Below are 55731 nucleotides of genomic sequence, written 5' to 3'. Positions count from 1 at the left end.
CGCCCATGAAGTCGTCGCGCAGGCGGGCGGTGCCGCATGCGGCCACGCAGCAGCCGCACTCGATGCAGCGTTCGAGCTCGTAGATCTGCTCGGCCACCTCGTTGTCCATGCGCTCTTCGTCAGCCTTGGGGTCGAAGACCTTGGTGGTATGAATCCAGGACTCGGTCTTGGCGTACATTTCGCGGAACCAGACGCCCGTATCCACGGACAGGTCGCCCACCAGCTTGTAGACCGGCAGCGGATGCAGCGTGATCTTGCTGGGCTGGTCCTTGGTCTTGGTCTGGCATGCCAGGCCGGGTTTGCCGTTGATGACCATGGCGCACGCCCCGCAGATGCCCGCGCGGCAGCAGAAGTCGAAGATGAGGCTCGGGTCCTGCTCTTCGCGCAGCCTGTTCAGGGCGATGAACAGGGTCATGTTCGTGGTTTCCTCAAGAACGAACGTCTGCATGTGCGGGACGTCGCCCTTCTTTTCAGGATTGTACCGGAATATTTCGAATTCAAGTTGTCTACCCATGATGCATTCCTTTCTTGAACCGGGTTACTTCTTCTTTCCGATTTCGGTGACCGGACTCTTGACCGTGCGCTCTTCCACATACTTCTCGTCGGCGGGGATGATGGAGCCGCCGCCGTAGCCGCGGTCGCCCGGGGGGAGTTCGAACACCGAGGTGGTGTCTTCGTAGACGAGTTCGGGCATGTTCGCGCCTTCGGGCCAGTAGGCCAGCGTGCGGTTGAGCCAGTCCTTGTCGTTGCGCTCGGGGTAGTCTTCGCGGTTGTGGGAACCGCGCGATTCGGTGCGCTTCAGAGCGGCCTGCGCGATGCACAGGGCCAGCTTGACCTGTCCCTGAATCTTCAGCGCGGCGGCCAGCTCGTGGTTTGCGCCCACGCCGTCGGAGACGAGGCCGACCTTGGTGGCCTTTTCCAGCGTGCCCTGAAGCGTTTCAACGCATTCTTCGAGGCCGTCGTTGTTGCGGAAGACGAAGCAGCCCTTCATGAGCGCTTCCTGCATTTCGTTGCGCACGTCGTAGACGTTCAGCTTGCCGTTGCGGCCGCTGATGAGGTCCTTGATGCGCTCTTCCTGCTTCTTGACCTGCGCGTTGATGGAGCCGGTGTCGAAGCTGGTTTCGTAACCCTTGAGGAATTCGACGATCTTGCCGCCGATGATGCCGCCCGCGACCACGGTCTCGGCCAGCGAGTTGCCGCCGAGACGGTTGAAGCCGTGCATGTCCCAGCAGGCTGCTTCGCCTGCGGAGAACAGCCCCTTTAGGCCGTATGCCGCGCCGTCGCGGTCCGTGCGGATGCCCGCCATGGTGTAGTGCTGGGTGGGGCGCACGGGAATCAGTTCGTGCCTCGGGTCAACGCCGAGGAAGTGGTGGCAGATTTCGTCCACTTCGCGCAGCTTGGTGGAGATGTGCTTGTCGCCGAGATGGCGGATGTCCAGCCAGAGGTGCTCGCCGTAGGGGCTCTTGACGCCCTTGCCCTGACGCATGTGGTGGGTCATCCAGCGGGAGACCACGTCGCGGGAGGCAAGCTCGGCCTTGTCAGGCTCGTAGATGTTCATGAACCGCTCTTCGTTGACGTCGAGCAGGGTTCCGCCGTCGCCGCGACAGCCTTCGGTCACGAGGATGTCGGTGGGCACGATGCCGGTGGGGTGGAACTGGATGGATTCCGGGTTGCCGATGGGCACCATGCCGGTGTCGTGGGCGATGATGTGGCCGCCGCCGTCACAGATGACCGCGTTGGTGGTGGCCTTGTAGATGCGCCCGAAACCGCCGGTGCAGATGGCGGTCGCCTTGGCGAGGAACACTTCGAGCTTGCCGGTGCGCAGGCAGCGGACCACCGCGCCCATGCAGGTTTCGTCGTTATGGATCAGCGCGATGGCTTCCTTCTTGTCGAACACGTCGATGCCCAGCTCGGCGCAGCGGTTGTCCATGGTACACATGACCGCGTGGCCGGTGCCGTCCGACGTGTAGCAGGTGCGCCACTTGGCGGTGCCGCCGAAGGAACGTGCGGTGATGAGCCCCTCGTTCTCTTCCTTTTCGTATTTTTCAAACTTCTCGCCGCCCTTGAAGAAGAAGGACTTGCCCGGCACCACGCGGTTCCAGGGCACGCCCCAGTGGGCGAGGCGACGCATTTCGATGGGGGCGTTGTCGGCGAAGAGGCGCGCGACTTCCTGGTCGCAGCCCCAGTCAGAGCCTTTGACGGTGTCGATGAAGTGGACGTCGGGACAGTCGCCGTCGCCCTTGGCGCAGTTGCCAAGCGCGGCCTGCATGCCGCCCTGTGCTGCGGAGGAGTGGGACCGACGGGCGGGAACGATGGAGAGGCAGGTGGCCTTGAAGCCGTTCTGTGCCGCTTCGCAGGCGACGCGTTCTCCGGCGAGTCCTGCGCCGATGACCAGCAGATCTGAGTAGTATGTTTGCATTGAAAGAACCTCGCTAGCCTAACGTTACAAAGCGGATCAGGGTGATGACGCCGATGACCATGAAGATGGTGAAGAGCGTCATCTCGAACTTCTTGAAGCCCTTGCGCCTTCGGCCTTCACGAATCCCCACTTCACGCCGATGCGGTAGAAGCCGACGCTGACGTGGAGTTCCACGCAGGGAAGCAGGATCATGTAGAAGATGAACCACCAGAACTGCTGCATGCGTGCGGCGGACTTGGCGGCGGTGATGGGCAGGTCGGTGAGGACCACCCACATGTGGATGGCGCCGAGGATCAGGATGATCATGGCGGTGACGGCCTGCACGACCCAGAGCCAGGTGTCGCGATGCTTGAGCATCTTTGCGTGCTTCCAGATGGTGTTCTGGTTCTCGACGCGGAAGGGAATCTTGCGCGCGGCGAGGAAGAAGTGGACAAGGAAGGTAAGGAAGATAAGGGGGCCGCCGACCTGAGCCATGTAGGTGGCTTCAAAGAAATGGGCGATGGCGTTCATGATCTTCGGCGAGATGACAACGGACGAGACCAGAAGCATGTGGCACCACATGAAAAGAATCAGTCCCGCGCCGGTGAGCATCTGCAGCCAGTCGAGTCCTGCGTCGACTCGTGATGCGCCTGCAACGATTGTTGTGTTGGCTTTCGTCATACTGTTCACCTGTGGTTTGTGGAATTGAAAGTTGATAACCTGGGCCGGGGCAGCGCGTTGGAAACCGATGTCATGGCGATGCGCCCATCGGTTGAGCTTCGATTCGGCGAGGGATGCCTATGGTCCCAGCGTCCCGCATAAAACCCTCCTCTTGAATGTGGCAGTTGGCAGAACTTTGGATCGCAACGCGGTGACATGAGCAACACGCGTGCCATCGCCCTGCGGCCGAAAAGCCGCATGGACGCAGGGTTTTATAATCGGGGAAAAAGAGAATCGGCGGATTTTCGCCCAATGCGGAGGAGAGGTGAGCGAAAATCCGCCGAAGCGGTAAGTCTAGGAGCGGCTCAGGCCGTATTTGGCCATCTTTTCGTTGAGGGTTCTGCGAGGAATCTGAAGGTCGTCCATGACGCATTTGATGTTTCCGTCGTGGCGGTCGATGGACTTCTGGATAAGGTGGCGCTCGAACAGGCTGACCTGATCCCGCAGGCTGACCGAGGATTCCCCGCAGTCGATGACCTTGCCAGAAAGGAGCTTGGGGATGCGCTGCTCGGCAGGGAGCCCCGAGAGCACGAATCGCTCGGAAAGGCTCTTGAGTTCGCGGACGTTGCCGGGCCAGTCGTGGCTCATCATCAGGGCGAGGCTCTCGGACGGCAGGCTCTCGGCGGGGCGGCCGTAGGTGTCGGCAGCGCGTTCGAGGAAGAACGAGAAGAGCAGCGGGATGTCATCCTTGCGTTCGCGAAGCGGCGGCACGGTGATCTCCATGGTGTTGAGCCGGAAGTACAGGTCCTCGCGCAACCGGCCGTCTTCAATGGCCTTCTGGGGCTCGTCGTTCATGGCGGAGATAAGCCGGAACTCCACCGGCCGGGGCGTATTGTCGCCCAGCGGGGTGATCTCGCGGCATTCCAGCGCGCGAAGCAGCTTGCCCTGAACGTCCATGGGCATGGAGCTCAACTCGTCGAGAAAGAGCGTGCCGCCCTTGGCCGCCTCCAGCTTGCCCACGCGGCTGCCCTGTGCGCCGGTGAACGCGCCGTTCTTGTGCCCGAACAGCTCGCTCTCGGCCATGTTCACGGGGATGGCGGCGCAGTTGAGGGCGAGGTAGGGGCCTTGCGCCTGCCGCTCATCTCATGGATGGAGCGGGCGATGACTTCCTTGCCCGTGCCGGTCTCGCCGAGGATGAGCACGTTGGCGATGGTGGGGGAGATGTGCGTCAGTTCGCGCTTGAGTTCGCGCATGGGCTGGCTGGTGCCCACCAGCCGGGAATCAAGGCCCTCGTTTTCTTCCAGAGCCTTTTTCAACTGCCGGTTTTCAAGGACCAGCCGCCGTTTTTCCAGTGCGCGCTTGATGGTCTCCACGATCCGTTCCGGGTCGAAGGGCTTTTCCACGAAGTCGTAGGCCCCGCCCTGAATGGCTTCCACGGCCATGGCGATGTCGCCGTGGCCGGTAAACAGGACCACCGGGATGTGCGGGTCTATGGCGGCGATCTCCTTCTGGAACGCCAGCCCGTCAAGGCCGGGCATCTTCACATCCGAGAGCACGATGCCCGCGTAATCTGTGGTGATGGTCTTGAGCGCCTCGCGGGCGTCCTCGTAGTCGTCTACCGTGAAATCGGACAGCTCAAGCCACTGTCTCGCGGAATCCCTGACGGATTGTTCATCATCGACCAGTATCACATGCATGGTCTCATTCCTTGTCGGAGTTGGCTAAAGGCAGGTGCAGGAAAAACTCCGCGCCGAGTTCGGGATGGTTCCCGGCCCGGATCTTTCCGCCCATGTCCTTGATGATTTTGTACGAGATGGAAAGGCCGAGGCCGAGGCCCACGCCTTCCTTCTTGGTGGTCACGAACGGCTCGAACAGGCGGTTTCCGATCTCTTCGGCGATGCCCGGCCCGTTGTCCCAGACGTGTATCCGGGCCTTGTCGCCTTCTGTGGTGAGGGAGACGCCGATGAGCGCGGCACGGGTGTCCTGCATGGAGTCGAGCGCGTTCCGGAACAGGTTGATGAGCACCTGCTCAAGCCTGACCCTGTCGCCCACGACCTGAATGGGGGAATCCGGAAGGTTCAGGTCCAGCTCGCAGGCTTCCACCTGAAACTGGTGCTTCATGAGCGTGAGGGATTCGTCGATGGCCAGCCTGAGGTCGAACTCGCTCTTCTTGTTCGAGGACTTGCGCACGAACGACTTGAGCTGGCCCGTGACCTTGGCCATGCGGTCCCCGAGTTCGGAAATCTTGTTGAGGTTCGGGGAGAGGTCGTCCAGCTTGCCACGGCTGAGCATGAGGCGGCTGCTGGCGATATAGGTCTTGATGGCCGCGATGGGCTGGTTCAGTTCGTGAGCCACGGCCGTGGCCATCTCCCCGAGCGCGGCCAGCTTGCCCGCCTGCACAAGCTCTTCCTGTGCGGCGCGCAGTTCCTTTTCCGTGCGCTTTCTTTCCTCGATTTCAAGGGCAAGCTGCTTGTTCATTTTTCGAATACGCTCGGCCTCAATCGCCTGCTGGCGTGACAGCTCCCGCTGGCTGCGCTCCCGCAGGAACATGCGCGTGAGGATGGCCAAGCCGACCAAAACGAAAGAGGTCAGCGCCGTGCCGAGGGTGCGCTCCCAGAGGGGCGCTTCGTTCATGAGGTAGCTGATCTGCCAGTCCATGCCCGGTATGGAGCGCGAGTTGCGCAGGAACCGCTCCTTGCCGATATGCAGCTCCCTGAAGCCGAGCAGGTAGGATGTCCGGGAGGCCAGCGCCTTGAGCTTCGGCTCCGGGTACTGCCAGCGTTCGTGGATTTCCGAGAGGGTGTCCTTGGAGAGCGGCACGAGGGTGCGGTACTTCCACTTGGGGCGGCTGGAAAGGACGATGACGCCATTGGAGTCGGCCACGAAGACGGTTTCCCCGCCTTCCTGCCAGAGCGTTTCGAGCGGCGAGAGCACAACCTTGGTCGCCACGACGCCCACCACGTCGTCCCTGATTCGGATGGGATGTGACAGGTAGAAGCCCGGCTCACCGGCCATGACGCCCACGCCGAAGAATTTTCCGCCGGAGCCTTTCATGGCGTCCTTGAAATAGGGGCGGAACTTGAGGTCCAGCCCGATGAAGCTGTCCCGTTCGGTCCAGTTGCTGGCGGCCACGACAATGCCGTCATTGTTCAGAACATATATGGCCGCGGACTCGGCCTTCTGGTTGGCCGCCTGCAAAAAGACGTTCACCTCGAGCTTGTTGCCGCCCTTGGTGACGAGTTCCTTGATGATGCTTGTCTGCGAGACGAGGAAGGGCAGATATTCATAGCGTTGCAGCGCGGAGTTGAGGGTGCGCTCATAGAGGGCAAGGCGTTCGTTTGAGACGCGCTCAAGGTCCTGAAGGTAGTCGTACTGCACCAGCAGCGCCACGATGAGCGGAACGCCGAGCATGAAGAGCAGCCCGGTGAATATGGGCAGGGCCCTGAATTTCGTCTCCGTGAAGATCGGCATGTGTGCGTCCGTCCCGGTTGATCGTGTATTCCGGAAAAGCGCCCCTTCGGCGCGTTTCTTCTTCCGGTTTTTGCCAATATAGGCGGAAATCCGCTCATCGAAAAGAGTTTTTCGGAACAAATGCAGTATTTGTTGTATTGTAACTCTTTGTAACGACAACTGTTTCCGCAGAAAGACCGTCTGCGGTCACAGGGATGTTTGCAAGGGGGGTGCCGATTTGCGGCGATGGGCTATCTGCGTCCCGCCGGAGCGTCGGGGAGCGGGAAATTGGTGGTCGCGGTCACGGTTCTGTCCCGGCCGAACCACATGGCCGCGCTTCTTGGGAAGAACTTCCGCATCAGGGGGCGTCCTTCTTCCGGCCCGAGGATGAAGAGCATGGTGGCGAGGGCATCGGCCTTTTCCGCGCTGTCTGCGATGACGGTCACACCGATGGAACGATTGGCCGAGCGCATGCTGAACGGGTTCATTATATGGTGGCGGCGCTGGGTGCCGCTCTCGTCGTTCATGTCCACATACTGCTGGTAGTCGCCAGAGCCGCAGACCGCCTGCTCGCGGATGGAGAGCGTGGCGTAGGTTCCGCGTTGTCTCGGGTGACGGATTCCCACCTTCCACGAGCGGTCGCCAAAGCAACGGAAGTCCCCACCCGCCTCGACGATTCCGGCCCTGATCCCTTGGGAGCGCAGCAGCTCCACGGCTTCATCTATGATGGCCCCCTTGGCTATGCCGCCGAGGTCGAGGGCCATGCCTTTTTTCTTCAGCCGCACGCGCCTGTCGGCGGTGTCCAGCTCCACGAGGCGATAGTCGACGAGGTGCCGCTTGGAGTCGGCCAGCGCGTCGCTCATGGCGTAGTAGAGCGGCGAGGTGGTCAGCGCGCCGATGGTGGGGTCGAACGCGCCGTCGCTGACCTCGCTGTAGAGGAGCGCTCGTTCGATGAGATCGTATGCCTCGGCAGTGGGCTTGACCCAGTATTCTCCTGCAGAGCGGTTGATGCGGGCGATGGAGCTTCTGATCTGCCGGAAGTCGTAGTCGTTCTGGGATTCGCGCATGGCGGCAAGCGCTTTGCGGGCCGCCTCGTCTGCCGTGTTCTTGTCTGCGGTCTCCAGCGTGAGCCGGACCACTGTTCCCATGGCCACGTCCTTGTAGCGGTAGACGTGTTCGTCCCGCGAAGGCGGCGAGAGCGTCGGCTCCGCGGGCAGAAAGGCCATGCCGAAGGCCGTCGCCAGCACGGCACAGCTCATGGCCGTGGCAACGGTCCAGCTGCGGGTCAGGCCGAGTCGCTCGATGGGGCCGTTCAGCAGCAGCGGAATGGCCGCAGAGACGCCGACGATGCCCCCGAATTGCAGAGCCGTGCCCACGGCGTAGTTGTTCTGGATGAGCAGGCCGCCGATGATTGGGCCGATCAGGAAACCGGTTCCGGCGGCGGCGTGGGCCATGCCGAAGACCGCCCCCTGCCGCCGGGAAAAGTCGGAGGCGAGGGCCATGGCCGTGGGCGCGGAGAGGGCTGCGCCAAGGCCCATGATGGAGCCGTAGGCGGCAAAGTCCCAGTGTGTTGTCGCGGCGCCGATGCCGAGGAGGCCACAGCCGCTGACAATCATGCCCGCAGCCACGGTGAACGGCCCGTTTCCTCTGCGAAGGCGCGGGCCGATGATGGGCAGCGCGAGGCAGGTGACGAAGCTCGGCAACGCGAAAAGCAGCCCAAGCATGAAGCCCTGATTGGCAAGCGACTGGGCGAGCATGATCGGATAGAACGCTGCGGCGAGGCCGATGCCGAGGGTTCGTCCGGTCAGGGCCAGAAACAGGTGTGGGGCGTATCGCCGCTCGGCGGATTCTTGCCGGGCGGGAGTGGCCTGTGTCGTCTTGGTGTGCAGACCGAAGGGGAGCAGGAAGGCGGTGGCGAGCATGGAGAGGATCATGAACACGCAAAGTCCTGCGATGACGGGCATCATGCTGCCGTTGAAGTAGAGCAGTCCGCCGAGAAGCGGCCCGGCCACAAGGGCCACGTTGAAGGCCAGCGTATGGAAGGCGAAGCAACGGGCCAGTGTCTCGCGGGGCATGCTGGCGCCGAGGACCGCCTGTCCCAATGGTTTCATCAGGCCGGAGACGAGGCCAAGGCAGAACTGGATGGTGTACAGCACGGGCAAACTCTGGTCCACGAAGTAGATCAGCGGTACCACGGAGCCGAACGCGGCAGCTCCGATAAGCAGTGGTCTCGGACCGACTTTATCCGAGAACAGCCCGGCAACGGGAGCGGTCAGCAGCTTGGCGAGGTAGAACCCGGCAAAGGCGCTGCCGAGCCATGCGCCGGTGACTTTCTCATCAAGGCTGGAGAGCGGGATGGTGAAGGAAAACAGGCCGATGGCGAGCGTAGCGGCAAAACCGCCGATGATGACGCAGCAAGGACCCGCTGGTCCCGCGCTGCCGTATGTGTCTCGCTCATGCTGTTCGTCATGCCGTCCATCCGTTTGGGGCTGAAGCTGTAGTTCCCGTTGGCGTTTGCATATATCGGGCCGGGAGAAGGCTCACTGTGGTCGAGTCCGCGACGCTGTTTTCGGATAGATCATTTCCGCCAAGAAAAAAAGACCCATGGGTTGTTCGCAATCGTGTTCAAGCAACAGGGCTGTCTGATTTGTTGCGGCATGGTTGTCCATTGTCGGAAAAGTATTGTATGGTGTTGAATCCTGTGCGGTGTTTTTCGAACAAGCACCAAGCAACATCTATATGTTACGGAGAAGCCATGCGATACATAGCGTCTGTTGTCCTGATGATCCTGCTGGCCGTGCCCGTGTGGGCAGAGCCGTTCATGTCCCCCGAAGACGTCCGTGAAGCTGCGGGTTATGAAAAAACCGTTGTTGCGAAAGGGCTGAATCACCCGTGGGGCATGGCGTGGCTGCCAGACGGGGGGCTGCTGATTACCGAGCGGCCGGGCAGGGTGCTTCTGCTTCGTGATGGTGATATCCGCCCGGTTCCCGGCAGTCCCGATGTCCTGACCGAGGGGCAGGGCGGGTTGCTGGACATCGCGGTGCACCCGGATTTCAAGTCGAACGGGCTTGTCTATTTCACGCTGGCCACCGGGAACAAGCACGCCAACCATACGGCGCTTGCTCGCGCGCGGTTTGACGGGCAGCGTTTCTCGAACATCAAGATACTTTTCACGGTGCCGCAGCTCAAGGCCGGTGGACAGCATTTCGGCTCCAGGATCGTCTGGCTGCCGGATGGAACCCTGCTCATGTCCACGGGGGATGGCGGCAACCCGCCGGTCCGCGTGGACGGCAAGTTGGCACGCAAGCACGCGCAGGACCTCAAGAGCCACCTTGGCAAGGTGCTTCGGTTCAATGACGACGGTTCGCCGGTGAACGGGGGCGCTTTCGAGGCCCGTCAAGGTGTGCCGGAACTCTATTCCATCGGGCACCGCAATATTCAGGGCATGGCATATGACCCGATTCGCGAAACAGTCTGGGCCAGCGAACACGGCGCAAAGGGCGGGGATGAACTGAATCGCATAGCGGAAGGTGAAAACTACGGCTGGCCCGAGGCCACGTATAGCAAGGAGTACATGTTCTCCCTCGAGATTTCCGAGTATACCAGCCTGCCGGGCATGGTTGATCCGTCGCTGGTCTGGCAGTCCGGCATTGCGCCCTCCGGCCTCTGCCTTTACACTGGTGATGTTTTTCCGCAGTGGAAGGGCGATCTCTTTGCGGGCGGCCTGCGGGGCAAGACCGTGCGTCGCCTCATCCTTGATGATTCCGGAAACGTGACCGGGGAGGAGGCCATCCCCATGAGCGAGCGCGTGCGTGACGTTCGGCAGGGGCCTGATGGCAGAATCTATATCCTGACGGATCAGACCGATGGCAAATTGATACGGCTGGATCCTGCGGAAAGATGACGTTTTTTGTTTTCCCGGAGTAATTGCTGGCGTGTTGCTTTCACCAATAGTATATGCTGCCCGTTCAGTTCCTGTGCATTTCGGATTGAAGGTATGAAAAAAAACGTTAAATACATCTCTTTCGCATTGATCGTCATGTTGTTTTATCCTTCACAAGGGTGGACAAAGGATAAAGTGACTTGGCTTGTCTCCAACTTTCCCCCCATTCACATTGCCGAAGGGTCGTTCTCAGGAAAGGGGTACGGAGATTATGTTACTGATCTGCTCATTGAAAACCTGCCCGAGTATAAACACGAAAAGATTCAGAGCAATTTCATCCGGTCTCTGGAGATGCTCAAGCAGAAGGAGCGTGTGGTACACCCTGCGCTTTTGAAACGAGCTGACCGTGAAAAGTACATCCTGTTCTCAATTCCCACCTATGTCCATTTTCCAAGCGGCCTGTTGATTCTCAAGAACCATTTGAAATTGTTCGAGCCTTTCATGGACAGCGAAGGACGCGTTTCTTTGGAGGACATCCTTGTACACAGCCAGATGAAGGTGGGTGTTGCAGCTGAAAGGGCCTATGGATCGTCCATTGATGAGCTTCTTCTGAAGTACAGAGGGCATGCGAATATTGTTATCAGCCACAAAGTGTATTTGCTGGCTGACATAATTGCCATGCTGCTGTCGCAGCGGTTGGACTGTGCGCTGGGGTATCCTGAAGAGGGGAGATTTGTCGCCAGAACAATGAATAGAGACGAAGACTTGATTTGGCTGCCCGTGCAGGGGATGCCAGAATACGTGTTGTCCTACGTTGGTTTTCCTGATGACGAGTGGGGGAAGGTGTTGGCTGAAAGAGTAAATGCGATACTGAGAAAGCATCGCAACACGTCAGAGTTTCATGCTGCGTATGAATACTGGCTGGATAGGGCAAGCGTTAAGCGCTATAGAGAAAATATGGATATAATCGAAAGTGTTCAAGGTCTTTCCGAGAAAGCGGTGAGCGAATAGACAGGAACTATGTATTGCATCGGGGATGGAGCATTATCACCTGCTTCTGATAAAATCGCCTTGAGGTGTTCGATCGCCATGAACGATATGCTTGAATACGTTGACTGGTCTTTTGCTCTGAATCCGTGTTATTTTCAGGTTTATTAAAAAAAGTTCTTTACTTTTAAAGATAAATGAACGAAGTACTCAGGAGCTCCGCGAGACTGGACGCATGATTACTTCTTTCCAAACGGGCCGTTAAGACGTCCCGCCCATCATCGAGATTTTTTTCACCGTACCAGAGCTTTCCAAGTATCCCCTGGTGATACCCAGGAGCGACTGCCGTCACGCGCTGTCGCCCATGTTTTCTTTTCACACAAGGTGAATATGACCTTTACGCAATTTTCTTTCGATTCCCGCATTGAGGCGGGAATCAAATCCTGCGGTTACTCCGCGCCGACCCCGATCCAGAATCAGACCATTCCATTTGTCCTTGAGGGACGCGACGTCATGGGCCTCGCCCAGACCGGCACCGGCAAGACCGCGGCGTTCGCCCTGCCGATCCTGCAGCGTCTTCTCAATAAGAAATCCGACAAAAAGGGCCCCAGCGTCCTCGTTCTTGCCCCGACCCGCGAGCTGGCACTCCAGATTCGCGAGAGCTTCGCCGAACTCGGCAGCCGCACGGGCATCAACAGCTGCTCCATCATCGGCGGTGTCGGAATGAACCCGCAGATCAAGGCCTTCCACAGGTCCAAAGTCGTGATCGCCTGCCCGGGCCGCCTTCTGGGGCACATCCGCAACGGCGACATCAGCCTGAAGGGCATCGACACGCTGGTGCTCGACGAAGCCGACAGGATGCTCGACATGGGCTTCATGCCGGACATCAAGCGCATCATCGCCCAGCTTCCGGCCAAGCGCCAGAACCTGCTCTTTTCCGCGACCATGCCGAAGGACATTCAGGTCTTTGCCAAGCGCATCCTTGTGGACCACGAGGTCGTCAAGGTCGATCCGAAGGCTCCGGTCACGAGCATCAAGCACGTCTTTCACAAGACCCAGAAGAGCCGCAAGGCCCATATCCTCAACGATATCCTGAAGCGCGACGAGCACCAGAACATGCTGGTATTTACCCGTACCAAGCATCTGGCCAAACGTCTGGCCCAGAAGCTCAGCAATAGCGGCTACAATTCGATCTCGCTGCAGGGCAACATGAGTCAGGCTCAGCGCCAGAAAGCCTGAACGGGTTCCGCGACGGTCGTTTCAACGTCATGGTCGCAACGGACATCGCCGCGCGCGGCATCGACTGCGACAACATCACGCACGTCATCAACTATGACATGCCGGATACCGTTGAGACCTACACCCACCGCATCGGCCGCACTGGCCGCGCCGGTCGCTCCGGCAGCGCGGTGAGCTTCATCACCCCGGATGACGCCGATCAGGTGCGCGCCATCGAAAGGAACCTGAACCTCACCATCGAGCGGATTGTCGACCCCGAGGCCGACAACCGGCATGCCCGCAAGGACACGCGCTCCACACTTCCCCGCAAGCAGAACCGCCCGAGCAACGGCGGCGGCAGGCGGAAATCCCGTCCCCGTCGCGGCGCAGCGGCTTAACTCGCTTTTCAGCGGTCCATTCGACGGTGTTCAGCCTGATGGCTGAACCCGTCGGGGCCGAAGTACGCAACCATTTGATGGTGCCTGCAATTTCGCGGCATCACCGATATCAATACAACACTCACAGGAGAAACCATGTCCAAGAAACTATACGTCGGCAACCTTGCCTGGACTACCACTGAAACTGAAATCCGCGACGCTTTCGGCGCTCACGGTGAAGTCACCTCCGTCAACCTGATCGAAGACCGTGAAACCGGCCGCGCCCGTGGCTTCGGTTTCGTCGAAATGGATGACGACGGTGCAGACGCCGTCATCGCCAACTTTGACGGCAAAGAATTCGGCGGCCGCAACCTCAAGGTCAACGTGGCCAAGCCCCGCGTTGAGCGCCCCCGCTGGTAGTCTTCCGAATCGTCTGACATAAGGCCCCTCCCCTGCAAAAGGGGAGTGGGCATAAGAAAAGCCCCGGTGCCATGCACCGGGGCTTTTTACCTGATGGAGAGTGCCGCGTTATGCGGAATCGCCGAGGATGCGTTCCCCGGCAGGGTGGAGAGCGTCTCTTCAAGGGCGCGCAACACCTCGGGATCGTATTTGCCCTTCATCTCGGCAAGAATACGCATGACCTCCTGCGGATTCTTGGCACCTCTGTGGGCGCGGGGGCGGATCATTGCGCAGAATGCATTGAGCACCGAGAGGATGCGCGCCGGGCGCGAGATGGCCTCGCCCGAGAGCTTTTTCGGGTAGCCCGAACCGTCCAGCCGTTCGTTCATCTGGTAGATGGTCCGAAGCACGCCTTCGTCGATGTCGATGTCCTTGAGGATGCGGTAGGCGTAATCCACGTGCGTTTCCATGATCTCCTTTTCCTCCGGGCTCAGGCGCTCCGGCTTGGTCAGGATGTCCTTGGGAACGAACATTTTGCCTATCTGAGAGAGGTTGGCCGCGGTTTCCAGTTCGGCCACGTCCATCTCGGGAAGGCTGAGCGCACGGCCCACTTCGACGGAAAGCCCGGCCATGAGCTTTGTGTGGCCGCCGAGGTACGGGTCTGCAGCCTCAATGGTGCTGCCGAGGGCTTCGAGCGCGCGCCGGATGAGCCGACGGTTCTTTTCCTGCGCGGCAACGAACTCCGTGATGTCGCGGAAGACTTCCACCACGCCGAGGCAGTTTCCGTTCCCGTCGTAGTAAGGCGATTTGGAAATCTGGAACTGGTGGCGCTTGGACTGCAGGTAGATGACCTCGTTGATGATCGCCTTGCCGTGCTCCGTGCAAACCGCGCTGTCGGTGGCATTGAGGCGTTTGGCTGTGTCGAAGCCGAAGATGGCCTCGGTGTCCATGCCGATGATCTCTTCCTCACTCCGGCCCACGGCCTGTGCAAAGGCATCGTTTACGTAAACGTATTTGCCGCTGATGTCTTTGAGGGTGATGAATTCCTGAATATTGGCGTTGATCGAATCGAGCAGACGTTTCTGGTTCTCGATGTGCTCTGCCAGTCGGCGGAATTCTTCGGCGGTGCGCTGGTTGTGCATGCCTGCACGGACCCACCACGCCAGACCGCCCGCCAGCAGGATGGCCAGAATGCCGAGTCCGGCCACGGTGTAAGCCGTTCCCGAGAACGTCTGAATCGGTGCGGTGGCCGCTGCGTGGTCAATCTCCTGAACGACCCACCAGTGCGGACCGTTAGTCATTATGCCCACGGAGTACACCTTGCGGTCCGGATCGGAAAGGCTCGACCTGTCTGCAAAGGGCAGGTTGCCGCTGTTGTTGAAGTCGGTCTGGAAGACCACCGTGCTGAATCCTTCAGCGCTCCACGGCGTCACTTCCTGATATGCGCCGTTGGTCTCCTGCATGAGCCGCGTCTTTTCCCCTTCGGCCGAGAGCGCGGAGTTGGAGAGCAGTTCGGTGAGTTTCCCGGCTACCTGACGGGTCAGCATCAGTGCGGCCACAGGTTTTTCGTCGCCGTTCGCATCAGGCGGGAAGATGGGCACGTAAATGTCCAGCGCAAGCCCCTGCGGGGTTTTCCTGAGCGGTGAGAAGGTGGCCTTTCTGTCGGTCATGGCCGACTGGGCGCGTTCGATTTCAGTATCGTCCATGGGCGGCAGGTGGCCATCCGATGCCAGATAGGCGATCCCTTCACGGTTGAGGATGCGGGCCGAGACAAAGCCGGAGTAGGTGCAGAACTCTCGCAGGATATTCTGCATCATGGGAAGCTGCTCGGCCAGCTCTGCGCCTTCAGCGCCCTCGGCAGCCCCGGCAGCGCCGAAGATGAGCGAGAGGTCGCCGGAAAACGTGTCCACCTCTGCGGCGTAAAGCCGGAACATGTCGGATTTGATAAGCCTGTCTCCACGCTGGGAAAGCTCGGAGAGCCACGCGTTGAATACATCGGCACGGCCAAGGGCGACAAGCTCCAGACGACGCTCCACGCCTTTGATGACGCTTTCCCGTTTGTCCTCGACGGTCTGCTGCGCGATGAGCAGGCTGCCCAGCGCGAACAGCACGGCGAATGCGGCGATCACGCCGAGCTTGAGCCCGAAGCGCTGCCTGCCAGTGCCCTTAGGCACCCCTACCTCTGTCCATTTTTGTTTTTTCATAACAACTCCATCAGGTTATAGAAATTCGGGCCTGCTGGGGCCGGATCTCTCTTTGTATGTGGTCAGTCATCAAGCTTGGTTCGGGGAACATGCATCCACCGGTACTTTTCATTCACCGAATAGTGCGGCACGTAGTGCGTGTAGCGGTCGTGCGGCAGCACCATCACGGTTTGGTTGTCGAGAACAAAGATTTCGCCGTCGAGGTAGACGGCCAGCACGGCGTGGCCGATGTTGCGAATCATGTCCTTGAGCGCCACGATGCGCATATCTTCCACGGAAAAGCCGAGTTCTTTGAGCGCGTAATATTTGGCAATGGCGTAGTCTTCGCAATCGCCGGATTTTTTGAGAAATTCGAACGGGGTGGCCCAGTAGTCGCTCCGGCCGTAGTTGGCCTTGTCCAGTCTGTAGGGCCACTGATTGAAGAAACGGTTCACGGCCTTGAGCTTCTCCATGGGTGGCTTGTCCGAGACCTGATCTTTCAGTTTTTGCCAACCGGAGCGCGAGGGCAGCCCCGAAGTCTTTGCACCCTGAAAATACCCCTTCCACAGCCGCATTTTCTGGAGCACGCCGGTCCATTTGGGCAGCCGGGTGATGGTGCCCTTGAATTCCATGGTGCCGAAAAGTTCCGGCGGCTTGTCATGAGAGTCCTGCGCATGGGCACGGGGCGCAAGGCACGCAAAACATACGACCGCGAGGGCCGTGATGAATGTGCGCTGTGCGGCGCGGCGTATGCGCAAGGGGCTGATCATCCGGTTAGCGTTCCCGCAGCGTTCTGCTTCGCCTTCAGGATGGGCTTGAGCAGGTAGTCCAGCACGGACTTCTTGCCGGTCAGCACGTCTACCTGAGCGGTCATGCCCGGCATGATCGGCAGGCTTTCTCCCTGATACCTCAACGCGTTGGACTTCGTTCTCACCTTGATGAGGTAGTAGTTGTCCCCCTTTTCGTCCTGAATGGTGTCTGCGCTGATGTGCTCCACGGTGCCTTCGAGTCCGCCATAGATGGAGAAGTCGTAGGCCGTGATCTTGACCTGCGCCTTCTGGCCGGGGTGCACGAAGGCAATGTCAGCGGGCTTGATCTCCGCCTCGATGAGCAGGGTGCTGTCCAGCGGCACGATCTCCATGATGGATTCGCCGGGCTGGACCACGCCGCCGAGGGTGTTGATCATGATTGTCTTGACGATTCCGCGCACGGGCGAACGCACATCCGTGCGGGTGACACGGTCGCTGCGGGCCGAAAGGGTCTCGTTGATGGAGATGAGTTCGAGGCGCCGTTCGTTCAGCTCGTTGAGCGCCTCGCTCTTGAACTCCGCCCGGCGCTGCTCGATACGGTTTTTCTCTTCCTCCGCAGCCTGTCTGGCTCTCGGGATGCCGAGGGACAGGGCCTCGACGTCGCCGCGAAGCTCAAGGACTTTCTGTTCCAGCGAGAGGAAGTCCAGTTCGGAGTGAATCTGTTTTTCCACCAGCGGCTTGGTGATGTCCCGCTGCCGCTCGGCCACCTTGAGGCTCTGGAGGAGCTGCCGCCTGCGACTCTGCATTTCGGTCACTTCCTGCTTCTTCTGCAGGTATTCGCTTTCCAGAAGGCTCAGGTCGATGCGAAGCTGTTCCTTGCGCGCATTGAAGATGCGCAGCTGGTCTTCCACCAGTTGCGGGGCTTTTTCCTTCAGTTCATCGCTGAAAACGGGTTCTGTTTCATCGACTTCTGCCACGAGGCGGGCAATGGCCGCGCGGTGTTCCAGCGACTTGGCAAAGGCGTCGCGGTAGTAGCTGGCCGCCTGCTCGTTGCGCAACCTGCACAGGAGGGTGTCCTTATCCACCTGCTGGCCTTCGTAAACGAATATTTCGCTCAGGATGCCGCCTTCGAGGTTCTGGATTTCCTGTACGCGCTGGGAGGGGATGACCTTGCCGAAGCCGCGCGTGACCTCTTCCAGTTCGGCGAAGTATGCCCATATCAGAAAACCCACCAGCATGATGATGACGGATGAGGACATGATATAGGCGATACGGCGGCCGCGCCCGTACAGGGCCTGGTCCACCTCGGACATGTAGAGGAGCGTTTCGCGTTCGTGTTGTTTGTTTTTCATGATGGCCTCACATGGCAACCTTGATCTTTCCGGACTTGAGGCCTTCGAGAACGGCCTGCTTGGGCCCGTCCACGACGATGCGGCCCTTGTCCATGACCACCAGCCGGTCCACGAGATCCAGCATGGAGTGGCGGTGCGTGATGAAAATGGCCGTCTTTTCCTTGAGATACGGAGCCAGTCGCATCTTGAGCTGCTGCTCGGACTGGTTGTCCATGTTGCTTGACGGTTCGTCCATGATCAGAATCTCCGGGTCCGGCAGAAGGGCGCGTGCGATGGACACCGCCTGCCGCTGCCCGCCAGAGAGGGACGAGCCGCGCTCGCCGACCTTCATGGCGTATCCCGCAGGGTGGTCGCGGACAAACTCGTCCACGCCCGCGATTTCGGCAGCGTTCTTGATGGAGAGGTCGTCCGCCTCGGGCAGCCCGAAGGCGATGTTGTCCCTGAGGGTTCCGTAAAAGAGCAGCGGGTCCTGCGAAACGTACCCGACCTTGCGCCGCAGGTTGGCGACGTCCATCTGGCGCAGGTCGATGTTGCCGACCTTCACGGAGCCTTTCACCGGCTGGTAGAGCCCGACGCAGAGCTTGCCGAGCGTGGATTTCCCGGCCCCGGTGCGGCCGATGATGCCCACCTTTTCGCCGGGCTTGAGATGCAGTCGGACTTCGTTCAGCACCGCCTTGTCCGTGCCGGGGTAGCTGAAGGAGACCTCGTCCACGTCAAGTGTTGGTTCGATCTCGCCGTAGTGGAAGGTGTCCTTGTCGTCGGGCCGCTCGCTGGGCAGGTCCATGAGCAGGTTCAGGGCGTTGAGGGCCATGCGCGACTGCTGCAGACGCGAGAGCAGCCCGGCTACGGCGCTGAGCGGTGCCATGGCGCGGCTTGAAAGGATGTTGCAGGCGATGAGCCCGCCCATCGAGAGCTGGCCTTCGGCGATCTGGTACACGCCGATGATGATGATCGCCACGCTGACCATCTGGGTGATGAACACGGAAAAGGTGATGGAGATATTGGCCAGCACCTTGGCGCGGCTGTTGGAGAGCGCGGACATGCCGACCACGTTTTCCCAGCGGGCCTGCATGCGGCCTTCGGCCATGCTGGTCTTGATGGTCTCCAGCCCCTGCACTATCTCGAAAAGCAGGGCGTTTTTCTGGGTGCTCTCCTTGTAGTGCGTCTCAATGATGTGCTGAAAGGGCATCTGCATGAACAGGCCCACGAGGATGACGATGGGCACCGCGATGACGATGGGCCAGACCAGCGGCCCGCCGATGTAGTAGACCACCCAGATGAAGAGCAGCAGGAACGGCAGGTCGATGAGCGCCACCAGCGAACTGGAGCTGAAAAACTCCCGCAGTGATTCGAACTCGCGGATGTTGTTGGCCACGGCCCCCGCGGATTCGGGCATGTGGTCCAGCCGGGCGGACATGAGGTGTTGCATTATCCGGCTGCCGATGAGCACGTCCGCGTTGCGGCCCGCCACATCGACGAAATAGCTGCGCAGGTTTTTGAGCAGGAAGTCGAAGAGGTAGCTATGCCGATGCCGATGGCCAGCGCCCAGAGCGTATCGAGCGCGTTGTTCGGTATGACCCTGTCGTAGACGTTCATTATGAACAGCGGTGAGGCCACGATGATCAGGTTGGTCATGATGCTGGCCGCTATGACATGCCGGTACACCGGCCAGAACCGCAGGATCACATCCCAGAACCAGCGCTTGGCTTTCACCAGCCGCAACTTGCTGGCGCGGGCGTCCAGACGGCTTTTACGGCGGCAGAAGATGGCGTACCCGGTGTATTCTTCATCCAGCTTTTCCAGCGCGATTTCCGTCTCGGTCATCCCATGGCCGGGAAGCAGCACGCGGGCCGTGGTGTCGTCGAAATCCACCAGCACACAGGCGTTGCCGCCGCGCAGCAGCAGAATGCAGGGCATCACCAGCCGGGTGATGCTTTGCACTTCGGGCCGGTGCACCGTCTTGGCGGAGATGCCGATCTTGTCTGCAGCACGGACCATGGAGGCTGCGGTAATGACCTTTTCCTGCTGCGGGATGCCTGCCTTGAGCGTGGCCGAGGAGACCGGCCTTCCAAGCAGTCGGCTGATTATGGAAAGGCAGATCACCAGCGGCGGCTGGTAGTCTATGTCCTTGGGCGAAAGTCGCTCGTCCGGACGGTCCGTTGCGGCCTTGTCGTCAGGTCCGGCGGCGGTCTGCTCTCCGGACGGGTTCTTTTCTCTGGTCTCTTCGGCCATTGTGTTTGCCTGCCTGATCGTTATTCGGATATCGGCGCGGAGGTCGTGCCGGGGATTAACATGGTCTCAAATTTCAACTTTTCCAGTCGCGTTGATTTTGTCAAGGACGGAAATGGCCTATCTTCCCGCTCGGAGCAACGTTTTCAGCAAAAAAAGCTGTCGGACCATACCGGGATTCTTTGACGCGCGCCCCTGATATCGGTACATCGTAGTAGACCGGTATCGTTGCGCGATCTCTGCCAAGTACCAAGGACGGAAAAGGAGCCACCATGCACACCCACGCACTCATCGCACTTTCGGGAATCCTGCTCGTCGGCATACTCTGCCAGTGGATTGCCTGGCGCGTGAAGCTGCCTGCCATCCTTTTCCTGCTGCTCAGCGGCATCCTGGTCGGCCCGGTAGTGCGCTTCCTGAATCCGGACGTGCTGTTCGGTGACATGCTTTTCCCGTTCATCTCGCTGGCGGTCGCGGTCATTCTCTTCGAGGGCAGCCTGACCCTCAAGTTTCAGGACATCCCCGGACTTCAGAAAGTCATCCGAAACATGATTACGGTCGGGGCCATGATAACCTTGCTGATTACTGCGGTGGCCACCCGTCTGCTTCTGGATTTCTCGTGGGAGGTGTCGTTCCTGTTCGGTGCGCTGATGGTCGTAACCGGACCCACGGTCATCATGCCCATGCTCCGCACGGTCAGGCCCAAGGAGAACCTTGCGCACATCCTGCGCTGGGAGGGCATCCTCATCGATCCCATAGGTGCGACCCTCGCGGTTCTGGTGTTTCAGTTCATCGTGGCGGGCGGCGTGCAGGACGGTATCACCGACATGCTGTTGGTGTTCAGCAGAATCCTCGCCATCGGGGGCATCCTCGGCTGCGTGAGCGGCTATCTCTTCGGCCTTGTCATGCGCAGGCACTGGATACCGCATTATCTCGCCAACTTTGCCGCGCTGGCGCTGGTCTGCACCATTTTCGCCCTGTCCGATAGCCTTGAGCCAGAATCCGGCCTGCTTTCGGTTACAGTCATGGGCATCTGGCTGGCCAACACCAAGGGCGTCGAACTGGACCAGATTCTCGACTTCAAGGAGCACCTCAGTGTGGTGCTCATCTCCATGCTTTTCATCATCCTTGCCGCGCGTATGGATTTGAGCGTGTTCACCACCCTCGGCTGGCCCGCGCTGGCCCTCTTCGGGGTTATCCAGTTCCTGTCGAGGCCGATCACCGCGCAGGTTTCTGCGTACGGGTCAAAACTCTCCATGGCAGAGCGGCATTTTCTTGCATGGATCGCCCCTCGCGGCATCATTGCCGCGGCAATTTCCGCGGTTTTTGCCATCAAGTTGGAGAGCCTCGGATATTTTGAGGCACCCAAGCTGGTGCCGCTCACGTTCATGGTCATCGTCGGGACTGTGCTGCTCCAGAGCGCCACGGCCCGGCCCATCGCCAAGCTGCTGAAGGTTGCGGAGCCCGAGCCAAAGGGATTTCTCATCGTGGGCGCGGACAAGGTGGCCCGCGCAGTGGCCGAAGAACTCAAGGAGAACGGCTTCCCGGTCCAGCTTACCGACCAGAACTGGGAAAACGTCATGGCCGCGCGCATGGCCGGTCTTCGTGTCTACTGGGGTAATCCTGTCTCCGAACATGCGGAGCGACACCTGAGCCTGATCGGCATCGGCAGGTTGTTGGCCCTGAGCCAGAGCCGTGAGCTCAACGCGCTCGCCGCCCAGTACTATCGCATGGAGTTCGGCTCGGCCAACGTGTTTTCCATCCGCACCCGCCGCCCCGAAGACCCTGAGAACGGTGCCAAGTCATCCATCCGGGCAAGCGGCAGACAGCTCTTCGGTGAGGACGTCACATACGACACCCTTGCCGACCTGATTGAAAAGGGCGCGGAGCTGAAGACCACGCCCCTGACCGACAAGTTCACCTTCGAGCTGTATATGGATCAGTGCGAGGAGAAGCGGATTCCGCTGTTTGCCGTGACGCCGGGAGGGCGTATCCATCTGTTCACCGCCGAACGCGAGTTCACCCCCAAGGCGGAATGGCGCATAATCGGAATCGCCGCCTGCATGCCGCTGCCTGATGAGGGCAGGAGGCTGAAGACCGGCAAGCCGCCGGCACCCTCCGGGGCAGAGCGATGAAGAGTCGATTTCTGCCCGCCGCGAAGCCATTGGGTCTTGGTTTTTGTTTCCGTTTCCGATAGTTGCAAAATACGGGACCTTACCATCAAGGACGGAGATAATGCAGGACCACCACCTTTTTGGAAACAGAACGATCAGCCTGGGCACAAAACTCAAGGTGCTGCTTGTCGTCCTCACCGCCGTCACCATCATCGGCGGGTGCTATACGCTGTGGTACATCTACGAAACCCAGAAACTCTTTCAGCGCATTGAAGACCGGGACATCGCCGCGCTCGTGGCGGCGCAGGGGCTGGAGAGCGAGCTGGTGGCCCAGAAAGGGTACGTGACCTATTTCTTCCTGACTGGTGATGACTCGTGGCTGACCGAGTTGGGCCAGCATGCGGCGTCGTTCGAGCACTGGATGACCCTTGCCCGCGATATCGACGCGGTAAAGGGCAGCCGGGAGCTGCTCAACCGCATCGAGTCCGGCTATCTTCGCTTTGCGGCGTCGCGCGACCGGGTGGTGGAGCTTTATCGCCGGGAGGAACGCGATCAGGGCCAGCAGTTGCACTGGGAGGTCCGAAAGCGGTTCGTGGAGATATATGAGCTCTGTGAGCGGTACAAGCGCTTGCACGAACAAAATCTTGAAAAGAGCGGCACCGAGTACAGGCGCAAGGCACAGGTCATGGCCGGGCTTTCGCTCTTTGCGGTCCCCCTTTCACTGTTCGTGGCCCTGTGGCTGGGTTTTCTGCTCTTCAAGCGGATTCTGGAGCCCATCAGACGGCTTGCTCACGGCGACTCCGCCACCATGCATGGGCTTACCGGCGAAATCGGCGCTCTCTCCGAGCGCGTCACCGGCCTTTTGGAGGACGTGGACCACGCGCACGTCATGTTGCAGCAGAGCCGGGAGCAGGTGGTGCAGGCCGAGAAAATGGCCATGGTCGGCAAGCTGGCCGCCGGGGTGGCCCACTCGGTCAGGAATCCGCTCACTTCGGTCAAGATGCGCCTTTTTTCCCTTGAGCGCAGCCTGAATCTCGACTCGGTGCAGCAGGAAGACTTCGAGGTCATCTCCGAGGAAATCCGCCATCTGGACACCATCATCCGCAACTTCCTCGAATTCTCACGGCCGCCCAAGCTCAAGGTGCAGACCGTTTCGCCCTCCGAATTGGTGGACAACACTCTGCAACTGCTCCGGCACAGGCTGGAATCCTGCGGGGTGGAGGCTCGCGTGGTGCGCAAGAAGCCGCTGCCTGACGTCAACGCTGACCCCGAACAGCTCAAGGAGGTGCTCGTGAACCTGATTATGAACGCCTGTGACGCCATGGTGGACGGCGGCCGTATCACCATTTCCGAGGAGGTCGGCTCCTTCGGCGGCAAGGGGTCCATGGTGGCGATCACGGTTTCTGACGACGGGCCGGGCATCCCTGCATCCCAGCGCGACCACATTTTCAAGCCTTTCCACTCCACCAAGGAGGAAGGCACCGGCCTCGGCCTGTCCATCGCCAACAGGATAATGGCCGAGCACGGGGGCTGGATTCACCTTCAGCCCAGCAACCGGGGCGCTTCGTTTCTTCTCGCGCTCCCCCTGAAGGAGGCCCGTGAATGGCTTCGATCCTGATCGTCGACGACGATTCGCAGCTTCGCAACAGCTTCGGCAAGCTCCTTGGTCAGGAGGGGCATGACATCCGCATGGCGTCCTCTGGCGAGTCCGGCGTCCAGATGGTCCGGGAGGCCCTGCCCGACCTCATCATAATGGACGTGCGCATGCCCGGCATGGACGGGCTGGAGGCCTTCAATCTGATCCGTGAATACGACCAGCGGGTGCCGGTCATCATCATGACCGCCTTCGGCACCACAGAGACAGCCATCAAGGCCACCAAGATGGGGGCGTTCGACTACATCCTGAAACCGTTCGACATTCCTGAGGTGCTGGACCTCATCGAGCAGGCGCTTGAGGCGGGCAGGCTGGCCCGTGAACACGTGGAAATGGGCGGCGCGCCAAATGATGCCCCGGCCGGAGCGCTCATCGGCAACAGCCGGGCCATGAACGAAATCTACAAGGCCATCGGCCGCTCCGCGCCAACGGACGCCCTCGTGCTGATTCGCGGCGAGTCCGGCACCGGCAAGGAGCTGGTGGCCCGCGCGGTCTATCAGCACAGCGAACGCAGCGGCAAGCCGTTTCTCGTCATCAACTGTGTCGCCATTCCGGATACGCTCCTTGAATCAGAGCTGTTCGGGTATGAGCGAGGCGCGTTCACCGGTGCCAACACCCGACGGGTGGGCAAGATCGAACAGGCTGACGGCGGCACCGTGATGCTCGACGAGATCGGCGACATGCCGCTCGGCGTGCAGGCGAAGATTCTGAGACTGTTGCAGGAGAAGAAGATAGAGCGGCTGGGTGGTCGCAGTCCCATGGACGTGGACGTGCGCATCATCGCCGCCACCAATCGGGATCTGGAAGAGGCAGTCAAGGAAGGGCGTTTTCGCGAAGACCTTTACTACCGGCTGAAGGTCGTGACCATCGAACTGCCGCCCCTGCGCGACCGTACGGAAGACATCGTTCCATTGGCAGAATACTTCCTGAACCGCCTGTCCGTTGAAATGGACCTGCCGAACCCGGGCATTTCCGAGGACGGCTTGCGGTTTTTGCAGACCTACCGCTGGCCCGGCAACGTCCGCGAGCTTTCCAACACCCTGCAGAAAGCGCTTATCTTCAACCGGGGGACCGCCATCAGCCACGAGGAACTGGCGCAGGCTGTGGGCGCGGACACCGGGCGCGAGCAGGAAGAAGACGTCCTTGACGACGAGGACCGTTTCCGCCGCACCATCCGCAAGGCCCTTGCCGAAAACGCGGGAAAGAACGCCTTCGAGATGCTGATGAACAGGGCCGGACGCATGATTATCGGCGAAGCCCTTGAGATTACAGACGGCAACCGCACCCGCGCGGCCAAGCTGCTCGGTCTGACCAGACCCACCCTCATCGCCCGTATCGAGAAGTACGGCCTCAAGACGTCCACCAAAGTCGAATAATCCGGCTTTCGGTGTCAGCTTTTTTCACCAGCTATAAAAATAGCTGACGGCTGCGGTCTGGGCGTCACGGTCTTTCTTTTTGAACCTTTCTCATATTTCCTTTCATTACAGATTGTTGAAGAGTTTTCTTCCTGGTGCAGATTCTGGCACACGCTTTGCCTTTACTGGTGGCAAGGAGTGTGGACCATGCAGGGAACAAAGCAACGAATCCTCATAGCTGAACGCAACCCGCACATGCGCGGGTTCATAGGGCGTGAGCTTGCCGCGGAAGGATTTCTCGTCAACGGCGCGTGCAACAGTTCCGAGCTGTTTGCAGTGTTGGATTCGCCGCAACTGCCCGACCTCATCATCCTTTCCGCCGACACCCCCGATACGGAAGGGGAGAACCTGCTTCAGCGGGTGACTGAGCGCTTTCCGCGCATTCCCGTGATCCTGCATATCTACCACGAAAGCTCCGGCGACATCCCGGACCGGCGGGGCTGGCCTCAGCCGTGGTCGAGAAGAACGGCAACCCCGATCGGCTGACGGAGGCGGTGCGAGACCTGCTGCGCAGCCGCATCACGAAGCCCGGAACCACCGTCGAGGAAAGGTGATCCATGGACAGGAACTACTATCAATCCCTGCATCGCAGCATGATCGCCACGGTGGTTTTCGTGTCCTTCATGCCGCTTCTGGTTATCACGCTACTTGCGGGATACCAGTTCACCACCGCCTACAAGGAGAAGGTGCTCGATCACATCAGGGAGATCGTTCAGAAGCACGAGCAGGTCATTAACAATTATCTGGATGAAAAGGTCGCCGAGGTCCGGGTGCTCACCGATACACTGGAGGGATCGTGCTTCGTGAACGAGCGAAGCCTGCGCAATCTGCACGAATCCCTCGTCAGGCGGCACGGCGGCGACTTCGTGGACCTCGGGATGGTGTCCACAGACGGGAAGCTCGTAGCCTACTCAGGGCCGTTCAAGCTCGGCAAGGCCGACTATTCCGGTGCGAAGTGGTTCCAGGAGGTCATGCAGCGGCGCGTGTATATTTCCGATGTTTTCCTTGGCCTGCGCGGGGTGCCGCATTTCATCATCGCGGTTCTTTTCGAAAGCGACGGCGAGGAGTGGATACTCAGGACCACGCTCGACTTCGTGAGCTTCAACCAGTTGGTGGAGGACATCCGCATCGGCAAGACCGGGCAGGCCTTCATCATCAATCGAGCAGGTGAATTTCAGACCACGCCGAGGGTCGACCTCGAAAAGGAACTGCCGTTCGTGCGCGAGCTTCTGAAAACCTCGCCGCCCGCCAACGCGCTTTCGAGCACCCCACGGGTCCGTACCGCCATCACCGAAAGTCCCATCAGCGGACGTGAGACCATTTTCGTGAACAGCCCGCTCAAGAACGGCGAGTGGACCCTCATCTACCAGCAGGATACGGCCGACGCGTTTTCCCAGCTTCACAGGATTCGCGGCATGGGCTTCATCGTGCTGCTGCTCGGCGGCGTGGGCATCACCGTGATGGCCTTCGTTCTTTCCAGCCGGATGGTCGCGCGCATCCGTCAGGCGGACATGTCCAAGGAGATGATGAACGAGCAGGTCATTGAGGCCGGAAAGCTTGCCAGCGTGGGCGAACTTGCCGCAGGCATCGCGCATGAGATCAACAACCCGGTGGCCATCATGATGGAAGAGGCCGGGTGGATAGAAGACCTCATGGCCGAAGGCCTGGAAGTTGACGACAACATGGACGAGGCCCGCCGGGCCCTGACCCAGATTCGTACTCAGGCGCGCGGTGCCGCGACATCACCCACAAGCTGCTTTCCTTTGCCCGCAAGATTGACCCCACGGTCAAGCGCGTCAACGTGAACGACCTCATCGAGGAGATCGCGGCGCTTTCCGAGCAGCGGGCCAAGTACGCCAACGTGCGTATCAACACGGTGCTCGGCGAAGGGCTGCCCGAAATCCCGGCAAGCCCCTCGGAGATGCAGCAGGTGGTGCTCAATCTGGTGAACAACGCCATTGACGCCATGTCCGGAAAGGGCGGGGACCTGACCATGACCACGCGCCACGCCAACGACGAGGTTGTGCTGGTGGTCAGCGATACCGGCATGGGCATCCCCCGTGCGAACCTGAGTCGCATCTTCGACCCCTTCTTCACCACCAAGCCCGTGGGCAAGGGCACCGGCCTCGGCCTGTCCATCATCTACGGCATCATCAACAAGATGGGTGGAGAGATAAGCGTCACCAGCACGGTGGATATCGGCACGGCTTTCACCATCAGGCTGCCCGTCGAGGACGCGGCCGGTGGAAAGGATAATGAGGAATAGGACGGGATTATCCCGACGGCAGTAATGAAAACAAGGGAGGACCCATGAACGCGAACATTCTCCTCGTCGATGATGAACAAGGGTTCGTGGACACCATGGCGAAGCGGCTCGGCAAGCGCGGTCTGGAAGTGCGTACTACGTACTCCGGGGCCGAAGCGCTGAAGGTGTTGGAAGACTGGAAGCATGTGGATGTGGTCGTGCTGGATGTCAAGATGCCCGGCATGGACGGCATCGAGGTGCTCAAGCAGATCAAGAGCTCGTGGCCGCTCGTGGAGGTGGTCATGCTCACTGGTCATGCCACGGTGGAAAGCGCCATCGACGGCATGAAGAACGGCGCGTTCGACTACCTTCTCAAGCCCTGCGAGATCGACGCCCTGATGGCCAAGATTCGCGACGCGTACGAGAAGAAGTCGTTCCATGAGGAAAAGATTCTGGAAGCCCGGGCGCAGCACATCGCATCGCGCATGGGCGACTGAAGCGGGAGGGCGCTATGAATGGCGAAACCGTCAAGATTCTTCTGGTGGACGACGAGGCCGGCTTCACCGATGTGCTGACCAAGCGCATGAGCAAGCGCGGGTTCGAGGTTGTGTCCGCTGATAGCGGCACCGAGGCGATCCGGATTCTTCGCAAGGAGGATTTCGACGTGGTCGTGCTCGACCTGAAGATGGAGGACATGGACGGCATCGAGGTGCTTCAGGTGATTCGCAAGATGGTGCCGGAACTCCCGGTCATCATGCTCACCGGGCACGGCTCCGAGACCGCCGCCAAGGACGGTTTGCGCTATGGCGCCTATGATTATCTGTTGAAGCCCTGCGACCTGGACGAGCTCATGGCCAAGATCCGGGAAGCGGCTAAAAAGGCATGAAATAAACGGATACCCCGGTGCCCGGCACAGCAGGGACCGGAAGTGGATCGAAACCGCCGAAAGGCGAAAATAAGGCAGAAGACATATGCGAATACTCAGACGCACTTTCGAGTCGCTTCAGTGGGCGGCGAGGGCACACGCCAAGTGGGATCTGGAAGTGTCCACGAACATCGTGACCAGCCGTAAGAAGCTGCTGCTTCTCGCGCTGCTGACGATTCCCATCATCCTCGTCTCCGTAGGCGTTGCCGCGGATATGGAGCTTCCGGACATCCTCGGCGGCAAGAAGGCATACACTCCGGCCTTCTACACCACGGAAATATTCCTTGTCTCCATCGCCATCGGCGTCTGTGCCGGCCTGATTACGGGCTGCATCGGCGCGGGCGGTGGATTCATCATCACCCCGGCGCTCATGAGCGCGGGCATCAAGGGCATTCTGGCGGTGGGAACCGACCTGTTCCACATTTTCGCCAAGGCCATCATGGGAACAGCCGTGCACAAGAAGCTCGGAAACGTTTCTGTGGCGCTGGCCGTGGCCTTCCTTGTGGGGTCGGGGGCAGGCGTTCTCGGGGGCGGCATACTGAACCGTCTCATCTATGAGGCCAACCCGGTCGCCTCCGACACCTTCATCTCGGTCATCTACGTGGTCTTGCTCGGTTTTCTGGGCTTCTACGCACTCATCGACTTCCTTCGCCTGCGCAAGATGGGGCAGGGCGTCGACGCGCACGGCGGTGGCGGCTCGGGCGGCGGCGGACTTCCCGCCAAGCTGCAGAATGCCAACATCCCCCCGATGATCACCTTTGACGAGGACCTCGTTCCGGGCGGCAAGAAGATCTCCGGCTGGTTCGTTGCCCTGTGCGGCAGCATCGTCGGCTTCATGGCGGCCATCATGGGCGTGGGCGGCGGCTTCCTGACCTTCCCCATGTTCGTGTACATCCTCGGTGTCAGTTCCTTCACCACCGTCGGTACCGACATCCTGCAGATCATCTTTACTGCGGGCTTTGCCTCCATCAGCCAGTACGCCATTTACGGCTTCATCTTCTACACCCTGGCCATGGGCATGCTGCTCGGTTCGCTCATCGGCATCCAGATCGGCGCGCTGACCACCAAGCTGGTCCCCGGCATTTACATCCGCGGGTTCTACGCGCTGGCCATTCTGGCCGGTTTCGTGAACAGGCTCTTTGCCCTTCCCGGCAAGCTGGGTGACATGAAGCTCATCAACATCGATGCGTCCACGGCGGGAATTCTTGCCTCGCTGGGCAACTGGTCGTTCTTCGTAGTCATCGGGACCTTCGCGGTCTGGGTGATCGGGACGTTCCTAATGCGCGCACGCGAATTGAGGGAGGAATAATCCATGCTTATCACAAACAAGAGAGCCTTCTCCATAGGCGCTGTACTGACAGCGGTTTTTATGGCCGTGCTCTGGTACATGTTTACGGACAACTTTGGCGGAACCAACGCGTTCCATGCGTCTGATGCGCTCTTCAACTCCATCTCCAAGGGATCGACCTATTACATTCCCGACGTCAAGGCCGGAGCGCTCAAGTTCTCGGGCGACGACTACACCGTAACGGTGCTCGACAAGCAGCCGGATCTGGTGAACGAGACCCGCGATCTCCTTGTGGCAAACGGAATAGCCGCACAGAGCGGGGACAAGGGGCTGATGGTCAGCGGAAAGCTCGGAGTCCTGCTGGACGCGGTCATCCGCGACGCGGACCGGATGTTCCACAACGAGGGAGACGAGCTGAAGAGCCGTTACGGCATGGAGCCGCGAAAGGCCATGTACCTCTGGTGGGCCATGCTCACCAGCCTCAAGAAGGAGCTTGATCTCCAGAAGCAGTTCGCCGCAGCGTCCTACGTGGACAAGATGGTCATCAAGCGTGCGGTGGAAGTGGCCTATAACTACTATGGAATCGAGGCGCGTGACGTGTCTGAAGAAGCTGGCATCATCACCTTTGCGCTGATATTCTATGTGGTCTACACCATGTGGTGGGGCTACTCGATCTTCTTCCTCTTCGAGGGCTTCGGCCTTGAGATGAAGGCCGGGAAGAAGAAGGAAGTCTAACCGATACAACAGGCGGGCCGTGATATGGGGTTCTGGAACAGCGTTTCCCGATTGCTTGGCCGACGTGACACGTCGGACTCCGAGGATGCAAGAGCCTTATCACGGCCCGTTTTCTCAGCTTCAGGCAGCTCATCTCCGCCAACACCGAGGCGCATGAGCTCTTTGCCGAACTGGAAGAGACCCTGCGCGGCGGCCGCGCCTACGGCATGCACTACGTCCGCGCGCTCTGCACAAAGATTTCGGCGGCCATCTTCCGTATGGTGCAGAACCTCAACGAGATGTCGCCCGGCGATTACGAGCGGCTTTTCGAGCGATTCAAGGATATCCAGCAGAAAATCAATCCGCACCTCTCCCCGCCGCAGGTGGAGCGGGGCGGCCCGCTGGTTCTGGCACTTTCCGAAGTGCGCCGCGACGACGTGGAACGCTGCGGCTCCAAGATGGCCATGCTCGGTGACGCGGCGGCCACGCTCTCCGTGCCCACCCCGCCGGGATTCGTTATCACGGCCGAAGGGTATCGCCGCTTCATCATGGACAGCGGGTTGAAAGAGGAGATCGACCGCCGCATCCAGAGCAGCATTCAGGAAAAGACGCACGACGCCATGCGCATGTCTTCGTCCATCATGCAGCTTGTGGTGGAGGCCGAGCTGCCTGCCGATCTGGAGCAGGCAATCCTTGACGCCTACGCAACGGTGGAGCGGGAATCCGAATCCGGGATTCCCATGGCCGTCCGTTCCAGCGCGCTGGGCGAGGACGCCGAAGGGGCGACTTTTGCCGGGCAATACCGTTCGGTACTCAATGTGGACGCCGATTCCCTGCTGGACGCCTACCGCGAGGTGGTGGCCTCCAAGTGGTCGGTGGAGGCATGTGCATACCGGGCGAGCCGGGGCATCCGCGACGAAGACGTTGCCATGTGCGTGGGATTCATGGGCATGGTGGACGCGAAATCAAGCGGCGTTGCCTACTCCTCGAGCCCGGTGGATTTCGAGGACCACCGCGTGCGGATATATTCCGTATGGGGGCTTCCCAAGGCGGTGGTGGACGGTTCCACGGCTACAGACGAATTTCGTGTTTCCCGCGATCCTCAGGAGATCGAAACCCGAAGCATCGCCGAGAAGCAGGACCGCTATGCCTGTCTTCCCCGCGAAGGGACGTGTCGTCTTGAAACCACGCAGGAAGAGGCCAACGCCCCTTCGCTTGAGGACGGACAGGTGCTGGCCGTGGCTCGGCTGGCAGTCTCGCTTGAAAAGCATTTCAACCATCCGCAGGACGTTGAGTGGGCTTACGATCACGACAACACGCTCATGCTGCTGCAGTGCCGCCCGCTCACTGAGGTGCTGGAGGAAACCAAGGCCGAGATTCCGGAAGGGTTGCCCGATCCTGTTTTCAAGGATGGCGTGGTGGCCTCTCCCGGTGTTGCCGCCGGAGAGATCCGCACTGTGCTCAAGGACGCTGATGCGCTGACCTTCCCTGAAGGCGCGGTGCTCATGCTGCGTCACGCACTGCCGAGGCGGGCGGCCCTTTTGAACCGGGCTGTCGCGGTCATTGCCGAGCAGGGCAGCGCGGCAGGCCACTTGGCCAACGTGGCGCGCGAGTTCGGCATCCCGGCGGTTTTCGGACTGCGCGGCATCCTTGATGAATTTGAAGACGGTGAAACGCTGACCATAGACGCGGACAGCGGCGCGATATACCGGGACCGGCAGGAGCCGCTTCTGGAGCGCAAGCGCGTGCGGCGCGACCTGATGCGCGGCAGCCCGGTGCGTGCGGCGCTTCTCGGCGCGGCCAGGCACATCCTGCGGCTCAGGCTGCTGGACCCGGATTCCGTGGAGTTTCGGGCGCGCAACTGCAAGACGTTCCATGACATCATGCGCTTCTGTCATGAAAAGGCCGTGAAGGAGATGTTCCACCTCGGCATGAGCCGAAGCGTGCAGCAGGTGGCAGCGCGGCGCGTCATTTGCGACGTGCCCAAGCAGTTCTGGATACTCGATCTCGGTGATGCCTTCTGCGAGGAAGGAGCCTGCCGCATGGACGGCTGTGTGGCCGTGGACCAGATACGCTCCCTGCCCATGCGGGCGCTCTGGGACGGCATGATGGCCGTGGCATGGGAAGGCCCGCCGCCCGTGAACGCGAGCGGGTTCATGTCCGTCCTGTTCGAGGCCACGGCCAACCCGAACCTCGACTCCGCAGGGCGGTCCGAATATTCGACGCGCAACTACTTCATGGCTTCGCGGCGCTACTGTTCGCTCCAGTCAAGATTCGGGTTTCACTTCTGCGGCACGGAATCCTACGTGGGCGAGCGTCCGGCCGAGAGTTACGCCAGCTTCCAGTTCAAGGGCGGGGCGGCTGACCTCAAGCGCCGCATCCTGCGAACCCGGTTCATCGCGCAGATTCTTGAAAACTACGACTTCGGGGTCAAGCTGCGCGAGGACAACCTCTTTGCCCGAGTGGAGGGGCTGGAGCAGGAAGGAATGCTCCGTCGACTCCGGGTCATCGGCTATCTCATCAGCCATACGCGCCAGATCGACATGATTATGGCCGACCCCGATGCGGTTGAGCGTCGACGCCAATCCATCGAGAAGGACCTCGCCGAACTGGTCGGCCGCTGATTGCAACACAGGATTTACTGTCTTTGTGGTTGTTTTCTGCGTTTGAGCCGTTCTGCGGGCTGGTTCGTGGTTTTTCAGCAGTAAAAAACGAAGAACCATGCCCCTAACAGCGCGCTGTGTCAGCGACCAATGTATCGGGTCCAGAAAGCAAATGATATTCCCTGACGTGTTGAATTAATTAGTTAGTGATGGTAATTAATCACATTGAATCCGCTTTCTGTGGATTCCGGCAATGATACCGCTCAGCAAGGATCAGGGGACGGTCCTGATGCATACTTCAGTTCGGGGGCTCTGGATGGCTAGTAATGTTCGTAAAGATAAAATGCCAAGTTATTATATTGGGATAGGGGCTTCTGCCGGTGGGCTTGAGGCGCTGGATACGTTCTTTACCCACATGCCGCCCGACAGCGGGCTCGCATTCGTGGTCGTGCAGCATCTCTCCCCGGACCACAAGAGTCTGATGGTGGAGCTTCTCTCCAAGCGCACGAGCATGACTGTCAAACGCGCCGAAGAGGGAATGCCTGTCGAGGCGAACACCGTCTATCTGATTCCGCCGAAAAAGGAATTGAAGATATTTCACGGCAAGCTGCTACTCAATGACTTCGAGCAGCACCACATGCCGAATCTGCCCATTGATACCTTTCTGCGCTCTCTTGCCGACGATCAGGCCGAGCGAAGCGTCGGGATCATCCTGTCCGGCACGGGCAGCGACGGTGTCCGTGGTATCCGCGCCATCAAGGAGGCGGGGGGCATGGTGCTGGTGCAGACCGAGGACTCCGCGCGTTTTGACGGCATGCCCAAGGCGGCCATCAACACCGGGCTTGTGGACATAGCTCTGGCTCCCGAGGATATGCCCGCCAAACTCATGTCCTTCATCAATCACACCCTGACCGATGACCGCAGGGGCAAGCGGGACGTGGTCCCGGACGAAGACAGCATTGCCAGAATTTTCTCCATGCTCCGGGACCAGAACAAGGTGGACTTCACCTATTACAAGCCGAGCACGGTCATGCGTCGCATCCAGCGCAGGCTGACGGTGAACCAGCTGCCCAATCTTCAGGAATATGTCGAATATCTCAAGACCTATCCGGGCGAGCTTTCCACACTCTATCGTGAGCTGCTCATCGGTGTGACGAGTTTTTTCCGCGACAAGGATGTCTACGAAGCACTGCAGGAGAATTGGTTGCCCGATCTGGTGAACAGGGCTGAAAGTTCCGACCTGCGCTTCTGGGTTGCGGGATGCTCGACCGGCGAGGAAGCCTACTCGCTTGCCATACTCGTGCAGGAGGTGCTTCGCAGCGCGGAAAAACCGGTGAACGTCAAGATTTTCGCCACGGACATCGACCGCGACGCGATCCTGACCGCGGGTAACGGCGTCTATCCTGAGAGCATTGCCGCCGACCTTCCTTCAGGGCTGCTGAGCAAGTATTTCGTCCGGCGCGACGGGCATTATCAGGTGGACCGGGCCACGCGGGAGATGGTCATCTTTGCCCAGCACAATCTCATCAAGGACCCCCCGTTCACCAACATCGATTTCATCAGTTGCCGCAACCTGCTCATCTACCTTCAGCCCGTGTTGCAGGAGAAGGTTATCGAGCACTTCGCCTTTTCCCTCAAGCCCGGCGGCGTGTTGGTGCTGGGAACCAGTGAAACCATGGGTGAAGCGGGCAGCGATTTCGAGACGCTCAACCACAAGTGCAAGATTTTCCGTTCGCGGCACAAAGGGCGTCCGACGTCCTTTTCCTCGCTTCAATCCCTTGGAGCCCCGCAGATTGCCGCGCATGCCGGAGAGTTCAGGCCGAACGGCCGTTCGGGTGCGGCCATGCGGGCCGAGGAGCGGATTCAGGAGAAGCTGCTCCAGAAGATGGCAGCGGAGTTCTCGGCGCTGGCCGCAGTGGTCAACGAGGAGTTGGAGCTTGTGCATCTCGCAGGCGAGGCGGAGGGGTATTTCCGGCCACCGGCGGGCAAGCAGGTCAACGACATTACCAAAATGGCCATGCGCGAACTCTCGATTCCGTTGGCCACAAGCCTGCAGCGCGTGTTTTCTTCAGGCGAGCCGGTCAAGTACAGCAATATCAGGCTCGACCTGCACGGCAGGCAGAAGGTCATTGAGCTGAGCATCCATCCGCTGAGCAGTTCGCCGGGGCAGCTCGACCTTGCTGCGATCTTCATCAATGACCAGAAAACGGATGAAGAGTGCGACGACTGTGAAGTCGTGCGGTTCGACATCAATGAAGAGGCAGATCAGAGGATCAAGGATCTGGAGCAGGAGCTTCAGTTCAAGAGCGAGAATCTGCAGGCCACCGTCGAGGAGCTGGAGACCTCCAACGAAGAGCTTCAGGCTACCAACGAGGAGTTGCTCGCCAGCAACGAGGAACTGCAGAGCACCAACGAGGAGCTGCAGTCCGTCAACGAGGAGCTGCACACGGTCAACGCCGAGTACCAGAGCAAGATTCTGGAGCTCACCGAGATGACCAACGACCTCGACAACCTCATGGCCGCAACGCATATCGCAACGCTTTTCGTGGACGACAATCTGGAAATCCGCAAGTTTACCCCCGAGGCAAAGCGCATATTCAGGCTGGTAAAAAACGACATCGGCAGGCCGTTTACGCATATTTCCCATGCGCTTCAGGCTGATCCCTACAGCATCGCCGAAAAGGTCCTTTCCTCTGGTGAGAGCTGGCAGGATGAAGTCCGAACAACGGAAGGCGATTGGTTCTACATGCGGGTGCTGCCCTACCGGATCGACAGTTCCGAATCCTCGGGGCTGGTGATGACGCTGGTGGACATCTCCCGGCTCAAGCAGGCCGAGGGGGCGCTCTCCAAGAGCAAGGCGAGGATGGAGAGCATCTACGAGGCCGCCCCGGTGGGACTGGGCCTTGTGGAGGGGCGCACTTTCGTGGAAGTCAGCTCCACAACCTGCTCCATGCTCGGGCGCAGCGGGAGGAGCTCTCCGGTAGGGAAACAAGCACCATGTATGCCTCGAAAGACGAGTTCGACCGCGTCGGCGAGGAGCGTTCCCTGCAGACGAAGAAGGACGGCTCTGCCATGATGGAGACCAAACTGGTGCGAAAGGACGGAACCGAGTTCCCGGCGATCATCAGCTTTGCGCCCGTTAACCCCAACGAGCCTGACGGTCCGCAGGCGTTTGCCGTGCTGGATGTCGAGGTCCGCAAGCGCCGCGAAAACGAACTGCGCCGCATGACGGAACTGCTCAATGCCACCCAGAGGCTGACCCGCGTGGGCGGCTGGGAATGGGACACGGAAAATCAGAGCATGTTCTGGACCGAGGAGACCTATCGCATCCATGGCATCAAGCCCGAGGATGTGGTGGAAGGCTCGCCGGAGCATATCCAGAAAAGCCTCAGTTGCTACCCGGAGGAAGCGGTTCCGGTCATTACGGAAGCGTTTCGCCGTTGTGCGGAAGAGGGGGAACCATACGATCTTGAATTTGCGTTCACCAGCGTTGATGGGCGGTCCACACGCATCAGAACCACGGCTGAAGCCATCCGCAAGGAAGGGAAGGTTGTCAAGGTCATCGGGAATATCATGGATATCGGGTCAGGGACGAAAAGTGATGGACAGGCAGACGGAGAGGATTGATGAAGGCTGAGAAGCAGTTTCAGAAGCTTCGGGAAAAGGCGGAAGCACTCTTGGACGAGAAGGGTGCGCAGCGCGACGACATCCTTCGCAAGGACTTCGAGGAGATTGTCCACGAGCTGCAGATTCAGCAGGCCGAGCTTGAGATTCAGAACGAAGAGTTGCGGCGTACGCAGGAGGACCTGACCAACGCCAGGAATCGCTATGCGCGGCTCTATCATCATGCCCCGGTGGGATACGCCCTGCTGGACGCGGACGGAGTCATCCGGGACGTCAACAAGACCTTTTGCCAGGCCCTCAATCTGTCACCGTCGGATGTGCTCAGTCGCGGGCTGACCTCTTTCATCCACCCTGACGACAGGCACGCCTTTCTCAGCCGCTACAAGAGTTTTTTCAACCGGCCCGATGAGCGGGGCTTCGAGCTTCGGATTCAGCCGCCTCAGGGGTGGCACAGGTTTTACAGGGTCGAGGGGGCTCGGCTGGAGGGCGTGGACTATGAAAAGTCGTTCCCGGACTGCCCCATGCCGCTGCTCGTCTCCTTTTCCGACATCACCGCCCGCGTTGAGGCGCAGCGCAAGTCTGACGAGGCCACTCAGGAACTGCGGGAACTGACGAATACCTTCGTCACCATGCTGGAGCGCACTACCGACTTCCTGTACTTCAAGGACGCAAAGCATCGCTTTACGGCGGTGAGCCAGTCCATGGCCGACCTCGTGGGGCATGAAAACTGGCGCGACATGATCGGCAGGACCGATCACGACGTCTTTCCCAAGGAACTGGCTGACACATACTTTAACGAGGAGAAGCCTGTCATCGAGGAGGGCAGGCCCGTCATGGCCCTGATCGAACCCTACCGTCGCCTTGATGGGACGGATGGCTGGGTCAGCAGCAACAAGTGGCCCGTTTTCGACGAACACGGCGTTGTGGTTGGCCTTTACGGCATTTCGCGCGATGTAACCGAGATGGTCCGTATCGAGCAGGAGCTCAAGCACAAGGTCATCGAGTTCGAGACCATCTTCGACAGCAGCGCGCTGGCCACGGCCTACCTCAAGTCAGGGCGCATGTTCCACCGCGTCAACAAGCGCTTCGAGCGCATGTTCGGGTATACGCAGGATGAGCTTGTCGGCCGCCATGTTTCCATCCTTCACGTAAGCCAAGAAGATGCCGATTATTTCGGCCGCAATCATTATGACGAACTGAAGAAGGGCGGCGTGCAGCAGTTGGAATACCGCCTCAAGACCAAGGACGGCCGCGCCATCTGGTGCAATCTGTCCGGGCGTGCGGTCAACCCGTCGGATCTGAATCACGGAGTCATCTGGGTCATAGACGACATAAGCGGCCGCAAGGAACTGGAGCAACTGAAGGCGGATGTGGACCGCATCATGATCCACGACCTTCGCAGCCCGCTTTCCGGAATCATCGGCCTGCCGCAGGCCATGCAGGTCGACTCGAACCTGACCGACGAGCAGAAGCAGCTTCTGCGGACCATCGAGCAGGCCGGATACCGGATGCTCATGCAGATAAACCTTTCGCTGGACCTCTACAAGATGGAGACCGGCAAATACATCTACAAGCCGAAGCCGATCAACATATGCCACGCTCTTGATTGGGTGGGGCAGGAGCTTGCCACACTGGCGCATGCCAGGGGGGTCAGGATCAAGACAACGATCGGCGGCAAGGACATCGCCGAGGTGGATCAGTACATGGTCACGGCAGACGAGCTGCTGATAAACACGCTGCTGACCAATCTTGTCAGCAATGCCGTCGAGGCATCCCCGTTCGGCAGCACCGTGGACATCATGCTCAACCCCGGCGAAACACACCACCGGCTGTCCATCCACAATCTCGGCGAGGTTCCCGAAGAAGTGCGGGATCACTTCTTCAGCAAGTATACCACGCACGGCAAGGACAAGGGGACCGGGCTCGGGACCTACAGCGCCAAGCTCATGACAGAAGCCATGGGCGGGCGTATCAGCATGGTCACCGGGGAGAACAGCGGCACGACCGTGACGCTGATACTCCCGGAGACCGGCGGAAAGTCCCGTAGCTAGGGAAGTTCCAGTAATATGTCCTTGAAGGGGGCGGGCTTGCCCAGAAGGTAGCCCTGAACCTGATCGCATCCGCGCTTTTTCAGGAACTCGAGCTGTTCGTCCGTCTCGACGCCTTCCGCCACAACCTCCAGCCGGAAGTTCTTGGCCATGTCGATGATCGTGGAGACGATCATGCGGCTGTTGGCGTCCTTTTCGATGTCCTGAATGAAGGACATGTCGATCTTGAGGACGTCGATGGGGAACTCCTTGAGGTAGGCAAGCGAGGAGTATCCGGTCCCGAAGTCGTCAATGGCCAGACGGAACCCCATGTCCGAGAGCGCCTTGAGCCGTGAAACGCTGGCGTGGACATCGGTCATGGCGTTGGTCTCGGTGATTTCGAGCTCGAGCGAGTGCGGCGCCATTCCGGTTTCCTTGGTGATGCGCTTCAGGGTTTCGTTGAGTTCCTTGTGGCTGAACTGGAGCGGCGAAAGGTTGACCGAGACAATACGGTCCGGGAGATTCAGCTTGCGGAAATCCTCACAGGCCTGACGGACCACCCATTCGCCGATGGGTATTATCAGCCCGGTCTCTTCAGCCAGCGGGATGAACTCGCCGGGGCTGACTATCTGTCCCTCGTTTTCCCAACGGATGAGAGCTTCCCAGCCGATGATCTTCATGGACTTGATGCATATTCTTGGCTGGTAGAACAGCTTGAATTCCTGCTCCTGCAGCGCCGTCCTGAGCTTCTTCTCCAGTTCCATGCGCCTGACCATGCGGTCGTTCATGTCCTTGGTGAAGAACTGTACCGTGTTCTCGCCCAGCTTTTTTGCCCGGTCCATTGCAAGCTCGGCCTGTCCAAGCAGCGTTTCATAGTGTTCGCTGTCGTCCGGAGCCATGCTGATGCCTATGCGCGTGGACAGGTCCAGCTTGTGGCCGAGGAACTGGATGGGCGTACTGATGAGCTGCTGAATCTGCTCCGTGAGCTTGACGATTTCCTGATCGTCTTTCGGATCTGTCATCATCATCGCGAACATGTCGCCGTCAAGGCGCGCCACGGCGTCGCCCGATCCGGTGAGTGCGCGCAGCCGCCGTGCGATCTCCTGCAGGATGGCGTCACCGGCGAGGTATCCGTAGGTGTCGTTGATGTGCTTGAAGTTGTTGAGGTTCAGGCACAGCAGTGCAACCCGCGCTCCCGAACGGTCCGCGGTGCTGAGTCCTGTGCGCAGTCTGTCGAGGAAAAGACTGCGGTTTGGCAGCGAGGTCAGGGCGTCATAGCTGGCCTGATACTCGATGCGCTCGTCCTTTTCCTTGGCTTCGGTCAGGTCATGGAAGATGGCGGCGTAATTCACCACCGTGCCTTCTTCATCGTAAAACGCAAATATTTTGAGCCATTCAGGGTACGCGTCGCCGCTTTTGCGGCGGTTCCATATCTCCCCGGACCAGCGGCCGTGGGTCTTGATTTTCTCCCACATGCCTCTGTAGAAATCCTCGTCATGCTTGTTGGACTTCAGGATGCGCGGGTTGCGGCCGTACACCTCGTCAGCCGTGTATCCGGTAATGGCCGAGAACGCCGGGTTGATCTTGATGATATTGCAGTCGGCATCAGTGATGGTGATGCCCTGTATGGAGTTGTTGAATATCTCTTCGAGGAGTTCCAACTCCATCTGAACCGACTGGCGATGGCTGATCTCCTTACGCAGCTTGTCTGCCGTGTTCTGAAGCTCTGCCGTACGGCTTTTGACCCGGTTTTCAAGTTCCCCGTGAGCCGTTTCGAGGGCGGAGACCATCTGTGCGAGCTGTTCCTTGTGCTTGCGTTCCCGCCGCTGCATGTCGCGCATGCGCAGCAGGGAGTCCATGCGGACGGTGAGCTCGGTCTTGTCCACCGGTTTGGAGATGAAGTCGTTGGCACCGGCTTCCACGCCAGCCAGTTTTTCCTCACGCCCCTTGAGGGTGGTGATGAGAATGACCGGCAGGTCGTGGTATTTTTCGTCTTCCCTGATGCGACGGGTGAGTTCGAAGCCGCTCATGCCGGGCATGAGCACGTCCAGCAGTACCATGTCGATACTGTCGTCGAGCTTGTCGATAGCCTCTTCGCCCGAGCCGGCAGAGATCGGTTCAAACCCCATCTGTTCGACGAGGCCCCCGGTCAGCCGCCGCGTCAGTTCCTCATCGTCCACGACGAGGATGCGACGCGGCGGCGTTGCCGAATCATGAGGGGGCATGGTTCGCTGGGTGGTTGTCCTGTTCATGCTATGCAGCCTTGCTTCCGTTGCCGGAGCTCTGAAGTTCCATGATGAGCGAGTTCAGCTCTGCGGTCATGCTGGTCAGTTCGTTGACCGAGCGAGAGGAATCGACCATCCCTTCGGCCGTCTCGCCCACGACGACGTTGACGTCTTCAAGGGCCGCGTTAATCTGCTCCGAAGCAGCGGACTGCTCCTCGGATGCCGTGGCAATGCCTTCGACCTGCGAGGCGCTGTCTCCAGCAAGATTCACGATGGCGCTCAGGGTTTCACCGGAACGCGAGGCCAGTTCGGTGGCACGGTTGACCATCTCCGTGGCAGACTCCACGCTCTTGAGGTTCACCGTTGCCGAAGTCTGAATGGAGCTGATGCTTTCGCCGACTTCCTTGGTGGCACCCATGGTCTTTTCCGCGAGCTTGCGAACTTCGTCCGCGACCACGGCGAACCCGCGTCCTGCGTCGCCTGCACGGGCGGCCTCAATGGCGGCGTTCAGGGCAAGCAGGTTGGTCTGGTCCGCAATGTCGGTGATGACGTCCATGACCTTGCCGATGGCGTCGGTCTCGCGCTCCAAGCCGCGCATGTTTTCCCGCAGGCCTTCCGTGGTGGTCAGCACTTCGGCGATGGCGGCCACGGCCTGACCGACGATGTCGGCACCGCGCTCGGCTTCTGCCTTGGCGTCGTTGGAGCTGGTGGACGCGCTGCTTGCGTTTCTGGCCACTTCGAGAACGGTTGCGTTCATCTGTTCCATGGCAGTGGCGGTTTCGCCCACGCGGTCACGCTGCACGCCTGCGCCCTTGGATACCTGATCGACCTGCGCGGCAAGCTGTTCCGAGGCAACGGAGAGTCGCTGGGAGATGCCTTCGGCAGAGTTGGCAATCTTGACCATGCGCCGTTCGGCCTGACGGATTTCAGTCAGGTCCGTGACCAGTTCGATGGCGCCGACGATCTTGCCCGACTTGTCCTTGATGGGACGGGCGGCGTAGGAGATGTCCAGCGTGCCGACTTCGGGGCGTGCGATGGTCTGCGATTCCTGATTCTGCGACGTCTGGATGGACCGGTGACAGGCGCAGTTCTTGGTGTTGCAGTCCTCGGTGCGGAAGTGGTCGAAGCACTTGGTGCCGATGAGCGCCTTGCTGTCGATGTTGCCTGCCGCAGCTCCTGCCTTGTTCATGAACAGGACGTTGAAGTCTGTATCAATGGTCATGACCGGCGATGGGATGTTGTCCAGATAGTCGGTGTAGACAACGGCGAGCCTGTTGATCTCGTTCATGATTTCCGCGTATTCGCCCATGAAGCCTTCCCCGCTTCCGCGGTAGGTGAGGTTGCCTCGCTGCACTTCTGCGGCCATGGTTTCAATCTCGTCTTCAAGCCGGGCGCAGTTGTCTCGCACCTTGGAAAGCGCCGATGCCACGCCGCCGACTTCGTCACGTCGGTCGAGTCCGGTGAGATCGATGCGGAAGTTGCCTTCTGCGATGGCCTCGGCCTCCTCGCTCAGGCTGTTGATGGGCCGGGCGATGCTGATGGTGATGATTCCCCCGAGAAGGAGGGCGGCGAGTACGCCACCGATGGAGGCGTACAGTGTCGTGGACATGGTGGAGCCATGAAGAGCGTCAAAGCGCTCGTCTTCAGTAACCATTGCTGCGTTGAGCTTTTCGAGCATCGCGTCGAGATGTTCCATGGTGCTGCGCCGTGCTTCCGCCGCCTCAAGACCGATGGCACTGAGCGCCTGAAGGCTGGCCACTCCGCTCTGAAGGGTCGGGACCACCTTTTTGTCGAACACGTCCATGTAATCGGTATATGCAGCCTCAAACTGCTGGGCGCCACGCTTGTCAGCGTCACCAGCTATCACGTAAACGCGCTCGATGTCCTTTTGGGCCTGTTCACGGAATTCGCTGAACTCCTCAGTGCCCGCTTCCACATCCTGCGAGAGCAGGGTGTCGCCTATGATGGAGTAAAGGTGCTCGGCACGGGAGTCGACAATGCCGAGGAAAACCGCGTCTTCTGCGGTGTGCGCGCCGACGTGCTGCGCTTCGCCGAGCGTCTGTAGCGAATTGTATGTGTAGTAGGACAGACCACCGAAAATCAGCAGTACAAGTCCGAACCCGATGCCAAGCTTGATACCGATTTTGAGGTTGGAAAAGAACATTTGCGTATCCCCTTGTAGGTTTTTTCTGAGAACATCTCTACAGGAGGGGGTAACAAGATGTGTACCAACAACAGACGTTTGAACACAAAAAATAAAATGAGCTTTATCAGTTGGTTGCGAAGGGGCGATTGAGCAGGGCCGGTGTCCTGCGTGTTGGGGTCCTTTCCTGCAAGACCCGAGTCCTTTTGGGTAGGACCCGGTCTTGCGAAAGAGGACGAAAAAGCGGATCAGCTCAAGACGATTCCGTGCTTTTTCAGCAGAGCGTACATCCTGCTTTTGGAGAGGCCGGAGATGCGCCGCGCTTCTGCGGGGTCGCCCCCTGCGGCCTGCTTGAGGCGGATGAGGTACTCCCGTTCGATGCGAAGGGTTTGTTCCTCTTTGAAATCCTTGAACTCCCGGAGAGGAGCGGGATCGGCTTCAGGTGTCTGTCGGGACGCGGGAGCCGGGGATGTCTCGCTCTCGTGCGATGGCGTCATTCTGGCTCCGGTGACGCTGGCCCGGATTTCCACCGGAAGGTGTTCCGGCAGCAGTTCCGGGGAGCTGCCCGCTCTGGCAACGGAGTGCTCCACGGCGTGCGCCAGTTCCCGCACGTTGCCCGGCCATTCGTAGCGGCGCAGCATGTCGATGTATTCCTGAGAAATGGTCCAGCCGCCTTCGCTGTCGCCGCGGGAAAGACGCTGCACGAAATGACGGGCCAGTTCGAGGATGTCGCCGTTGCGTTCGGCCAGCCTGGGCAGGTCGATGACGAATCCCCGGATTCTGTACAGCAGGTCTTCGCGGAAGCGGCCTTCTTCGACTTCTTTATTCAGGTTGCGGTTGGTGGCGGCGATGAGCCGGAAGTCGCTTTTTTGTTCCGTGTCGCCGCCCACAGGACGGAACCGTTTTTCTTGCAGAACACGCAAGAGAACCCGTTGGGTGTCGAGCGGCATTTCACCGATTTCGTCCAGAAAGAGGCTGCCGCCGTCCGCTCGTGCCACAAGGCCCTGACGCATGGCGTCCGCGCCGGTAAACGCTCCGCGCCGGTGGCCGAAGAGGGTGCTCTCCGCAAGGTTGGCCGGGAGCGAGGCGCAGTCCACGATGACGAACGAGCCCTTGGCTTTTGCGCTGTTGTCGTGAATGGCACGGGCAAAGAGTTCCTTGCCGGTCCCGGTCTGCCCGGTGATGAGGGTCGCAGTTCGCTTGCCGCGGCCTTGCCGAGCTGGTTGAAGCATTCAAGAAATCTCGGGCTGGAGCCGATGATGCCCCGTCGCTCCAGCTTATAGGTTTCGGCGGCCTGTTTGGCCTTGTTCTTGAAGCGAAGGGCGCGCTCCACAGAGGTCTGCAGCTGCGGCAGGGAAAGCGGTTTTTGCACATAGTCCCATGCACCAGCACGAATGGCGAGCTCCGCGCTTTCGGAATCGCCCACCGCAGTCACGATGATGACAACCATGTCCGGAACGCTGTCCATGAGGCCGGAGAGCGCCTCCAGCCCGTTGCCGTCCGGCAGCTTCACGTCCAGAAAGAGCAGGTCCGGCCTTTCGGTCTCAACGCGCCGGGTGCCTTCGCCCAGCGACATGGAAGAACTGCCAGCATGCCCCATCTGCTCCGCCATGCGTTCCAGCGTGCGGCAGGTCATTTCGTCGTCGTCAATGATGTGAAGTCTGGCCATTGTCGCTCAGTGGTTCGTTTTGAGAGAGTTGTTCCATCTCTTTTTCCAGCATGTCGCGGATGAAGAGAGTGCTTGACCGGACGCCGGGCAGGATGTCCCGGGCTTCGGACCATTCCTCGAGTATCAGGTGGTCGTGCAGCCTCGCGATGCGTTCCTCCAGCCTGCCTGCGCCGATGGTCGCGGCGTTTCCCTTGAGAGAGTGCGCCGCACGTACCGCCCCTTCCGTATCCATTTCCTCAAGGTACTCCTCGATTTCATCCAGCCGTTGCGGTGCAGTGCGGATGAATATCCTATACAGGTCATGAAGCAGCGACAGATCACCGCCCAGATGGACCATTACGCTTGGCGTATCAAGCCTGCCGGCGTCTTCCAGTGTTGCGGGCAGCCTGCTTGCAACCCGTTCCAGCGCCGCCGCAAGTTCGCGCATGGATACCGGTTTGGTCAGATAGTCATCCATGCCCGCTTCCTTGCACTCTTCCTTGGTTCCGGACTGGGCATGGGCGGTCATGGCGATGATGCTTGTCGAGGATGCCTCTTCCCCGGCTTCGCCGCCGCGAATGTGTCTTGTGGCGTCGATCCCGTTCATCACCGGCATTTCCACATCCATGAGCACCGCGTCGTAGTGCTGCCGACGCAGGGCTTCCAGCGCTTCGCGTCCATTGTTGACCACGGTCAGATCATGGCCGATTCTGTCGAGAAAAGCCTTTATTACCTGTTTATTGTCTTCATTGTCATCCGCCAGAAGCACGGAAAGCCGTTTGGTCGGTTCGGGAAGACTGCTGATGGCCGGGGGGGCGATGCTGCTTTCAAATCCGGCGGGCATCTCCCCGACTTCAAAGAGGATGTCAAAGGTAAAGCTGCTGCCCGCTCCGGGCGTGCTGTCTATCAGCATCTCGCCGCCCATCTTCTGTATGATCTCCACCGAGATGGCGAGTCCGAGGCCGAGCCCGCCATGGGTCCTTGATAGGGAGTCGTCCCCCTGTGAAAATCTGTCGAGGATGCTGTCACGGATCTCTTCGGGGATGCCCGATCCGGTATCGGTCACGTTGAAACGGACTCTGCATGCGACACTGTTTCCTTCACATGGCTCAACGGGTGAAACCGAGACTGTGATGCTTCCTTCCTGCGTGAAGCGGATGGCATTGTTGACGAGGTTGATGAGAACCTGCCGGAGCCTGTCCGCATCCCCCACGAGGCACTCGGGGATGGACTTCTCGTAGGTAAGGGACAGGGAAAGGCCTGCCTCGTCTGCCTGCCCGCGCATGCTGTCCACCACGCCTTTGACAAGTTTTTTCGGGAGGAACGGTCTGGGGGCGAGGGCGAACCGTTTTTTTTCGATGCGCGAAAGGTCGAGAATGTCGTTGATGATCGCGAGCAGCACTTCCCCGGAGTTCTTGACGCTTCGAAGATACTCGCGCTGCATGGGCGCGAGCCTGCTTTGCATGAGCACGTCGGTCATGCCGAGAATGGAGTTCATGGGTGTGCGGACTTCATGGCTGACCTTGGTAAGGAACGCGCTCTTGGCCTTGCTTGCTTCCTCAGCCTGTTCCCGGGCCTGTTTGATCTCCTCCTCGTAGCGTTTGCGCTGCAGGGCGAGGGCGAAGAGGGTGGCCAGCCTGCTGACCACGGAAAGGTGATCCCGGTCAAATCCACCGGCAGTGTTGGCAAGGGCGATCTGACCCAGAAGCCTGCCGTCGACGACAGCCGGAACGGAGAGGAAGTTGTCTATGGGGATGTGTCCTTTCGGCGTCCCGCCGGAGCGCGGGTCCGATACCGGATGGTTGGTCAGGATGGGCTCGGCCTTGTCGAGCACCCAGCCCCACAGGCCGCAGTATTTCTCGAAAATGAACGTCTTGTCCGGGACCTGGCATTCCTCCCAGATATTATGGGTCATGGTGTGGGCGGTGAGGTGCCCCGTCTCTTCATCCACTGCGCCGACAAAGCCGTAGCGGCATCCGGTCAGGCGTTTGCCGGCTTCCAGTACCTGACGGGATATTTCATTGATATCGGACGGTCCGAGCAAGGTCTTGCCGAGCTCGGAGAGCGTTTGTTCAACAAGTTGGCGCTGCTCGGTTTCCAGTTGGTTCCGTTTGCGTTCAGTCGTGTCGATGCCCACCGAAACCATGGTCTGGAGCTTGCCTTCGGCGTCGAAAATGGGGCGGTTGTACCAACTGAACCAGAGTCTTTTGCCCGATTTGGTGACGACTTCGTTCTCGTGAGGGGTGTCGTGCGTCTTTCCGGTATCACGTATGACGTCCATTATCTCGACTTCCAGATCATTGCCGTCGCTGTCGTATTTGGGGAGAATGGTGTCCGTAAGCGTGTGCCCAAGCATTTCCTTTCGGGAAAAACCGAAAACCTCTTCTGCATACCGGTTGACGAAGTGGATGACCCCGTCGGCGTCCACTTCAAAGATCACCGAGCGGGAACTGTTCATGATGTGACGGTAGCGCTCGGTGGAAAGGCGAAGGGAGTCGCGTGCCTGCAACGTGTTCAGGCACAGTTCGACCATGGCGGCCAGCGATTCGATAAGTGAGGCCTCTGCCTTGTTGAAGGGGCGTGGTTCGCCCTCCCTGCATCCTGCCCGGCGGAACACTTCGATGCTGCCGGTTTCCCCGGACTGGGTGCGGATTGGGCGAATAACGGGAACCCCCGCCGGGGAAAAATGCGTGCTCACGGCGGAGAGGTCTCCCAGACTGACCCTTGCACAAATGCAGTCCGATTTGTTCCACGCCTGTGGGGTCATGCGTGCAATAGTCTGCATGAACTGCTCCGTACTGCGGGCCCTGTGTGCCTCAATGGATACGTCGTGGAGCAAATCAAGATGCAGGAAACGCTCCTCCAGTTGATGCATCAGGTTCCGCTTTTCCTGCTTGAGCTTTCGCGTGGCGGTGATGTCCTGCAGAGTGCCGAAAATCTTGGTGACGGTATTGTCCTGCTTCGAGCTTTCCCCAATCGACCGCACCCATTTGTGGTTGCCTCTTGCGGTCACGATTTCAAGTTCGAGATCCCAGCCTTCCCCTGTTTGCAGCCCATGTTCAATGGCCTTGGAAAGCCTGTCCCGCGATTCGCCGGAGAAGAAGTTGATGGATACCCCAAGCGCAGGCGTGAACCCTTCCGGAACTTCGAGAATCCTGCGGGTTCCCTCGCTGACGTATGGCGTTCCGGTTTCGAGATCGTACTCCCAGCCGCCGATGTTGGCGATGCGCCCCGTTTCATTGAGCAGGTAGGTTGTTCTCGTCAGGTCGATCTCCACCTGCTTTCGTGTGGTGATGTCTATCTTAATGGCCGCGTAGTGCGTGATTTCGCCTTTTGGGTCGAAGAGGGGCGTGATGGAAGCGCGCTCCCAGAATAGGGATCCGTTCTTGCGTCGGTTCAGCAGGTCGCCTGTCCACGTTCTTCCTTGAGTGATCGTGCCCCACAGGTCTTCATAGACGTGAGCTTGGGTGTTTCCGGCCTTGAGAATGCGCGGATTGCTGCCAAGTGCCTCTTCGGCTGAATAGCCTGTGAGTCGTTCAAAGTACGGGTTCACATAGACGATGGTCCCGTCCACGTCAGTGATGACCACCGAGGCGGGGCTGTTCTCTATCACGGCCATGAGCCTGTCGCGATCCTGTTTGAGAGCGCGGGCATCCGAAGGTTCTTCCTCGGACCGGGAGCATGTTTCGGCGTCCGCATTGCGTGCCCGAAGCGATGCGAGCTCGGTTTCAAGCTCGTGAATTCGCTGATCGGCGGCATTGAGCCGTTCCTGAAGTTCTTTTTTTGGTCGGCATTATTCATGTTCTTTCACAAAAAACACGTCATGAAGCAATTATGTTTTTGGTTGGTTTTTATGTGTTGTCCGAAGGCGCTGGGGAAAATGGTGCAGGAAAATTGAAACAATATAAATTCGAGTTTTATTTCAAAGTGTTAATTGTTTTTAACAGGGTGGTGGAACAGTCGTTGGTTTGCTCTCATTGTCCCACACAGCCACACAGATAAAAGTGTCCGAAAAAACGGAAGGAGCGGCTCTTGAGCTCGTGCGCTGTTATTGCACTGGAATCTATGACTTTCCATGGCGAGGGGTGTGGTCTTTAGTGTCCATTTTTTCGGACAGGAGGCACGGTTTGCATGAAAAGGGCTTTCCCTGCGCTACGTTCGACCTGTCTTGTTTTAAACAAAAATAGTTCAAAAAAAGTATAATATTACTGAAGCTTATGTTCTTTGTGTCAGTTCAGTGTCGTCTTTGATTTTCTCGCTTGTGATTTTTGTGGCATGCCCTTTGCTCATTTGTGCTTCGATTGATTGATCGATCAATCGCGTCCAGAATTCCGGACTTCTTTTGTCCGGAAAGTGACTGAAACGGTCATCCGGGCGTGTCAGGGTCAATCGCGCTGCCCGCGAGCAGGGCGGCACATCGGCTGGATCGGCGGGGCTACAAGGTTCCGTCAGGTGGTTTGAGCAACAAGCTTACTTCCAAGCGAGGTTGGATCCGTTGAAAAGCAGATATACCCCATTACTGATTATACTGGCCGTTCTGGCGATCACGGCAGCGGTTGGCTACACGCTACCCACCGAGGCGCAGGATGTTCCGCCGCGAGTGATTCTGGACAACACCGGCGGCAGGGTCATCTTCACCCATCAGGCGCACACCGAAGAATACGGTTTCGACTGTGCCGACTGTCACCATGACGGCATTGGGCAGGACGAGCCTATCTCCTGCGGAAGCTGTCATCCCGCTGCCTTTGACGAGACCTTCAGGGCCGAACACCAGAAGGCCTTCCCGGACGAGGAAGCCTGCCTGCGCTGTCATTACGACGTCCCCGGCGAGGAGCTTGCCGAGGACAACAGGCCCGACACCGATTTCATCCCCACCCGGGCGGACGCCTTCCACGGGCAGTGCATGACCTGTCATGAGGAGTTCGGCGGCCCGTACGGCGACGACACCTGTTACGACTGTCACGCGGAGTAGATCGATGCTCAAGATTCATTACTCATTGGAATCCGATTCCCTGACCGGCATTGAGGACATTTCCGCGCCGAAGGAACTGAGCATTCAGGTCCGCAACCTTGTGCTCAAGACCAAGAAGGGCAAGACCGTTGCTCGCGGCGAGATGCTTGCCGAGCATCCGTCCAAGTTCGGCGGCGCATACCACGCCTCGGCCTCCGGCAAGGTCGCCAAGGTCGATTATCACCGCATGACCATCAAGTGTGATGGCGGCGAGGAGCAGGTCCAGCCGGTGGATGTTTTGTCCATGGCTCCGGGCAAGCCCATGCTGCGCGCCTTGCAGAACCTCGGCATCAACGTGGCCCCGCTCTCCAAGACCGAGATTCTGATCATCAACGGCCTGAATCCCGAGCCGGGCGTCTCCGTGGCCGAGCAGCTCCTCAAGGACGAGAAGGACACTCTGGAAACCGGCCTGAGCATCGCCAAGATGCTCTGCGGCCCCGAGCGGACCGTGCTGGCCGTGGCCGACGGCGCGAATTACACGCTGAACGGCTCCGAGATCAAAAAGGTCAAACCCAAGTACCCCAAGTCGCTTGACGCGCTGGTGGTCAAGGCGGTCACGGGCAAGGAGTTTCCATCCAACGCCAAGGTCATCAACGTCATGGACCTCTACGATCTGGGACGTGTGGCCGAGACCGGGCTGCCTGTCACCGAGACCATCATGACCATCGGCGGCAGGAACTTCCGTGTGCCCCTCGGTACGCCCATCAGCCATATTCTGGACAGCCTCGAAATGGTCGTGACCAGCGGCGACACCGTTGTGCTCGGCGGGCCTTTCAGGGTGAAGCCCTCTACAGCCTCGATGAGGGTGTGAAGAAGAGCGACTACGGCCTGTTCACCATCTCCTCGTCCACCTTCCCGGCGGTTGAGGACGCGGCCTGCATCAACTGCGGCGACTGCGTGCTCAAGTGTCCTGCCCGGATTCAGGCGAACCTCATCAGCCGGTACGCCGAGTACGAGATGTTCGAGATGGCCGAGAAGCACGGGCTGCACAGCTGCTTCGAGTGCGGGCTCTGCGCCTTCAACTGTTTCTCGCGCAGGCCGCTGCTTCAGTACATCCGTTTTGCCAAGGCGCAGCTCAAGGCGAGCCGTCAGGCCGAACAGTCCTAGCCGGGCTGCAACCACGACTTCGCATAAAGACGCAAGGGTTATCCGAAAATGACACCTCCCGTTATAAAATCCATGTCCGACATCGCCGTCAGGCTGACGGTGTCCCCGCCGCCGCACTGGCGCAGCGGGCGTACCATCCAGAAGATGATGCAGGCCCACCTGCTGGCGCTCGTTCCGGCGCTGGCCATGGGCGTCGCCATGTTCGGCGTCAAAGCCGCTTCCGTGGCGGGGCTGGCCGGTCTCGTGGCCGTGCTCACCGAGGCCGCGTGCCTGAAGCTCCAGAACCGCGACCTTGACGTGGACAACTTCACGGCCCTGTATGCAGGCATCCTCTTCGCCTTCCTGCTGCCCGCCACCGCCCCGTGGTGGCTGGTGGTCATCGGCGCGGCCCTGACCATCACCCTCGGCCGCACCGTGTTCGGCGGGTTCGGGTCCAACCCGATCTGTGCGCCGCTGGTGGCCTGGGCGGTCTGCCGCCTCTCCTGGCCCGCTGCCATGGATATCGACCTCAACCTGTCCCATTTCCTCATCAACTATCCGCCGGACCAACTCAAGCACTTCGGCGTGGAAAGCCTCTGGCAGTACGACTACCTTGAACTGTTCCTCGGCAAGCAGCTTGGCGGCCTCGGCGCATCGCAGGTCGCGGGCCTGCTCGCAGGCGGCATCTTCCTCACCGTCACCGGCTGGATTTCAGGCTTCATCGCCATGTCCTTCCTTGCCGGGGTAGCCGTCACCGCAGGCATCTTCTGGGGCATCGACCCGAACCTCTACGCCGACCCGCTGTTCCACCTGTTGACCGGCAGCACCGTGTTCGGAGCCTTCTTCCTCGCCACGGACGCCGCCTCCAGCCCGGTTGGCAAGATCCCGCAGATCCTCTTCGGCCTGATCGCCGGGGCCATGGTCATCATCATCCGGGTCTACGGCATCTACGCCGACGGTGTCCCGTTCGCCATCATGATCGCGAACCTCCTCAGCCCGCTGCTGGACCGCATTCGTCCCAAACCTTTCGGAGGCCGTTAAGCCATGCGTGAAATACTTCATATGCTTGTGGTCCTGTCGGTCATCTGCGCCAGTTCCGGCGCGCTTCTGGTGAACCTGAAGCAGGCCACGAAACCGCAGATCGAACAACAGGTCCTGACCTACGTGCAGGGTCCGGCGCTTCTTTCGGTGCTGGAAGACCGCGACAACGACCCCATCGCCGAGCGTGCCGAACTGAACGGCGTGACCGTCTTCCCGGCCATGCGCGACGGCAAGCTCGTGGGCGTGGCTGTCGAGGCCTTTGCCCCCGGCTACTCCGGCGACATCGGCGTGATGGTCGGCTTCGACGTGAACGAGGACACGCTCCTCGGCATCGGCATCACCACCCAGACCGAAACGCCGGGACTGGGCACCCGCATCATGAAACCGTCCTTCACCGGCCAGTTTGTGGGCCACGACCTTGAGGACATGGGCCTCAAGTCCGGTGACGGCGACATCGACGGCATCTCCGGCGCGACCTACTCCGCTGCCGGAACCGTGGACGCGGTCGCCAAGGCCATCAAGATTTACGAGGACATCAAGCCGAAGCTCGAAACCGTCTGGAAGGCTTCCTAGGGGGACATGAAATGAGCACCATTACCAAGGAATTCGTCAAAGGGCTCTGGGACGAGCTGCCGCCGTTTCGCGTGCTGCTCGGCCTGTGTCCCACGCTGGCAGTCACCTCCACCGCGGAGAACGGGCTGGGCATGGGCGCGGCGGTCATCTTCGTGCTGACCATGTCCAATCTGATCATTTCCACCATCCGGAAGATCATCCCGCCCAAGGTCCGCATCGCCTGCTTCATCGTCATCACCGCCTCGCTGGTGGTCACGGTTGAACTCCTGATGCAGGCCTACGCCTATCCGCTGTACCAGAAGCTCGGCATCTTCGTGCCGCTCATCGTGGTCAACTGCCTGATTCTGGGCAGGGCAGAGGCGTTCGCCTCCAAGAACGGGGTCATCCCCTCCATCGCCGACGCGCTCGGCATGGGCATCGGCTTCACGCTGTCCCTGACCTTCCTCGGCGCCATGCGCGAGATGCTCGGCAACGGGACGGTCTTCGGCACTCCGGTCATGTGGGAGTCCTTCCAGCCCGCGTCCTTCATGGTCATGGCTCCGGGCGCCTTCGTGGGCCTCGGGCTGATTCTGGCCGGGATGAACGCCTTCAACCGCTACTTGAGCCGCAAGAAGGGCGAGAAGGAACCGGTTTCCCAGAACTCCACCTGCGCTTCCTGCGGAGCGTGCAACTCCTGCGGACAATAAGGGAGAGAGACGATCATGGAATACTTCCTGCTTTTTATCTCCGCGATATTCATCAACAACATTGTCCTGGTCCAGTACCTTGGTGCGTGTCCGTTCATGGGCACCTCCAAGTCCACGGACGTGGCGCTCGGCATGGGCGGCGCGGTCATCTTCGTGACCCTGATGGCCACGGCCATCACCTGGCCGCTGCATCAGTATGTACTCATCCCTTATGGCATCGAGTACCTGCAGACCATCGCCTTCATTCTGGTCATCGCCTCGCTCGTTCAGTTCGTGGAGATGTTCCTCAAGAAGGCCGTGCCGCCGCTGTACAAGTCGCTGGGCCTCTTCCTGCCGCTGATCACCACCAACTGCGCCGTCATGGGCGTGGCCATCATGGTGCAGCGCAACGGCTACTCGTTCTTCAAGTCCATGATGTACGGACTGGCGTCCGGCATCGGCTTCCTGATCGCGCTGGTCATCATCTCCGCCATTCGCGAGCGTCTGGACATCTCCCCGGTGCCGCGCGTCTTCAAGGGCGTTCCCATCGCCCTCATCATGGCGGGCATCATGTCGCTGACCTTCTTCGCCTTCCAGGGCATGGCAGCGTAACCGAGCAAGCGAGAGAGAATACGATATGGTTACTTCTTCGATACTGGTTCTGTTTCTGCTAGGTCTCACCGCCGCAGCCGTGCTCGCAGCGGCCTCCAAGGTCCTGCACGTCAAGGAAGACCCTCGCATCGCGAAGGTGGAGGGGTGCTTCCCCGGCGCCAACTGCGGCGGGTGCGGCTACCCCGGTTGCTCCGCTGCCGCAGCCGCCATCGTCAAGGGCGACGCGGCTCCGGAAATCTGCGTGGCGGGCGGTGCCGAGATCGCCGAGAACATCGCGGCCATCATGGGCACCGAGGTCTCCTTCAAGGAACCCAAGGTGGCCCAGAACATCTGCACCGGCGGCTCCCGCGCCAACCTCCTCTTCGACTATGAAGGCGTCGAGGACTGCCGCGCCGAGGCGCTCCTCTACGGCGGCGAGAAGTCCTGCGGCATCGGCTGCATCGGCATGGGCACCTGCGTGAAGGTCTGCTCCTTCGACGCCATCCGCCTGAACGCCGACGGCCTGCCCATCGTGGACATGAACGCCTGCCGCTCCTGCGGCAAGTGCGCCGAGGTCTGCCCCACGGGCGCCATCCGCGTCTCCGGCATGACCATGGACCTCCTGCACCTCAACAAGGTGGACGACTGCCTCGCGCCCTGCATGCAGAAGTGCCCGGCGCAGATCGACGTCCGCACCTATATTCAGCAGATGAAGCAGGGCGACATGCGCGGCGCGCTCCTGACCATGAAGGAACGCAACCCGCTGCCGCTGGCCGTGGGCCGTCTTTGCCCCGCGCCGTGCGAGACCATCTGCCGTCGCAACATCGCGGACGAGGGCGTGGCCATCCACACCCTGCACCGCTTTGTGGCGGACTGGGAAATGAACTCCGGCTCCCGCGTACGCCTTGACTGCAACCCGCCTTCCGGCCACCGCGTTGCGGTTATCGGCGGCGGTCCAGCCGGTCTTTCCTGCGCCTACTTTCTGCGCCGCATCGGTCACGAGCCGGTTATCTTCGAGAAGCGCGAATCCCTCGGCGGCATGATGAAAGGCATCATCCCGGAATACCGCCTGCCCGAGAAAGTGGTGGAGTGGGAAATCCAGACCATCCTCGACCTCGGCGTGGACGTTCGCAACGGCGTTGAGTTCGGTCGTGACGTGACCCTTGAAAGCCTCGAGAAGGAAGGCTTCGAGGCTGTGTTCATGGCTACCGGCGCATGGAAGGTGCCCGGTCTCGGCATCGAGAATGACGACGCCGAAGGCGTTGTGGACGCCGTGACCTTCCTCGACGAGGTGGGCGAGTCCATCGACGCGCTCTCCGGCAAGCGGATCGTGGTCGTGGGCGATACCAACACCGCCATGGACGTGGCCCGCAGCGCAGCGCGCCTCGGCGCGGACGTCAGCGCCCTGATCTCCTGCATCCAGCGCAAGATGTCCGCCAACAAGAACGAGGTGAAGCGCGCAGCCGAGCTGGGCTCCGACCTCAAGTTCCTGACCGAGCCCGTGCGCGTCATCGCGGAAGACGGCGTGGTCAAGGGCGTCGAGTACCGCGAGCTGCAGTACGACGACCCCAAGAAGGCCACCGGCACGCCCAAGCCCGTTGAGGGCACCGAGACTGTTCTGGACGCCGACATGGTGGTCATCGCCACCAACCGTCTGGTGGACGTGGACGCGCTCAAGGATCAAAACGGCGAACCGCTTTTCGAGATGGACAAGAAAACCGGCGGCATTAAGGCCGACAAGACCACGCTGCAGACCAGCATCCCGCACGTGTTTGCAGGCGGCGAGGCGCACACCGGTCGCAATATCATCATTCAGGCCGTTGCCGACGGACGCCGTGCGGCACGCGCCATTCATCACTATGTCACCGAGGGCGAGATTCCCGAACCGAAGAATCCGCAGCTCCGCGTCATCCCGGAGTCCATCCTCAAGAACATGCAGGTCGTCTACAACATCCCGCGCATCAGGGTGCCGGAGATCTCCGTTGAAGAGCGCAGAAGCACCTTCAAGGAAGAGGTCAAGGGATTTGTCGAGTACGACGAGGCCCGCAAGGAAGGCAGCCGCTGCCTGCGCTGCGGCCTGACCTGTTACGACGCCGAGGCAGGCGCGGAATACGCCGCTGATCCGGACGTCAGCAGATTCGACGAGTCCGGCAAGGAGTAACGATCATGAGCATCAAGACAATCGACAGACGCGGCTTTCTGAAGACCCTCGGCGTCCTCGGCCTCGGCGCTGCCGTGGCCCCGGCCCCGGCGCTGG

Annotated in this window: 40 protein-coding genes and 4 pseudogenes; 27 read left to right on the top strand and 17 right to left on the bottom strand. The window is 59.9% G+C overall.

Annotated features, from left to right (window positions below):
* From JCM12178_RS05335 to JCM12178_RS05310, 7 genes and pseudogenes are all read right to left on the bottom strand, one after another.
* Nucleotides 1-514 (bottom strand): fumarate reductase iron-sulfur subunit (locus JCM12178_RS05335; RefSeq protein ID WP_054649420.1); only part of this gene is annotated, 514 nt, incomplete at its 3' end.
* A 24-nt stretch (nucleotides 515-538) separates the two neighbouring features.
* Nucleotides 539-2419 (bottom strand): fumarate reductase flavoprotein subunit, encoded by a 1881-nt coding sequence (locus JCM12178_RS05330; RefSeq protein WP_054649419.1) that lies wholly within the window; start codon nucleotides 2417-2419, stop codon nucleotides 539-541.
* A 13-nt stretch (nucleotides 2420-2432) separates the two neighbouring features.
* A pseudogene (locus JCM12178_RS05325) lies at nucleotides 2433-3079 on the bottom strand (succinate dehydrogenase/fumarate reductase transmembrane subunit).
* A gap of 333 nt (nucleotides 3080-3412) precedes the next feature.
* The gene (locus JCM12178_RS19415) at nucleotides 3413-3706 is read right to left on the bottom strand and encodes a helix-turn-helix domain-containing protein (protein WP_245628638.1); all 294 of its coding nucleotides are present in this window, start codon (nucleotides 3704-3706) and stop codon (nucleotides 3413-3415) included.
* Nucleotides 3704-4755 (bottom strand): annotated as a pseudogene (locus tag JCM12178_RS05320) (sigma-54-dependent transcriptional regulator); the annotation flags it as partial. The pseudogene JCM12178_RS05320 and the gene JCM12178_RS19415, both read right to left, overlap by 3 nt.
* Nucleotides 4756-4759: 4 nt before the next feature.
* Nucleotides 4760-6529 (bottom strand): sensor histidine kinase, encoded by a 1770-nt coding sequence (locus JCM12178_RS05315; RefSeq protein ID WP_054649417.1) that lies wholly within the window; start codon nucleotides 6527-6529, stop codon nucleotides 4760-4762.
* Nucleotides 6530-6759: 230 nt separating this feature from the next.
* Nucleotides 6760-8913: an MFS transporter gene (locus tag JCM12178_RS05310; protein WP_245628637.1), complete on the bottom strand. Its 2154-nt coding sequence runs from the start codon at nucleotides 8911-8913 to the stop codon at nucleotides 6760-6762.
* 350 nt (nucleotides 8914-9263) lie between these two features.
* Between JCM12178_RS05310 and JCM12178_RS05305 the strand changes: the two genes are divergently transcribed.
* The 4 genes and pseudogenes from JCM12178_RS05305 (at nucleotide 9264) to JCM12178_RS05290 (ending at nucleotide 13393) form a co-directional block, all read left to right on the top strand.
* Nucleotides 9264-10412 (top strand): PQQ-dependent sugar dehydrogenase, encoded by a 1149-nt coding sequence (locus JCM12178_RS05305; protein WP_054649415.1) that lies wholly within the window; start codon nucleotides 9264-9266, stop codon nucleotides 10410-10412.
* Nucleotides 10413-10505: 93 nt separating this feature from the next.
* Nucleotides 10506-11402: a TIGR02285 family protein gene (locus JCM12178_RS05300; RefSeq protein WP_054649413.1), complete on the top strand. Its 897-nt coding sequence runs from the start codon at nucleotides 10506-10508 to the stop codon at nucleotides 11400-11402.
* Nucleotides 11403-11768: 366 nt separating this feature from the next.
* Nucleotides 11769-12994 (top strand): annotated as a pseudogene (locus JCM12178_RS05295) (DEAD/DEAH box helicase).
* A 135-nt stretch (nucleotides 12995-13129) separates the two neighbouring features.
* Nucleotides 13130-13393 (top strand): RNA recognition motif domain-containing protein, encoded by a 264-nt coding sequence (locus tag JCM12178_RS05290; RefSeq protein ID WP_054649411.1) that lies wholly within the window; start codon nucleotides 13130-13132, stop codon nucleotides 13391-13393.
* An 86-nt stretch (nucleotides 13394-13479) separates the two neighbouring features.
* On the opposite strand, the gene JCM12178_RS05285 is transcribed toward JCM12178_RS05290, so the two are convergent.
* The 5 genes from JCM12178_RS05285 to JCM12178_RS19405 form a co-directional block, all read right to left on the bottom strand.
* Entirely contained in the window at nucleotides 13480-15576 is a 2097-nt protein-coding gene (locus JCM12178_RS05285) for an HD domain-containing phosphohydrolase (RefSeq protein ID WP_157054768.1), read from the bottom strand.
* Nucleotides 15577-15638: 62 nt separating this feature from the next.
* The gene (locus tag JCM12178_RS05280; protein ID WP_245628634.1) at nucleotides 15639-16313 is read right to left on the bottom strand and encodes a transglutaminase-like cysteine peptidase; all 675 of its coding nucleotides are present in this window, start codon (nucleotides 16311-16313) and stop codon (nucleotides 15639-15641) included.
* An 8-nt stretch (nucleotides 16314-16321) separates the two neighbouring features.
* Nucleotides 16322-17656 (bottom strand): HlyD family type I secretion periplasmic adaptor subunit, encoded by a 1335-nt coding sequence (locus tag JCM12178_RS05275; protein WP_054649407.1) that lies wholly within the window; start codon nucleotides 17654-17656, stop codon nucleotides 16322-16324.
* Nucleotides 17657-17663: 7 nt separating this feature from the next.
* Nucleotides 17664-19127, bottom strand: a complete 1464-nt coding sequence (locus JCM12178_RS05270) for a type I secretion system permease/ATPase (RefSeq protein WP_245628633.1) — start codon at nucleotides 19125-19127, stop codon at nucleotides 17664-17666.
* Nucleotides 19085-19888: a cysteine peptidase family C39 domain-containing protein gene (locus JCM12178_RS19405; protein WP_245628632.1), complete on the bottom strand. Its 804-nt coding sequence runs from the start codon at nucleotides 19886-19888 to the stop codon at nucleotides 19085-19087. The genes JCM12178_RS05270 and JCM12178_RS19405 overlap by 43 nt, the downstream gene beginning before the upstream one ends.
* Before the next feature lie 269 nt (nucleotides 19889-20157).
* Here JCM12178_RS19405 and JCM12178_RS05265 point away from each other — a divergent pair, with 269 nt between their 5' ends.
* From JCM12178_RS05265 to JCM12178_RS05205, 14 genes are all read left to right on the top strand, one after another.
* Nucleotides 20158-22017, top strand: a complete 1860-nt coding sequence (locus JCM12178_RS05265; RefSeq protein WP_054649405.1) for a cation:proton antiporter — start codon at nucleotides 20158-20160, stop codon at nucleotides 22015-22017.
* A gap of 100 nt (nucleotides 22018-22117) precedes the next feature.
* Nucleotides 22118-23614 carry an ATP-binding protein gene (locus JCM12178_RS05260; RefSeq protein WP_054649403.1) on the top strand — a complete coding sequence of 499 codons (1497 nt, stop codon included), beginning with the start codon at nucleotides 22118-22120 and terminating at the stop codon, nucleotides 23612-23614.
* Nucleotides 23599-25026 (top strand): sigma-54-dependent transcriptional regulator, encoded by a 1428-nt coding sequence (locus JCM12178_RS05255; protein WP_054649401.1) that lies wholly within the window; start codon nucleotides 23599-23601, stop codon nucleotides 25024-25026. The genes JCM12178_RS05260 and JCM12178_RS05255 overlap by 16 nt, the downstream gene beginning before the upstream one ends.
* Nucleotides 25027-25212: 186 nt before the next feature.
* Nucleotides 25213-25551 carry a response regulator gene (locus JCM12178_RS05250; RefSeq protein WP_054649399.1) on the top strand — a complete coding sequence of 113 codons (339 nt, stop codon included), beginning with the start codon at nucleotides 25213-25215 and terminating at the stop codon, nucleotides 25549-25551.
* 71 nt (nucleotides 25552-25622) lie between these two features.
* Complete coding sequence (locus JCM12178_RS05245) at nucleotides 25623-26870, top strand: sensor histidine kinase (RefSeq protein ID WP_245628631.1); 1248 nt, start codon at nucleotides 25623-25625, stop codon at nucleotides 26868-26870.
* A complete protein-coding gene (locus JCM12178_RS19400; protein WP_245628630.1) occupies nucleotides 26867-27331 on the top strand; it encodes a sensor histidine kinase in 465 nt (154 codons plus the stop codon). Before JCM12178_RS05245 ends, JCM12178_RS19400 begins: the two co-directional genes overlap by 4 nt.
* 44 nt (nucleotides 27332-27375) lie before the next feature.
* Nucleotides 27376-27807 carry a response regulator gene (locus JCM12178_RS05240; protein ID WP_054649397.1) on the top strand — a complete coding sequence of 144 codons (432 nt, stop codon included), beginning with the start codon at nucleotides 27376-27378 and terminating at the stop codon, nucleotides 27805-27807.
* A gap of 14 nt (nucleotides 27808-27821) precedes the next feature.
* Entirely contained in the window at nucleotides 27822-28196 is a 375-nt protein-coding gene (locus JCM12178_RS05235) for a response regulator (RefSeq protein ID WP_054649395.1), read from the top strand.
* A gap of 85 nt (nucleotides 28197-28281) precedes the next feature.
* On the top strand, nucleotides 28282-29544 hold the full coding sequence (locus JCM12178_RS05230) for a sulfite exporter TauE/SafE family protein (RefSeq protein WP_054649393.1): 1263 nt from the start codon (nucleotides 28282-28284) through the stop codon (nucleotides 29542-29544).
* Nucleotides 29545-29547: 3 nt separating this feature from the next.
* Nucleotides 29548-30258, top strand: coding sequence for a hypothetical protein (locus JCM12178_RS05225; RefSeq protein WP_054649391.1), 711 nt, complete (start codon nucleotides 29548-29550; stop codon nucleotides 30256-30258).
* A gap of 206 nt (nucleotides 30259-30464) precedes the next feature.
* Nucleotides 30465-32861 (top strand): PEP/pyruvate-binding domain-containing protein, encoded by a 2397-nt coding sequence (locus JCM12178_RS05220; RefSeq protein WP_157054767.1) that lies wholly within the window; start codon nucleotides 30465-30467, stop codon nucleotides 32859-32861.
* A gap of 295 nt (nucleotides 32862-33156) precedes the next feature.
* Nucleotides 33157-35916: a chemotaxis protein CheB gene (locus JCM12178_RS05215; RefSeq protein WP_083465751.1), complete on the top strand. Its 2760-nt coding sequence runs from the start codon at nucleotides 33157-33159 to the stop codon at nucleotides 35914-35916.
* Nucleotides 35838-36467 carry a PAS domain-containing protein gene (locus tag JCM12178_RS05210; protein ID WP_054649387.1) on the top strand — a complete coding sequence of 210 codons (630 nt, stop codon included), beginning with the start codon at nucleotides 35838-35840 and terminating at the stop codon, nucleotides 36465-36467. Before JCM12178_RS05215 ends, JCM12178_RS05210 begins: the two co-directional genes overlap by 79 nt.
* On the top strand, nucleotides 36467-38515 hold the full coding sequence (locus tag JCM12178_RS05205) for a PAS domain S-box protein (RefSeq protein WP_054649385.1): 2049 nt from the start codon (nucleotides 36467-36469) through the stop codon (nucleotides 38513-38515). The genes JCM12178_RS05210 and JCM12178_RS05205 overlap by 1 nt, the downstream gene beginning before the upstream one ends.
* On the opposite strand, the gene JCM12178_RS05200 is transcribed toward JCM12178_RS05205, so the two are convergent.
* The 5 genes and pseudogenes from JCM12178_RS05200 to JCM12178_RS05180 form a co-directional block, all read right to left on the bottom strand.
* Nucleotides 38512-40743 (bottom strand): two-component system response regulator, encoded by a 2232-nt coding sequence (locus tag JCM12178_RS05200; protein WP_054649383.1) that lies wholly within the window; start codon nucleotides 40741-40743, stop codon nucleotides 38512-38514. The two genes, JCM12178_RS05205 and JCM12178_RS05200, sit on opposite strands and share 4 nt — an antisense overlap.
* Before the next feature lies 1 nt (nucleotide 40744).
* Complete coding sequence (locus tag JCM12178_RS05195; protein ID WP_054649381.1) at nucleotides 40745-42880, bottom strand: methyl-accepting chemotaxis protein; 2136 nt, start codon at nucleotides 42878-42880, stop codon at nucleotides 40745-40747.
* Between the two features lie 227 nt (nucleotides 42881-43107).
* Nucleotides 43108-44091, bottom strand: coding sequence for a sigma 54-interacting transcriptional regulator (locus tag JCM12178_RS05190; protein WP_054649379.1), 984 nt, complete (start codon nucleotides 44089-44091; stop codon nucleotides 43108-43110).
* A 158-nt stretch (nucleotides 44092-44249) separates the two neighbouring features.
* Nucleotides 44250-44459: pseudogene (locus JCM12178_RS20705) on the bottom strand (response regulator); the annotation flags it as partial.
* A 46-nt stretch (nucleotides 44460-44505) separates the two neighbouring features.
* Entirely contained in the window at nucleotides 44506-48249 is a 3744-nt protein-coding gene (locus JCM12178_RS05180) for a PAS domain-containing hybrid sensor histidine kinase/response regulator (protein WP_284690203.1), read from the bottom strand.
* A 753-nt stretch (nucleotides 48250-49002) separates the two neighbouring features.
* On the opposite strand from JCM12178_RS05180, the gene JCM12178_RS05175 reads away from it, so the two are divergent.
* From JCM12178_RS05175 to JCM12178_RS20700, 9 genes are all read left to right on the top strand, one after another.
* On the top strand, nucleotides 49003-49479 hold the full coding sequence (locus JCM12178_RS05175; protein WP_054649373.1) for a cytochrome c3 family protein: 477 nt from the start codon (nucleotides 49003-49005) through the stop codon (nucleotides 49477-49479).
* 4 nt (nucleotides 49480-49483) lie between these two features.
* Entirely contained in the window at nucleotides 49484-50329 is an 846-nt protein-coding gene (locus tag JCM12178_RS05170; protein WP_245628629.1) for an electron transporter RnfC, read from the top strand.
* Complete coding sequence (locus JCM12178_RS19395) at nucleotides 50326-50625, top strand: 4Fe-4S dicluster domain-containing protein (RefSeq protein ID WP_245628628.1); 300 nt, start codon at nucleotides 50326-50328, stop codon at nucleotides 50623-50625. Before JCM12178_RS05170 ends, JCM12178_RS19395 begins: the two co-directional genes overlap by 4 nt.
* 48 nt (nucleotides 50626-50673) lie before the next feature.
* Nucleotides 50674-51645, top strand: coding sequence for an RnfABCDGE type electron transport complex subunit D (locus JCM12178_RS05165; RefSeq protein WP_054649371.1), 972 nt, complete (start codon nucleotides 50674-50676; stop codon nucleotides 51643-51645).
* A 3-nt stretch (nucleotides 51646-51648) separates the two neighbouring features.
* Nucleotides 51649-52218 (top strand): RnfABCDGE type electron transport complex subunit G, encoded by a 570-nt coding sequence (rnfG, locus tag JCM12178_RS05160; protein ID WP_054649369.1) that lies wholly within the window; start codon nucleotides 51649-51651, stop codon nucleotides 52216-52218.
* Nucleotides 52219-52229: 11 nt separating this feature from the next.
* Nucleotides 52230-52904: an electron transport complex subunit RsxE gene (gene rsxE / locus JCM12178_RS05155; RefSeq protein ID WP_054649367.1), complete on the top strand. Its 675-nt coding sequence runs from the start codon at nucleotides 52230-52232 to the stop codon at nucleotides 52902-52904.
* Nucleotides 52905-52919: 15 nt separating this feature from the next.
* On the top strand, nucleotides 52920-53495 hold the full coding sequence (locus tag JCM12178_RS05150) for an electron transport complex protein RnfA (RefSeq protein ID WP_054649365.1): 576 nt from the start codon (nucleotides 52920-52922) through the stop codon (nucleotides 53493-53495).
* A 25-nt stretch (nucleotides 53496-53520) separates the two neighbouring features.
* The gene (locus JCM12178_RS05145) at nucleotides 53521-55635 is read left to right on the top strand and encodes an FAD-dependent oxidoreductase (RefSeq protein WP_054649363.1); all 2115 of its coding nucleotides are present in this window, start codon (nucleotides 53521-53523) and stop codon (nucleotides 55633-55635) included.
* Nucleotides 55636-55640: 5 nt separating this feature from the next.
* The coding region (locus tag JCM12178_RS20700) for a twin-arginine translocation signal domain-containing protein (RefSeq protein WP_157054763.1) at nucleotides 55641-55731 on the top strand (91 nt) is incomplete at its 3' end.

The organism is Salidesulfovibrio brasiliensis JCM 12178, assembly GCF_001311825.1.
Classification (GTDB): domain Bacteria; phylum Desulfobacterota; class Desulfovibrionia; order Desulfovibrionales; family Desulfovibrionaceae; genus Pseudodesulfovibrio; species Pseudodesulfovibrio brasiliensis.
The sequence above is the reverse complement of the archived record's forward strand: the minus strand, read 5'-3'. Positions and strand labels throughout refer to the sequence as shown.

Bases quoted from the DNA above. Each gene is read 5' to 3' on its own strand.
- rsxE (WP_054649367.1), top strand. From the start codon at position 52,230: ATGAGCACCATTACCAAGGAATTCGTCAAAGGGCTCTGGGACGAGCTG.
- JCM12178_RS05145 (WP_054649363.1), top strand. From the start codon at position 53,521: ATGGTTACTTCTTCGATACTGGTTCTGTTTCTGCTAGGTCTCACCGCC.
- JCM12178_RS05315 (WP_054649417.1), bottom strand. From the start codon at position 6,529: ATGCCGATCTTCACGGAGACGAAATTCAGGGCCCTGCCCATATTCACC.
- JCM12178_RS19405 (WP_245628632.1), bottom strand. From the start codon at position 19,888: ATGGCCGAAGAGACCAGAGAAAAGAACCCGTCCGGAGAGCAGACCGCC.
- JCM12178_RS05200 (WP_054649383.1), bottom strand. From the start codon at position 40,743: ATGAACAGGACAACCACCCAGCGAACCATGCCCCCTCATGATTCGGCA.
- JCM12178_RS05220 (WP_157054767.1), top strand. From the start codon at position 30,465: ATGCACTACGTCCGCGCGCTCTGCACAAAGATTTCGGCGGCCATCTTC.
- JCM12178_RS05235 (WP_054649395.1), top strand. From the start codon at position 27,822: ATGAATGGCGAAACCGTCAAGATTCTTCTGGTGGACGACGAGGCCGGC.
- JCM12178_RS05230 (WP_054649393.1), top strand. From the start codon at position 28,282: ATGCGAATACTCAGACGCACTTTCGAGTCGCTTCAGTGGGCGGCGAGG.
- JCM12178_RS05285 (WP_157054768.1), bottom strand. From the start codon at position 15,576: ATGAAAAAACAAAAATGGACAGAGGTAGGGGTGCCTAAGGGCACTGGC.
- JCM12178_RS05205 (WP_054649385.1), top strand. From the start codon at position 36,467: ATGAAGGCTGAGAAGCAGTTTCAGAAGCTTCGGGAAAAGGCGGAAGCA.
- JCM12178_RS05245 (WP_245628631.1), top strand. From the start codon at position 25,623: ATGGACAGGAACTACTATCAATCCCTGCATCGCAGCATGATCGCCACG.
- rnfG (WP_054649369.1), top strand. From the start codon at position 51,649: ATGCGTGAAATACTTCATATGCTTGTGGTCCTGTCGGTCATCTGCGCC.
- JCM12178_RS05300 (WP_054649413.1), top strand. From the start codon at position 10,506: ATGAAAAAAAACGTTAAATACATCTCTTTCGCATTGATCGTCATGTTG.
- JCM12178_RS05165 (WP_054649371.1), top strand. From the start codon at position 50,674: ATGACACCTCCCGTTATAAAATCCATGTCCGACATCGCCGTCAGGCTG.
- JCM12178_RS05225 (WP_054649391.1), top strand. From the start codon at position 29,548: ATGCTTATCACAAACAAGAGAGCCTTCTCCATAGGCGCTGTACTGACA.
- JCM12178_RS05215 (WP_083465751.1), top strand. From the start codon at position 33,157: ATGGCTAGTAATGTTCGTAAAGATAAAATGCCAAGTTATTATATTGGG.
- JCM12178_RS05305 (WP_054649415.1), top strand. From the start codon at position 9,264: ATGCGATACATAGCGTCTGTTGTCCTGATGATCCTGCTGGCCGTGCCC.
- JCM12178_RS19415 (WP_245628638.1), bottom strand. From the start codon at position 3,706: ATGAGCCACGACTGGCCCGGCAACGTCCGCGAACTCAAGAGCCTTTCC.
- JCM12178_RS05265 (WP_054649405.1), top strand. From the start codon at position 20,158: ATGCACACCCACGCACTCATCGCACTTTCGGGAATCCTGCTCGTCGGC.
- JCM12178_RS05210 (WP_054649387.1), top strand. From the start codon at position 35,838: ATGTATGCCTCGAAAGACGAGTTCGACCGCGTCGGCGAGGAGCGTTCC.
- JCM12178_RS05195 (WP_054649381.1), bottom strand. From the start codon at position 42,880: ATGTTCTTTTCCAACCTCAAAATCGGTATCAAGCTTGGCATCGGGTTC.
- JCM12178_RS05330 (WP_054649419.1), bottom strand. From the start codon at position 2,419: ATGCAAACATACTACTCAGATCTGCTGGTCATCGGCGCAGGACTCGCC.
- JCM12178_RS05275 (WP_054649407.1), bottom strand. From the start codon at position 17,656: ATGAAAAACAAACAACACGAACGCGAAACGCTCCTCTACATGTCCGAG.
- JCM12178_RS05150 (WP_054649365.1), top strand. From the start codon at position 52,920: ATGGAATACTTCCTGCTTTTTATCTCCGCGATATTCATCAACAACATT.
- JCM12178_RS05190 (WP_054649379.1), bottom strand. From the start codon at position 44,091: ATGCTTCAACCAGCTCGGCAAGGCCGCGGCAAGCGAACTGCGACCCTC.
- JCM12178_RS05255 (WP_054649401.1), top strand. From the start codon at position 23,599: ATGGCTTCGATCCTGATCGTCGACGACGATTCGCAGCTTCGCAACAGC.
- JCM12178_RS05290 (WP_054649411.1), top strand. From the start codon at position 13,130: ATGTCCAAGAAACTATACGTCGGCAACCTTGCCTGGACTACCACTGAA.
- JCM12178_RS05240 (WP_054649397.1), top strand. From the start codon at position 27,376: ATGAACGCGAACATTCTCCTCGTCGATGATGAACAAGGGTTCGTGGAC.
- JCM12178_RS05250 (WP_054649399.1), top strand. From the start codon at position 25,213: ATGCAGGGAACAAAGCAACGAATCCTCATAGCTGAACGCAACCCGCAC.
- JCM12178_RS05260 (WP_054649403.1), top strand. From the start codon at position 22,118: ATGCAGGACCACCACCTTTTTGGAAACAGAACGATCAGCCTGGGCACA.
- JCM12178_RS05170 (WP_245628629.1), top strand. From the start codon at position 49,484: ATGCTCAAGATTCATTACTCATTGGAATCCGATTCCCTGACCGGCATT.